Genomic DNA, 54920 nt, shown 5'->3' on the forward strand with positions numbered 1-54920 from the left:
CACCGTCGGCTACAGCGACGTCCGCTTCGACCAGCACATCGGCAAGGTCAGCCTGGTCGGCGCGGGCATGCGCAGCCACCCCGGCGTCTCGGCCCGCTTCTTCGGCGCCCTGGCCGACGCCGGCGTCAACCTCGAGCTGATCAGCACCTCGGAGATCCGCATCTCCGTGGTCTGCCGCGACACCGACGTCGACGTCGCCGTCCGCGCGGTGCACGACGCCTTCGACCTGGGCACCGACGACGAGCAGGCCGTGGTCTACGGAGGGACCGGACGATGACCTCAACCAGTGACGGGCTCCGCGTCGGGATCGTCGGCGCCACCGGCCAGGTCGGCGCCGTCATGCGCCAGGTCCTCGCCGAGCGCCGCTTCCCGCTCGCCGAGCTGCGCTTCTTCGCCTCCGCCCGCAGCGCCGGCAGCACCCTGCCGTGGGGGACCGGCGAGATCACCGTCGAGGACGCCGCCACCGCCGACCCCACCGGCCTCGACGTCGCGCTGTTCTCCGCCGGTGCGGGCACCTCCCGTGTCCAGGCACCGCGGTTCGCCGAGGCCGGTGTCACCGTCGTCGACAACAGCTCGGCGTTCCGGCGCGACGCCGACGTGCCGCTCGTCGTCGCCGAGGTCAACCCGCAGGCGCTCGACGAGGTCCCGCGCGGGATCATCGCCAACCCCAACTGCACCACCATGGCCGCGATGCCGGTGCTCAAGCCGCTGCACGACGAGGCGCAGCTGGTCCGGGTGGTCGCCAGCACCTACCAGGCGGTCTCCGGCAGCGGGCTGGCCGGCGTCGAGGAGCTCGACTCGCAGGTCAGGGCCGTCGTCGACAAGGCGGCCGAGCTGACCCACGACGGATCGGCGGTGGCGTTCCCGGAGCCGCGGAAGTACGTCCGCCCCATCGCCTTCAACGTGCTGCCGATGGCCGGCAGCGTCGTCGACGACGGCTCGGCCGAGACCGACGAGGAGCAGAAGCTCCGCAACGAGAGCCGCAAGATCCTCGGCATCCCCGACCTGCGGGTGTCCGGCACCTGCGTGCGGGTGCCGGTCTTCACCGGGCACTCCCTGTCGCTCAACGTCGAGTTCGCCCGCCCGCTGACCGCCGCCCGGGCCACCGAGCTGCTCGCCGGCGCGCCGGGCGTGCAGCTCACCGACGTCCCGACCCCGCTGCAGGCGGCCGGCCAGGACCCGAGCTACGTCGGCCGCATCCGGCAGGACCGCAGCGTCGACGGCGACCACGGCCTGGTGCTGTTCGTCAGCAACGACAACCTCCGCAAGGGCGCGGCGCTCAACACCGTGCAGATCGCCGAGCTGCTGCTCGCCCGCCGCGGCCGCTAGCCGGACGGCGCCGGTGCTCGTCCGGGTCGGGGGGTTCCTCGCCCTGGTCGCGCTGGTCGCGGTCGTGTCGGTGGTCGTGCCCAACGACCCGTGGCACGACTTCTTCGACCTGCGGGTGTACCGCGGCGCCGTCGCCTCCTGGCTGGAGGGCCGGCCGCTCTACGACTACACCTACGGCCGCAGCCCCTACGGCTTCACCTACCCGACGTTCGCCGCGCTGCTGGTCCTGCCCATGGCGCTGGTGCCCTACCCGGTGGTCGCCACCGGCCACGTGCTGCTCAACGCGGCCGTCCTCGTCGGGCTCACCCGGTGGCTGGTCACCCCGCTGGCCCGCCGGCACGGGTGGCCGCTGCCGTGGGCGTGGCTGTTCGCGCTGCCGCTGGTGTTCGTCGTCGAGCCGGTGCGGGAGACCATCGGCTTCGGCCAGGTCAACCTGCTGCTGATGGCGCTGGTGCTGGCCGACGTGGCGGCGCTGCGCCGCGGGTCGCGGTGGGCCGGCGTGGGCATCGGGCTGGCCGCGGCGGTCAAGCTCACGCCGGCGCTGTTCGTCGTCTGGCTGCTGCTGACCCGCCGCTGGCGCGCGGCCGGGGTCGCCGTCGCCACCGCCGCCGGGGCCACCCTGCTGGCCCTCGCGGTGGCCCCGGCGACGGCGTGGCGGTTCTGGACGCAGACGCTGTGGCAGACCGAGCGGGTCGGCGCGCTGGACAAGACGTCCAACCAGTCGCTGCTGGGCGCGCTGGCGCGGCTGACCGACCCGGCCGAGCCCCCGCGCCTGCTGTGGGCGGTGCTGGCGGCCGTCGCGCTGGCGCTCGTGCTGACCCGCGCGGTGCGCGCGACGCGGGCCGGCGACGACCTGGCCGGCGTCGCGCTCACCGGCCTGGCCGCCTGCCTGGTCAGCCCCGTCTCCTGGTCGCACCACCTCGTCTGGCTGGTGCCCGCCCTGGTCGTGCTCGTCGACCTCGCCGCCGGGACCTCGCCGGCCCCGGGGACGCCGCGGTGGTGGCGGGACCGCTCGCGGCTGCTGGCCGGGGCGCTGGCCGGCGTCACCACGCTGGTGCTCGCCTCGTCGGCGATCTGGTTCGCGTTCGCCACCTCCGGCCACCACCACGACCGCGGCGTCGTCGGGGTCGTCGTCGAGGACCTCTACCTGCTGGTGACCCTCGCCGTCGTCGCGCTGCTGCCGGCCCGGGTCACGGCCGCACGTGGCGCAGCGCGAACGACAGCGCCGTCTCGACCTGCCGGATCGTCTCCTCGATGACCAGGGAGCCGTGCCCGGCGTCGAAGCGGTACACCTCGTGCGGCTTGCCGAGCTCCTCGAGGCGGGCCAGGTAGTTCTCGATCTGCCGGATCGGGCAGCGCGGGTCGTTCGCCCCGGCCACCACCAGCACCGGCGCCCGCACGGCCTCGACGTGGGTGATCGGCGAGGAGCGCACGTACCGGTCGCGCACCTCCTCCGGTGAGCCGCCGAACAGTGCCCGGTCGTAGGCCCGCAGGCCCTCCATCTCGTCCTCGTAGGCGGCCAGGTAGTCGGCCACCGGCACCTCGGCGATGCCGGCCGCCCACCGCTCCGGCTGCGTGCCCAGCGCCAGCAGGGTCAGGAAGCCGCCCCACGACCCGCCGGTGACCAGCGCCCGCTCCGGGTCGAGGAGGCCCTCGGCGACCAGCGCGTCGTAGACGGCGGCGACGTCCTCGAGCTCGGTGGGCCCGGGCCGGCCGGTGAGGGCGTCGCGCCAGGCGCTGCCGTAGCCGGTGGAGCCGCGGTAGTTGACGTGCACGACCGCGTAGCCGGCGTCGACGTAGGCCGCGCGGCGGGCGCGGTAGCTGTCGTCGTCGGCGGACTCCGGCCCGCCGTGGACGAGGAACGCCGTGGCGTACGGGGGCTCCCCGGCCGGCCGGACCACCAGTGCGTGCACGTCGCCGCCCGGCCCGGGCACCCAGCGGTCCTCGACCGGGTGGGCGGCCGGTGGCTCCTCCCCGGGTGCGGCCAGCACCACCGGCCCGTCGGCGCGGCGGATCACCGGCGGGCGCTCGGAGTTCGACCAGGCCAGCTCCACCGTGCCGTCGGGCCGGGCGGTGGCGCCGCGGACGACGCCGCGCGGGGTGTTCAGCCGCTCCAGCGCCCCGGTGGCCAGGTCGTAGCGGTACAGCTCGCTGCGGGCGGCGTGGTCGTGGCCCACCAGCAGCGCCGAGCCGTCGGGGTACCAGCCGGCGGTCACGTCGCCGGGCAGGTCGAGCACGATCTCGGTCTCGGTGTCGGCCGCGACGTCCCAGACCAGCAGCTCCTCGCGGCCGCGCCGCTCGTGGCCGACCAGCAGCCGCCGGTCACCGGGCAGCGGGGCGAACTCCAGCGCGTGCAGGCCCAGGCCCTCGCCGTCCCACTTCTCCGTGACGACGTCGGCTGCGTCCTCGGTGGTGGTGGCCGTGCGCAGCACCCGCAGCGCCGGGTAGCGCGGGTCGCCGTGCTCGGAGTGCGAGATCACCAGCAGCTCGTCGTCGAGGGTGAGCGCGTCGACCGAGGCGGGGTCCTCGTGCCGGTAGACCACCCGCGGCGTCCCGCCGGCGGGAGCCAGCCACAGCTCGCTGCCGTCGTCGGTGGACCGGCCGATCGCCGCCAGCGAGGAGCCGATCTCCAGGCCGGCGGGGTAGGCCGGCCCGACCTCGGGGACGGCGACCCGGTCCTCGCCGCCGGCGAAGGGCTGCACCATCCACACGCCGAACTCGTCGCCGTCGGTGTCGGCGAACCACCAGACCTGCTCGCCGTCGGGGGACAGCGTGCCGATGAGCGTGCCGTTGGGCCGGTCGGTCACCTGCCGGTGGACGTCGGTGTCGCGGTCCCAGGCGTACTGCTCGACGACGCCGCTGACGTCGGAGGCGTACAGGCTGCGCTGCGGGGCGTGCAGCGCCCAGTCGGGCAGGCTCACCCGCGGCGCGCGGAAGCGGGCCTGCCACCGGGCGGTGACGTCGGGCGGGAGGAGGGGGGCGGTCTGCTCGGCGGTCACCGGCCCATCGTGCCCGCACCCCTCCGGCCCGCCGCCGGGGTGTCGGGCTCAGCCCATCACCAGGCCCTCGATGTCGTGCTTCTGCACGATCGGCCGCAGCTCGTCGACGACGGGGCAGCGCAGGTGGTCGCGGACCCGCTGGGGGAGCTGCTCCCAGTAGTCGTGCGTCACCGCGAGGTCGTGGTGCTCGTCGTTGCCGGCGCCGGGCGCGTCGACGCCGAGGACCAGGACGGGGCGGGAGAGCTGGGAGCGGTTCTCCGTCCCGCGGTGCAGCGTCAGGGCCGAGCGCACCGAGACGTCGCCCATCTGCGGGTACTTTCGCACCGCCAGCGCCTCGTAGCGCGGGTACTCGCTCCTCGGCGGGAACATCCCGTGGTCGAAGTCCTCGCCGGTCTCCCACTGCGTCCCCGGCGCCACCTCGAAGGGCCCCATCTCGTCGACGGTGTCGACCGTGGTGACGTTGAAGGCCAGGGAGGTCAGCCGCCGCTCCTCGCGCGTCTCCCGCGGGCTGGGGAAGTCCCGGTGCCACGGCTGGTCCTTCGCGCCGGGGAAGGGCGTGTCGAAGCCGACCTCGACGATCGCGTAGTCGGGCCCGAGGACGGCCTCGCAGGTGGCCCGCACCCAGGGGTGGTCGACCAGGTCGACGAACCCGCGCAGCGCCTGCGGGTGGATCTCCACGTACCAGCGGTTGGGGCCCCGGCCGACCGTGCCGCCCTCGCGGCCGCGGGCCTCCTCGAAGGCGGCGTCGACGTCCTCGCGCAGCCGGGCGACCCAGTCGCGGGAGAAGGCGCCCTTCCGCGCGGTGATGCCGTCGGTGTACAGCGCCTCCCGGACGGCGGCCCGGTCGATGCCGTCGTCGGCGGGGTCCGCGCCCCGCGTGCCGGTGGGTGCGTCGGTGCTCATCGCCGTTCCCCTCGTCGGTGTGCGACCCGTGCCCTCGATGGTGCACCGTCGCCGGTCCACAGGCCCGTCCTCAGCGGCCTCCGGCGCCGGCCCCGCTCGGGTACCCGGCCCGGCCGCGGCCGCCGCGGGCGGACCGGTCGGCCCGGTCGGCCCGGTCGGCCATCGCCCGGGTGTGCTCGGCGGCGGCGTCGCGCACGTCGCCGATGAGCAGCTCCAGCACGTCCTCGAGCGCCACCAGGCCCACGGTCCGCCGCTGCCCGCCGTCGGTGCCCACCACGCCGCCGAGGTGGGCGCCCTGCGCGCGCATCTCCGACAGCACCTCGGGCAGCTTCGTCCCGGGCGCGATCGGCACCAGCGGCGTCAGCAGCTCCTCGGGCAGCGGCCGGTCGCGGTCCTCGCCGGTGGTGCGCAGCGCGTCCTTGACGTGCACGAAGCCGAGCAGCGCGTCGTCGTCGCCGGCCACCGGGTAGCGGCTGAAACCGTGCTCGGCGACGACGGCCTCCAGCTGCCGGGGGGTGGTCGAGCGGGGGACGGTGACCACGCCGTCCATCGGCAGCAGCACGTCCTCGACGGTGTGCTGCTCGAACTGCAGCGCCCCGGCGGCCAGCTCGCTCACCTCGGTGCCGAGCAGGCCCTCCCGCCGGGACTGGGTGATCATCGAGCGGATCTCGGCCTCGTCGAAGCTGGCGGCCACCTCGTCGGTCGGGGTCGCGCCGAACAGCCGCACGAAGACGTTGGCCGTGGTGTTGAAGAACCAGATCACCGGCCGGAGCAGGCGGGTGAAGGTGGCCAGGGCCGGCCCGAGCACCAGCGCCGCGCGGTCGGGCCCGGCGATGGTGATGTTCTTGGGGACCATCTCGCCGAGCACCATGTGCAGCACGGTCACCAGCGACAGCGCGATCACCAGCGCGATGGGGTGCAGCAGCGCGTCGGGGACGTGCGCGGCGTGCAGCGGCGCCTCGATGAGGTGGGCGACAGCGGGCTCGCCGACGGCGCCGAGGCCCAGCGAGCACAGCGTGATCCCCAGCTGCGCGCCGGCCATGTTCCGCGAGACGTCGCGCATCGCGGCCAGCGTCCTGACCGCCCGGGGGGAGCCGGTCGCGGCGCGCGGCTCGATCTGGTCGACCCGGGCCGACACCAGGGCGAACTCCGCGGCCACGAAGAAGGCGTTGCCCAGCAGCAGCGCGACCAGGATCAGCAGGCTGACGACGTCGCTCACGCCGCCACCGCCCGCTCGGCGCGCTGCCGGGCCGACGCCGTCGCCCCCGCCGGCAGGAACACGGTCTGCTCGGCGCGCACCCGGGCGACCCGCCGGCCGTCGAGGCTCTCCACGGTCAGCCGGGCGCCCTCGAGCTCCACGGTGTCGCCCACCTCGGGGAGCCGCTGCAGTCGCTCGGCGAGGAAGCCCGACAGCGTCTCGTAGCGGCCCTCGGGCACCGCGATCCGGGTGCGCTCGAGCACCTCGTCGGGCCGCAGCAGGCCCGACAGGACCCACTGGCCGTCGGCGAGCCGGCGCAGCGTCCGCAGCGGGCGGTCGGTCTCGTCGGTGATCTCGCCGACGAGCTCCTCGACGATGTCCTCCAGCGTCACCACCCCGTGCGTGGCGCCCCACTCGTCGACGACGAGGGCGATCTGCAGGCCCTGCTCGCGCAGCAGGTCCAGCAGCCGCTCCAGCCGCAGCGACGACGGCACCGCCAGCACCGGGTCGGCCAGCTCCCCGGCGGTGCGGTGGGCGCGCTCGGCCTCGGGCACCGCGACCGCCCGCTTGACGTGCACGACGCCGGTGACCTCGTCGAGGTCGGAGCCGTACACGGGGAACCGCGAGTTCCCCGACTCGGTGGCCGCGGCGATGACGTCGGCGGCGCTCGCGCTGGCCCGCAGCGTCCACAGCCGGGTGCGCGGGGTCATGACGTCGGTGGCGTACTTCGCGCGCAGCCCCAGCGAGCGCTCCAGCAGCCGGGCGGCGACGGGGGAGAGGTCGCCCTCCTCGGCCGAGCGCCGGGCGACGGCGGCGAGCTCGTCGGCCCCGCGGGCGGAGTCCAGCTCCTCCCGCGGCTCGAAGCCCAGCCGCCGCACGATGGCGTTGGCCAGCCGCTGCAGCGACCGGACGACGACGCCGAAGACGGCGGTGAACGCCCGCATCCCCGGCGCCACCCGGCGGGCGACCCCCAGCGGGTTGGCGATGGCGAGGTTCTTGGGCCCCAGCTCGCCGAGCAGCATCTGCAGCGTCGTCGCGAGGGCCAGCGCCAGGCCGTAGGAGACGCCGGTGGCCGCCCCCGGGGACAGGCCGAGGGCCTCCAGCGGGCCGTGCAGCAGCTGGCCGATCGCGGGCTCGGCCAGGTAGCCGACGACCAGGGTGGTCAGCGTGATCCCGAGCTGGGCCGCCGACAGCTGGGTGGACAGCGACCGCAGCGCGGTCACCACGCCGCCCGCGCCCGCGTCGCCGGCCCGGGCGGCCTCCTCGACGCGGCCGCGGTCGACCGTCGTGAGGGAGAACTCGGCCGCGACGAAGAAGCCGGTGCAGGCCGTGAGCACCACGGCGGCGAGGAGGAGCAGCCACTCGGTCATCGGGCTCCTCGGTGCCCGCCACGGGGGGAGTCCAACCGGAACGGGGCCGGAACGCGCTCAGGGGCCGCCTTCCGGCGGCCCCTGAGCGGGAGGTCGGGGTGACAGGATTTGAACCTGCGGCCTCGTCGTCCCGAACGACGCGCGCTACCAAGCTGCGCCACACCCCGGGTGTGACACGACCACTCTACCGCCCCGTGTTCGCGGCCCCTCTGCAGGGTCCCGCCGCGAGCCTGCGAGCGGTGGGGCAGCGGGGCCCTTCCTCAGGGGGTGCGCGCGGTCAGCGTGAGCAGCGTCGCCTCCGGCGGGCAGGCGAACCGGGCCGGGGCGAAGGGGCTGGTGCCCAGGCCTGCGGACACGTGCAGCCAGGTGCCGGCCGGCCGCTCCGGCGAGGGCCCGGCCCAGCGGTGCAGCCAGCGGGCGTGGGTGCGGTCGATGCCGCAGTTGGTCACCAGCGCGCCGTAGAACGGGACCCGCAGCTGGCCGCCGTGCGTGTGGCCGCACAGCAGCAGGTCGTAGCCGTCGGCGACGAACCGGTCGAGCACCCGCGGCTCGGGGGAGTGGACGACGCCCACGCGCAGGTCCGCGGTGGGGTCGGCGGGCCCGGCGACGTTGTCGTAGCGGTCCCGCCGCAGGTGCGGGTCGTCGAGGCCGGCGAAGGAGATCCGCCGCCCCGCCACGGTGAGCTCGCCCCGGGCGTTGGTGAGGTCCAGCCAGCCACGGGCGGTGAAGCCGTCGCGCATGTCCCGCCACGGCAGCTCCTCGCCGTGCACCCGCTTCTGGCTGCGGGTGAGGTAGCCGACCGGGTTCTTCGGGCGCGGGGCGTAGTAGTCGTTGGACGAGGTCACGAACACGCCGGGGCGGTCGAGCAGCGGGTCCAGCGCGCCCAGCACCGCCGGGACGGCGTCGGTGCCGGCGAGGTTGTCCCCGGTGTCGACGACCAGGTCGGGCTCCAGGCCGTCGAGCGCGGCCACCCACTCCTGCTTGGAGCGCTGCCCGGCGGTCATGTGCAGGTCCGACAGGTGCAGCACGGTCAGCGGCGCGGAGCCCGGGGCGAGCACGGGCACCTCGAAGCGGCGCAGCGTCCAGCGGGTGCGCTCGTACAGCGAGGCGTAGGCCACGGTGGCGGTGCCGGTGGCGACGGCGGCCGTGGGCAGGGCGGTGTACCAGCGCACGGTGCCCGAGCCTACGGGCCCCCCGCGCCACCGGCGTGGGCGTGCCGGCGACGTCGTGCCAGGCTGGGAGCGTGTCCGACCTCAAGGGCCGGCTGCGCGCCGACCTCACCAGTGCCATGAAGTCCCGCGACGAGCTGCGCACCGCCACGCTGCGGATGGTGCTCGCGGCGGTGAGCGCCGAGGAGGTCGCCGGCAAGGAGGCCCGCGAGCTGTCCGACGACGAGGTGACGGGAGTGCTGCGGCGCGAGGCGAAGCGGCGCCGGGAGGCGGCGGAGGCCTTCGACGCGGCCGGCCGCGCCGAGCAGGCCGGCCGCGAGCGCGCCGAGGGCGAGGTCGTGGCCGGCTACCTGCCCGCGCAGCTCGACGACGCCGACCTCGCCGCGCTGGTCGCCGACGTCGTCACCCGCACCGGCGCGACCGGGATGAAGGACATGGGCCGGGTGATGGGTGCGGCCACCGCGGCCGTCGCCGGCCGCGCCGAGGGCGGCCGGGTGGCCGCGGAGGTCCGCCGCCAGCTCGGCTGAGCTGCCGCTAGCCGCCGCTAGCCGCCGTTCCACCAGCCGTTGCCGCCGTTCCCGCCGTTGCGGCCGCCGTTGTTGGCACCGTTGCCGCGGTCGCCGCCGGGCGCGGCGGGAGCCGGGCCACCGCCCATCAGCGCCGGGTCGACCGGCGGGAAGAACGTGGTGGGCTTGTCGGCCAGGTAGGGCTCGAACGCGTCCCGCCAGATCGCGGCCGGCATGTTGCCGCCGTAGCCGCCCACGTCCTGCTTCTCCTTGGGGTTGAACACCATCACGCTGCCCGCGTACTCGGGCAGGACCCCGACGAAGGCCACCGAGTCGCGGCCCTGGGCGGTGCCGGTCTTGCCGGCCACCCCACGCCCGGGGATCCCGGCCCGCTGGCCGGTGCCCACCGGGCTGGACGTGTCGCCGATGAGGATGGTGGCCAGCGTGTTGGCGATGTTCGGCGGGATCGACTCCGGGGTGCAGTTGTCGTCCTGGACCAGCGGCTGGCCGTCCTCACCGGTGAGGGGCTGACCGTTGCGGTCGAGGACCTGCAGGATCGGGGTCGGGGTGCACCGGGTCCCCTGGGCGGCGAGGGTGGCGTAGGCGTTGGCCAGGTCCATCGGGCTGGTGGCCTCGGCGCCGAGGGTGAACGAGCCGAAGTTCCCGTCGATGATCTCGTCGGCGGAGTTCTGGGTGGGCTGGTCGAAGGTCATGCCCATCCGCTCGGCCATCCGCACCGGGCCCTCGACGCTGCCCAGGCGGTCCTCCAGCGCCAGGAAGTAGGTGTTGGAGGAGCGGACCAGCGCGTCGACCATGTCGAGGGTGTCGGGGTAGTCGCCGACGTTCTGGACGCAGTACATGCCGTTGGACTGCTCCCGGTCGCCGCCGCAGGAGGGGCCGCGGAACACCCGGGAGGTGTACTGGTCACCCGGCGTCGTGATCACGGTGCGGGCGCCGATGCCGGCCTCGAGCGCCGCGGCGGCGGTGAAGGTCTTGTAGGTGGAGCCGGCGCCCTTGCTGGCCGCGGTGTGCAGGACGACGGACTCGCAGTCGGGGTCGTCGCACCCGTAGCGCCGGTTGACCGCCATCGCCATCACGTCGCCGGAGCCCGGCTTGAGGGCCGTGAACACCGCCGCCAGCGGGTCACCCATCGGCAGCGTGTTGAGCACCGACTGGTCGGCGAGGGTCTGCAGCTGCGTGTCCAGCGTCGTCTGGATGGTCAGCCCGCCGTTGTCGAGCTGCTCCTGGGTCAACCCCAGGACGCCGGTGAGGTAGCCCTGCGTGTAGGCGCAGAAGAAGCCACCGATGACGGCGTCGATGCAGCCGTTGGCCGGGCTGAGGCCCTCGGCCACCTGGACCGGCTGGGCGGAGATGTCGGTCAGCTCGGCCTCGGTGATGTAGCCGAGGTCGAACATCCGCTGCAGCACCTGGTTGCGCCGCGTCTGGCCGTTCTCCGGGTTGGCGATCGGGTCGTCGTTGGACGGGCTCTGCACCAGCCCGGCCAGCATGGCGGCCTGCGGCAGGGTCAGGTCGATGGCGTTGACGCTGAAGTAGCGCTGGGCGGCGGCCTGGATGCCGTAGGCGCCGCGGCCGAAGTACACGATGTTGAGGTAGCGGGTGAGGATCTCGTCCTTGGAGTAGGTGTCCTCCAGGGCGAGGGCCAGCCGGGCCTCGCGCAGCTTGCGGGACAGGCCCTCGACGCCGTCCTGCTCGGTGGCCGCCGTCCGCTCCTCCGGGGTGTCGGCGGTCTCCAGCAGGGTCTGCTTGACCAGCTGCTGGGTGATCGTCGAGCCGCCCTCCTGCACCGACCCGGCCGTCAGGTTGGTCACCGCGGCGCGCAGCGTGCCCTGCACGTCCAGGCCGTTGTGGTCGTAGAAGCGCGAGTCCTCGATCGCGACCAGCGCCTGCTTCATGACCTCGGCGATCTGGTCGGCGGTGACCACCGTGCGGTTGTTCGTGTAGAAGTTCGTGATCAGCGACCCGTCGGCCGCCAGCACGCGCGAGTTGCCCGCCGGCGTGGCGTCGGTCAGCTCCACCGGCAGTGCGTCGAGCAGGGACGCGGAGTTGCGCGCCACCACACCCGAGCCGCCGACGACGGGCAGCAGCATGCCGGCGACGAGTGCGCCGGCGACGACGATCAGCGCGACGAGCTTGGCCAGGGCCCTGGCGCGGGAGGCAGCAGACATCGCCGCCAATGTACGGCGTGACCGGGTCCGCAGCCCGGTCTCAGCCGCGGCGCGCGGGCAGCACGCGGGTGCGCGGCACGCCGGTCGGCGTGTCGTCGTCCGGGCCGGTCAGCGCCTCGGCCATCACCTGCAGACCCTCCAGGTCGTGCACGTCGCCGGCCGCGGCCGGGACCGCCCGGATCCCCACCTCGGGGTGGGCGCTGGTGAACCGGTCGGCCAGCCGCTGCTCGCGCATCGCCAGCGTCATCCGCTCGGCGTGCACCCGCAGCGCCCCGGCGACCAGGGCGGCCGGGGCGCCGTCGCCCTCGTCGACGGACTCGGCGGCGGCCTCGGCGCGGGTCGCCGACAGCCGGGTGCTGGCCGGCGGGTGGGTCCGGTTGAGCACCAGCCCGGCCAGCGGCATGCCCTCGGCGGAGAGCCGGTCGACGAAGTAGGAGGCCTCGCGCAGCGCGTCGGGCTCGGGCGTGGCGACGACGACGAACCACGTCCCCGGCCGGCGCAGCAGCTCGTAGGTGGCGGTGGCCCGCTCGCGGAACCCGCCGAACATCGTGTCGAGGGCCGAGACAAACGCGGAGATGTCGCGCAGCAGCTGGCCGCCGAGGACCTTGCTGATGATCCGGCTGAAGAACAGGAAGCCGGCGCTGGCGAACCTGAACCCGGCGCGGCTGGGGGCCGTGAGCAGCCGGATCATCGTGCCGTCGAGGAAGCGGCTCATCCGGTTCGGGGCGTCGAGGAAGTCCAGCGCCGACCGGGAGGGGGGCGTGTCGACGACGATGAGGTCCCACGTGTCGGCCGCCCGCAGCTGGCCCAGCTTCTCCATCGCCATGTACTCCTGCGTGCCGGCGAACGACGAGGAGAGGGTCTGGTAGAAGGGGTTGGCCAGGATCTGCTCGGCACGTTCGGGCGTCGAGTGCGCCACGACGATGTCGTCGAACGTGCGCTTCATGTCCAGCATCATCGCGTGCAGCTCGCCGTCGACCCCGGGGGCGTCGACCCGCCGCGGCTCGTTGTCGAGCTCCTCGAGGCCCAGCGACTGGGCCAGCCGGCGGGCGGGGTCGATGGTGAGGACGACGACCCGGCGGCCGGTCTCCGCGGCGGCCAGCGCCAGCGCGGCCGACGTCGTCGTCTTGCCCACCCCGCCGGAGCCGCAGCAGACGACGATGCGGGTGTCGGGGTCGGTGATCAGCGCGGCGAGGTCGACCGGCGGCGCGTGCCGTGCGGTGCCGGCCGCGCGGGCGGGCCGGGGCGCGTCCCCGGGGGCGGCCGCGCTCACGCCGCCACCTCCGCGCCGAGGTGCTCCTCGAGCCGGCCGGCCAGCTCGAACAGGCAGCCGAGGTCCATCGGACCGGGCAGCAGCGGCAGCTCCACCGTCGGCCGGCCGAGGGACTCCACGCGGGTGCGCAGCGCGTCCTGTGCGGCCCACCGCTGGGCGTGCTCGACGACCTCGGCGGCCAGCGCCTCGGCCAGGTCGGGGTCCTCGGGCAGGCCCGCGGCGCCCAGGCCCGGCGCGAGGTCGGCCCCGGTGAGCCCGCCCTCGGCGGCGCGGACGAGGTCCTCAGCCGGGAGCGCCGGTTCGGCGGCCATGTTGACGATCACCGACCCGATGGGCAGCTTCGCCTCGGTCAGCTCGGCGATCGCGTCGGCGGTCTCCTGCACCGGCATGTCCTCCAGCAGGGTGACCAGGTGCACCGCCGTCTGCGGGGAGCGCAGCACCGCCATGACGCCGTCGCTCTGGGTCTTGATCGGGCCGGAGCGGGCGAGGCCGGCCATCTCGCTGGTGACGTTGAGGAAGCGGGTGATCCGGCCGGTGGGCGGGGCGTCGACGACGACGGCGTCGTACACGCGGCGCCCGTCCTCGCGGCGGGTGACCGCCTCCTTGATCTTCCCGGTGATCAGCACGTCGCGCAGGCCCGGCGCGATGGTGGTGGCGAAGTCGACGGCGCCCATCTTGCGCAGCGCCCGGCCGGCGCGGCGGAGGTTGTAGAACATCTCGAGGTACTCGAGCAGGGCCTCCTCGACGTCGATCGCGAGGGCCCGCACCTCCCCGCCGCCGCGGGTGACGGCCACCCGGCGCTCCTCGTAGGGCAGCGGCGGGGTGTCGAACAGCTGGGCGATGCCCTGGCGGCCCTCGCACTCGACGAGCAGCACGGTGTGCCCGTCGGCGGCCAGGGCCAGGGCCAGGGCGGCGGCCACGGTGGTCTTGCCGGTGCCGCCCTTCCCGGTCACGACGTGGCAGCGGACGGGGAAGTCGGGGCTCACCCGGTCAAGCCTAGGAGTCGAAGGACCCTCCTGCCCTCCACCGTTCGCAAGCTCACGGTGGGGCCCTGCAGGAGGGCCGAGGCGGGGGCCGGGACGGGGCCGGGGTCCTGCGCTAGCGTCGGTGCCCATGAGCGAACCGGCCCGCCGCAGGTGGGAGTACGCCACCATCCCGCTGCTGATCCACAACACCAAGGCGATCCTCGACTCCTGGGGCACCGACGGGTGGGAGCTCGTGACGGTGCTCCCCGGCCCGGGCGGGTCCGAGCAGCCGGTCGCCTACCTCAAGCGCCCGATCGGCTGAGGCGGCTGTCGATGACCTCCGGCGAGGACACCCAGGCCCCGAGCTGGCTCGCCCGGCTCGCCCAGCTCGGCATCCGGCTGCCCCCCGTGGCGGCCCCGGTCGCCTCCTACGTGCCGGCCGTGCGCTCCGGCAACCTGGTGTTCACCAGCGGCCAGCTGCCGTTCGTCGACGGCGGGCTGCGGCGCACCGGCAAGGTCGGCGGCTCGGTCGACCCCGAGGACGCCGCCGCCGACGCCAAGATGTGCGCGCTCAACGCGCTGGCCGCCGTCGACGACCTCGTGGGCCTCGACCAGGTCGCCCGCGTGGTGCGCGTCGTCGGCTACGTGGCCAGCGCCGAGGGCTTCAGCGGCCAGCCGCGCGTGGTCAACGGCGCGAGCGAGCTGCTCGGCAAGGTCTTCGGCGACGCGGGGCACCACGCGCGCAGCGCGATCGGCGTCGCCGAGCTGCCCCTCGGCGCCCCGGTCGAGGTCGAGCTCACCGTCGAGCTGAGGGGATGACGGCGGCCGTCCGCCCGGCCGCCACGGTCCTGCTGCTGCGCGACGGCGCGGCGGGACTGGAGGTCCACCTGCTGCGGCGCACGCGGGGGATGCCGTTCGCCGGCGGGATGACCGCCTACCCCGGCGGCGGGGTCGACCCGCGTGACGGCGACACCGACGTCGCCTGGTCCGGGCCGCCGCCGGCGCAGTGGGCGGCGGCGCTGGGCTGCGACGAGCGGCTGGCCCGCGAGCTGGTGTGCGCCGCGGTCCGGGAGACCTTCGAGGAGGCCGGCGTCCTGCTGGCCGGCTCGCCGGAGGGCGCCGACGTCGTGCCGGACGTCTCCGGTGAGGACTGGGAGGTCCAGCGGCAGGCGCTGCTGACCCGGGAGCTGTCGCTGGCCGGGCTGCTCGCCGAGCGCGGGCTGGCGTTGCGGGCGGACCTGCTGCGGCCCTTCGCGCACTGGATCACGCCGCCGCAGGAGAGCCGCCGCTACGACACCCGGTTCTTCGCCGCGGCCCTGCCGGCCGGGCAGGAGGCCCGCGACGTCTCCGGCGAGGCCGACGAGGCCAGCTGGCTCACGCCGCAGGCGGCGCTGGCCGAGCTGCGCGCGGGCACCCGCCCGATGCTGCCGCCGACCATCCACACCCTCGGCCAGCTCGCGGCCTTCCCCGACGTCGCCGCGGCCCTGGCCGGCAGCCCGCCGGAGCCACTGGTCCCGATCATGCCCGAGCTGCGGACCACCCCCGAGGGCCGCTACGCCGAGCTCCCGGACGGCACCCGCATCGGCCTGGTCGTCCCGCTCCCCAGCTGACGTCGAACGCGAGAGGCCCAGGACCCGTCGGGTCCTGGGCCTCTCGCGTCGGGTCGATCAGCGCGCGCGGCGGCGGAGGCGGTCCTCGTCGAGGACGACGACCGACTTGCCCTGCAGCTGGATCCAGCCGCGGTGCACGAAGTCGGCCAGCGCCTTGTTCACCGTCTCCCGGGAGGCCCCGACCAGCTGGGCCAGCTCCTCCTGGGTGAGGTCGTGCTTGACGCGCAGCCCGTCGGCCTCGCGGCTGCCGAAGCGGTCGGCCATCTGCAGCAGCGCCTTGGCCACGCGGCCGGGCACGTCGGTGAAGATCAGGTCGGCCACGGAGTCGTTGGTGCGGCGCAGCCGGCGGGCCAGCACGTGCAGCAGCCGCTCGCCGACCTCCGGGTGCGCCTCGATCCACGGGCGCAGCACCGACTGCGGCATCTTCGCCAGCTTGACGTCGGTGACCGCGGTGGCCGTCGCGGTGCGCGGGCCGGGGTCGAACACCGACAGCTCGCCGAACTGGTCGGAGGGGCCCATGACGGCGAGCACGTTCTCGCGGCCGTCGGGGGAGCGGCGGGACAGCTTGATCTTGCCGGTCAGCACGATGTACAGGCTGTCGCCGGGCTCACCCTCGTTGAACACCACCCGGCCCCGCGGGAGGGTGATCGTCTCCAGACGGCTGGCGACCGGGTCGACGGCCTCCTCCGAGAGCCCCTGGAAGAGCCCCGACTGAGCCAGCACCTCGTCCACCACGTGTCTCTCCACCCCATCGTCAGCGTCCACCTGCGGACGTGACCGCCCGCATCCGTAGGGAGTCTAGGCGGCTGTGCCCGTCGTCACCCGATCGGTGCGGGGAGGGCACCCCCGACTGGGGAGCCGGCGTGCCGGCTCAGACCAGGGGTTCGGCGCTGCGCTGGACGCGGGAGCGGCGCCGGCGGCGCCACCGCGCCATGGCCCGGCGGATGCCGGAGGCGGCCAGCGTGTCGACCTCGCCCGGCGTGGCCGACGAGAGGAACTCGGCCACCTCGCGCGGCGACGTCGGCCGGCGGAGCGGTTCCTCGACGCGCTCCATGACGAGCAGGAACGCGATGACCATCGGCGGGAAGAGGATGACGATGAGCGCGACCACGCCACCTCCCGGGTCCGGTCGCTGCTGAGCGGGCCTGCACGGCCATGGTGGCACGCCCCCGGCGGTGTCGCCGGTGACGCCTACCCTCGACCGCGTGTCCACGCCGGCCTACGCCCGTCCCGCACGGCGCCGCCCGCCCGCCTCCCCGGCCTCGCCGTTCGACCCGGACGAGACGCCGCTGGCCCGCACCCGCCGGGCCCGCCGCATGGCCCGTGAGCTGGCCGTCCTCCACCCCGACGCGCACTGCGAGCTCGACTTCACCAACGCCTTCGAGCTGCTGGTGGCCACCGTGCTGTCGGCGCAGACCACCGACAAGACGGTGAACAAGGTCACCCCCGCGCTCTTCGCGACGTACCCCGACCCGGTCGCGCTCGCCGGCGCCGACCGGGCCGACCTGGAGGAGATCCTCAAGCCCACCGGCTTCTTCCGCGCCAAGGCCGGCTCCGTGCTCGGGCTGGCGCAGGCGCTGGTCGAGCGGTTCGACGGCGAGGTCCCCGGCCGCATGGCCGACCTGGTCACCCTGCCCGGCGTCGGCCGCAAGACCGCCAACGTCGTCCTGGGCAACGCCTTCGGCGTCCCGGGGCTGACCGTCGACACGCACTTCGGCCGGCTGGTCCGCCGCTTCGGCTGGACCGCCGAGGAGGACCCGGTCAAGGTCGAGGCCGAGGTCGCCGGGCTGGTGCCCAAGCGCGACTGGACCATGTTCAGCCACCGCGTGATCTTCCACGGCCGCCGCGTGTGCCACGCCAAGAAGGCCGCCTGCGGCGCGTGCGGGCTGGCCCGCTGGTGCCCGTCCTACGGCATCGGCCCCACCGACCCCGAGGCGGCGCTGAAGCTCGTGAAGACGCCGGCGGCGTCGGACACCGAGTGAGCACCGGGGACCGGGGGAGCGCGGCACGGCGGGCCGCCGCCCTCCTGCTCGGGCTCGTCGCCCTCCTGTCGGCGTGCACGGCCTCGCGCGACGCCGACGCGGGGGAGACGACGGCCGCCGCGGCCACCTGGAGCGCGCCGCTGCAGGCCTGTCCCGAGCAGCCCGACACGCCGGCGCGCGGGGCCGAGACCCTGCCGGCGGTGTCCCTGCCCTGCCCCGGGGGCGGCACGCTCGACCTCGGCCGCGCCCCGGGCGTGCCCACCGTCGTCAACCTCTGGGCGAGCTGGTGCGCCCCGTGCCGGGAGGAGCTCCCGCTGGTCCAGGACCTCGCCGACCTCGTCGACCTCGCCGGCGGCCGGGTGTCGGTCGTCGGCGTCGTCAGCAAGGACGGCGTCCCGCAGGCCGACTCCTTCGCCGCCGACGCCGGCGTCACCTTCCCCAGCGCCTACGACCGCGACGGCGCGCTGATGGACGGGCTGGGCGTCAACGTCCTGCCCTTCACCTACCTCCTCGACGCCGACGGCGCGCTCGTGCACACGAAGGTCGGCCCGGTGGCCTCGGTCGACGAGCTGCGCGCGCTGGTCGCCGAGCACCTGGGCGTGCAGCTGTGACCGGCGCGACCGGCCCGGGGGTGCTGCCCGGCGTCGACACCTCCGACCTGCCCGGCTGGCTGCGGCGGCTGCTCACCGCGTCGGGCGACCTGCCGCTGCGCCACCGCCTGGGCGAGCCCAGCGACACCGCGCGCCGCTCGGCGGTGCTGGTGCTCTTCGGCGAGGGGCCGCGCGGCGCCGACGTCCTGCTCATCGAGAAGTCCGCCCGGCTGCGCACCCACGCCGGCCAGCCGGCCTTCCCCGGTGGGGGCGCCGACCCCGGCGAGGACTACCCGGTCGGCACCGCGCTGCGGGAGGCGCACGAGGAGGCCGGTGTCGACCCCGACGGCGTGCGCGTGCTGGCCACGCTGCCCGAGCTGTTCCTCGGTCCCTCGGACAACCTCGTCGTCCCGGTGGTGGGCTGGTGGGACGACCCGGCCGACGTCGCCGTCGGCGACCCCACGGAGGTCGCGCGGGTGGCCCGGGTGCCACTGGCCGACCTCACCGACCCGGCCAACCGGTTCCGGGTGCGCCACCCCGCGGGCTACGTCGGCCCGGCGTTCGGCGTCGCCGGCATGGTCGTGTGGGGCTTCACCGCGGGGCTGCTCGACGCGCTGCTGGAGGCCGCGGGCCTCGGCCGGCCGTGGAACGCTCGCGACGTGCGGCCGCTGGCCTCCGCCGGGGTGCGGCCGGCCGCCGCCCCCGGCTCGCTGGGCGAGGGCGGCGCCGAGGACGCCGCCGCGCCGACGGTGGCCGACGGCGCACCCGGCGCCCCCGCGGCGCGTACGGTTCCGCGGCGATGAGCAGTAGGAGGACCTCCCCGCCCCCCACCACTCGCCGGCTCGCGGCGGGCCCCTGCGGGAGGGCCGTCGTGGTCGCTGCCGCGGCGGTCCTGCTCGCCGGCTGCGGGTCCGGGGACGGCGGGTCCGCCGCGGCGACGCCGTCGGCCGATCCGTCGCTGGGCACGGTCACCCTCGCCGAGGACGGCGTCCAGGAGGTCACCATCGAGACCCCCGACGACTACGTGTTCGTCCCCGACGCCTTCGCCGTCGACCCCGGCCGGGTGCGGCTGACCGTGACCAGCACCGCCGAGCAGATGACGCACAACCTGCGGTTCCGGCCCGACGCCGGCCCGGAGGAGATCACCGAGGAGATCCCGCTGCTCGCGCCGGGCGAGAGCCGGACCATCGAGTTCGAGGTCACCGCGCCCGGCGAGCACCCCTTCGACTGCACCTTCCACGTCCAGCTCGGCCAGTCCGGCGTCATGACGGTGCGCGGCTGAGCCATGTCGCTGGTCGACGTCGTCCTCATCGGGCTCGCGGTGGTCTTCGCCTTCTCGGGCTTCCGCCAGGGCCTGCTGGTGTCGGCGACGTCGTTCCTCGGCTTCCTCGGCGGCGCGGTGCTCGGCGCCCAGCTGTCCGGCCCCGTCGCCGACCGGCTCGACAGCACGCCGGTGACCCGGGTGTTCGCCGCCCTCGTCGTCGTCCTGGCCGGCGCGCTGCTCGGGCAGCTCGTCGCCGGTGCGGTCGGGCGGGCGGTGCGCCGCCGGGTCACCTGGGAGCCGGCCGAGGTGCTCGACTCCGTCGCCGGCGCCATCCTGTCCGCGGTCGCGGTGCTGCTCGTCGCCTGGATGGTCGCCACGCCGCTGGCCAGCGCACCGTTCCCGCAGGTGGCCGGCCAGGTGCGCCAGTCCGCGCTTGTGCAGGCGGTGGACGAGGTGGTGCCCGGCAGCGTGCGGGCGGTCTACGACTCGCTGCGGGAGGCGATCGACCGGCGGGGGCTGCCCGACGTCCTCGACCCGCTGACCCCCACGCGGGCCCGGGAGGTCGACACGCCCGACCAGGCGCTGGCGGGCAGCCCCGTCGTCGACCAGGTGAGCGGCTCGGTGGTGAAGATCAGCGGCATCGCGCCGTCGTGCTCGCGGCAGATCGACGGGTCCGGCTTCGTGTACGCGCCCGGCCGGGTGATGACCAACGCCCACGTGCTCGCCGGCGTGACCGACCCGGTGGTCGAGGCCGAGGGCCAGGAGTACGAGGCGACGGCGGTGTACGTCGACCAGGAGGTCGACGTCGCGGTGCTCGCCGTGCCGGACCTGCCGCAGGTGCCCCTCGCCTTCGCCGGGCAGGTGTCCGACACCGGCGACGACGCGATCATCATGGGCTACCCCGGCGGCGGGCCGCTGTTCGTCGGTCCCGCCCGCATCCGTGACCAGGGCCCGATCAGCGGTCCGGACTTCCGCAACACGCAGACCGTGCAGCGCGACGTCTACGCGCTGCGCGGCGAGGTGCGGGCCGGCAACTCCGGCGGGCCGCTGTTCGACCCCACCGGCCAGGTGCTCGGCGTGGTGTTCGCCTCGGCGATCGACGACCCGAGCACCGGGTACGCGCTGACCGCGCAGCAGGTGGACCCGGCCGCACGGGCGGGCGCGGTCGCCACCGCGCCGGTCGACACCGGCCCCTGCGAGTAGCGGCCCCCGTCAGGGCACCGCCCCGAGCTGGCGAGGGGTGGGGGGGAGGGGGTCCCTACCCCAGTCCCTGATGGCGGTGGCGACGTCGGCGGCGGCCTCCTCCTGCGGGAAGTGGCCGATGCCGGGCAGCTCCCGCCACTCGTAGGCGCCGGCCACGTAGCGGCCCGATCCGCGCGCGGTCCGCGGCAGGACCAGCGGGTCCCGCCCGCCGTGCAGCTGCAGGGTGGGCGCGGTGACCGGGGCGGCCATGCGGCGGGCGTAGCGCAGCCCGTCGGGACGCACCTGCGAGCGGCCGGCCCAGCGGAAGTACTCCATCGACCCGTAGGCCGCCTGGGGGATCCGCGCCGCGGACCGGTAGCGCTCGACGGCCTCGGCGAAGTCGGCGGTGTGCGTCCACTCCGGTCCGGCCCAGCGGCGCAGGAAGTCCGCGACCGGGTCGTCGTCGGTGCGGGTCAGCCGCCGCTCGGGCAGCCGGGGCAGCTGGAAGCGCAGGACGTGGCGCAGCGCCCGCCGCTGGGCGGGGTCGCGCAGCCCGGCCCGCAGCAGCCGCGGGTGGGCCATCGAGACGACGACGAGCCGGCGGACGCTGCGCGGGTGCAGCGCGGCCATGGTCCAGGCGACCAGCCCGCCCCAGTCGTGGCCGACGACGACGGCGTCCCGCTCGCCGAGGGCGCGCACCAGGGCCGCGACGTCGCTGGCCGCCGTCGGCAGGTCGTAGCCGCGCGGCGGCTTGTCGCTGGCGCCGTAACCGCGCAGGTCGGGGGCGACGGCGCGGAAGCCCGCGTCGGCGAGGATCGGCAGCTGCGCCCGCCAGGTCCACCAGTACTGCGGGAACCCGTGCAGCAGCAGGACCAGCGGCCCCTCGCCGGCCTCGGCCAGGTGCAGCCGGACGCCGTTGGCCGAGGCGTCCCGGTGCAGCCAGGGACCGGGCAGCAGGACGCTGGTCGCGTCGGGCCGCTCGTCGGCGGGGACGCCCCCGGGCCGCCCGCTCGCGCCGCTCAGACCAGGTAGGAGTCGGGGGAGCGCCGCTCGACGCGCCCGTTGCTGACCGTCGGCAGCGCGCGGCGGCGGGTGCCGGGGGTCTCGCGGTGCATGACCTCGGGCAGCTCGCGCAGCGACTCCAGGGTCCGCTCGGGCTTGTCGATCTTCTTGAGCATCCGCATGCCGATCAGCCCGGCCACGGCGGCGACCGCCAGCAGGCCGACCGTGACGATCAGGTAGGACACCCAGCGGGGCAGGCCCAGCCAGGTGAACAGCTCGGCGAGCATGACGAACAGGAAGAACCCGGCGAAGGCGAGCAGCGCGCCGGCCGCCCCGAACAGCCCGGCGCTGACGCCGGCCTTCTTCGCCGAGCGGGTGACCTCGGCCTTGGCCAGCTCGATCTCGCCGCGGATCAGCGTGGAGACGTCGGCCATGGCGCTCTGCACCAGCGACCCCACCGAGGGCTCGTCGCTGACGGCTTGCCGCCCGGCGGACTGGGTGGACGACGCGCTGTGGGCCACGGGGGCTCCTCCCTGGTCGGGCTCGTCGGGTCGGCCGCCGGAGGCGACCTGACGGTGATCGTCCCCCATGATCGCCGCGCCCGCGCCCCGGCGTCCCCCGGGGGTGCGTCCGGGGCGGGTGGCGAGGCAGTGGAAGCTCTCCCCACGTCCTGGGTGCCCGGACGTGGGGAGAGCTTCCTATGCCTGGTGCGGGCTCAGCCGTCCGAGGACGAGGACGCCGGCAGCTTCTCCTTGATCAGGTTCATCACCGAGTCGTCGGTCAGCGTGGTGACGTCGCCGAGCTCCCGGTTCTCCGCGACGTCGCGCAGCAGCCGCCGCATGATCTTCCCCGAGCGGGTCTTGGGCAGCTCCTGCACGACCATGATCTGCCGCGGCTTGGCGATCGGGCCGATGTCCTTGGACACGTGCGTGCGCAGCTGCTGGACGAGGTCGTCGCCGGAGTCCTGCGCGTTGCCGCGGAGGATCACGAACGCGACGATGCCCTGCCCGGTGGTCGGGTCCGACGCGCCGACGACCGCGGCCTCGGCGACGGCGGGGTGCGCCACCAGCGAGGACTCGACCTCGGTGGTGGAGATGCGGTGCCCCGAGACGTTCATGACGTCGTCGACGCGGCCCAGCAGCCATACGTCGCCGTCGGGGTCCTTCTTGGCCCCGTCGCCGGCGAAGTAGACCTCCTTGCCGAAGCGCGACCAGTAGGTGTCGACGTAGCGGTCGTCGTCGCCCCAGATGGTGCGCAGCATCGACGGCCACGGCGCGGTCAGCACCAGCAGCCCCGTGGAGTCGTCGCCGAGCTCGTTGCCCTCGTCGTCGACGACCTTGGCCGAGATGCCGGGGAACGGGGTCTGCGCGGAGCCCGGCTTGAGGTCGGTCACGCCCGGCAGCGGGGTGATCATGTGCGCGCCGGTCTCGGTCTGCCACCAGGTGTCGACGACCGGGCAGCGGCCCCCGCCGATGTTCTGGTGGTACCAGAGCCACGCCTCGGGGTTGATCGGCTCGCCGACCGAGCCGAGGACGCGCAGCGAGGTGAGGTCGAAGCCGGCCGGGATGTCCTCGCCCCACTTCATGAACGTCCGGATCACCGTGGGCGCGGTGTAGAGGATCGAGACGCGGTACTTCTCGATCAGCTCGAACCAGCGGCCGCGGTGCGGCGTCTCCGGCGTCCCCTCGTACATCACCGACGTCGCCCGGTTGGCCAGCGGGCCGTAGACGATGTAGCTGTGGCCGGTGACCCAGCCGACGTCGGCCGCGGTCCAGTAGACGTCGCTGTCGGGCTTGAGGTCGAAGGTCGCCCAGTGCGTGTAGGCGACCTGGGTCAGGTAGCCGCCGGAGGTGTGCAGGATGCCCTTCGGCTTCGCCGTCGTGCCCGACGTGTACATGATGTAGAGCGGGTGCTCGGCGTCGAAGGACTCGGCGGTGTGCTGCGGCGACTGCCGGTCGACGACGTCGTGCCACCACAGGTCGCGGCCCTCGGTCCACTCGACGTCCTGCTCGGTCCGCCGGACCACCAGCACGTTGCGGACGCCCTCGGTGCGGGTCAGCGCGTCGTCGACGGCGGGCTTGAGGGCGCTGGGTGCGCCGCGCCGGTAGCCGCCGTCGGCGGTGATCACCACGACGGCGCCGGCGTCGGTGATCCGGCTGGCCAGCGCGTCGGCGGAGAAGCCGCCGAAGACGACCATGTGGACGGCGCCGATGCGGGCGCAGGCCAGCATCGCCACGATCGTCTCGGGGATCATCGGCATGTAGATGGCGACCCGGTCGCCGGCCTGCACGCCGAGCTCGAGCAGCGCGTTGGCCGCCTTGCAGACCTCCTCGGTCAGCTGGGCGTAGGTGAGGGTCCGGGTGTCGCCGGGCTCGCCCTCCCAGTGGTAGGCGACCTGGTCGCCGTACCCGGCCTCGACGTGCCGGTCGAGGCAGTTGTAGGCGACGTTGAGCTTCCCGCCCACGAACCACTTCGCGAACGGGGGGTTGCTCCAGTCGAGGACCTGGTCCCAGTCCTGGGTCCACGTGAGCCGGCGGGCGGCCTCCTCCCAGAACGCCAGGCGGTCGGCCTCGGCGCGCTCGTAGACGTCCGGGCCCACGTTCGCCGACGCGGCCAGCTCCTGCGGGGCCGGGAAGCGGCGGCCCTCCGACCCGTTCGACTCGCTCACGTGTGCTCCTCCCGTGTCGTGGCCGGCGCACCGCCGGCGGGCGGCGTGTCCTGGCACACACCGTAGGGCCCCGACGACGCCGGGGTCAGGCCGTGCCACAGGCTGCACCAGACTGGCCCGGTGGACGGCGGACCGCAGGCGGCCGTGGCGGCCCGGGTGCCCGGTGCCGCCGGTCTGGGCCTGCTCGCGCCGCCCTCGGCCCGCCCGCTGCCCGCGCGGCTGCTGGCCGACCCGGGTTGGACGGCCGACCGGGTCACCGCGCTCGGCCGCCAGTACCGCAGCGACGACCGCCGGGCCCTCGCCACGGTCTGGTGGTACTCGGCGTCGGCGGTGCTGCTGACCCCGGTGGCCGCGGGGCTGGCGACCGGGCGCCCGCTGTCGGCGCGGCTGGCCGACACCACCGTGTACGAGGTCGGGGGGACCCTGCTCGCCGGGGTCTCGGCGGCGCCGTCGGGACCCGACCCGGCGGGGGACCTGCGCGACGCGCTCACCGCCGTGGTCGCCGCCGTCGCCGCGGCGGGCGGTGTGCGGGAGCGGCCGCTGTGGGCGGTGGCCACCGACTCGCTGGCCGGCCGGCTGCTGGCCCTCGGCCGCGCGCTGGGCGACGTCGCGTCGGTGACCGCGCTGGCCGCACGGGTGGCCGCCGCGGTCGGGGCGCCGATGCCGGTGCCGCGCTACACCGACGTCGGCGGCACCCGCTTCGTCCGCCGGGTCTCCTGCTGCCTGCTGCTGCGGCTGCCCGGGCAGCCGACGTGCACCGCCTGCCCGGCCCGCCCGCCGGAGCAGCGCCGGGTGCTCCTGGAGGACGCCGCCGGCCTCTGGTGAGCCGGCCTCACCGGGCCAGCGCGCGGGCGATCGCCGCCTGCAGGTCCTCGATCCCCTCGCCCGTCGCCGCCGAGACCGGCACCGCGTCCGGGTAGGCGGTGCGCAGCCCGGCGAGCCACCCGGCCGGCGCGACGTCGACCTTGTTGAGCGCCAGCAGCTCCGGGTGCTCGCGCGCCCCGATCTCGTAGAGCACGCCGCGCACCGCCGTCACCTGGGCCATGGCGTCGGGGGCGGAGGCGTCGACGACGTGCAGGACGAGGTCGGCCTCGACCACCTCCTCCAGCGTGGCCCCGAAGGCGTCGACCAGCTGGTGGGGCAGGTGGCGGACGAAGCCGACCGTGTCGGTGAGCGTGTAGTGCCGGCCCTGGGGGGTGCGGGCCTCGCGGACCGTGGGGTCCAGCGTGGCGAACAGCGCGTCCTGCACCAGGACGTCGGCGCCGGTCAGCCGGTTGAGCAGCGCCGACTTCCCGGCGTTGGTGTAGCCGGTGAGCGCCACCGACGGGACCCGGTTGACCCGGCGCCGGCTGCGGGTGCGCTGCCGCCGGGCGGCGGTCTGCTGCACCTGGCGCCGCAGCAGGGTGATGCGGCGGCGCAGGTGGCGGCGCTCGCTCTCCAGGCGCTGCTCGCCCGGCCCGCGCACGCCCGTCCCGGCCCCGCCCGCGGTGCGGCCGCCGCCGATCCGGGAGAGCTCCGTCCCCTGTCCGCGCAGCCGCGGCAGCTGGTAGGCCAGCTGGGCGAGCTCCACCTGCGCGCGACCCTCGCTGCTGCGGGCGTGCTGGGCGAAGACGTCGAGGATCAGCGCGGTCCGGTCGACCACCCGGGTGCCGACCCGGTCCTCGAGGTTGCGCACCTGTCCCGGCGAGAGGTCGCCGTCGGCGATGACCAGCCCGGCGTCCTTCTCCGCCACCAGCCCGGCCAGCTCGGTGACCTTGCCGGAGCCGAGGTAGGTGGCCGGGTCGGGCCGCTCCCGGGCCTGCACCATCCGTCCCACCACGGCGACGCCGTCGGTGTCGGCCAGCCGCTCCAGCTCGTCGAGCGGGTCCGCCGGGTCCCCGTCGCCGCCGCCCTGCGCGCGCAGACCCAGCAGCACCGCCCGCGGCGGCTCCCCGTCGGGGGCCCTCCCGGCGCCGCCCCCGCTCGCCGTGCCGTTCCCTGCCGTCCCGAGCAGCCACGCGCCTGGCATCCCGGCCTCCCGGCCGTCGTCGCCGGGGAGGAGGGCCGTGCTGACCCGGTCGTCCCGACCCCGTCAGCCTCGCCGGTGGGCTGCCGGCCCGCCACCGGGGAGGAGCAGCATCGAGTCGCCGAACTCGTGCCACAGGTACCCGCCGTCGACGGCGGCCCGGTAGCCGCGGGCGACCAGCTCGGGTCCGGCGACCGCCTCGAGCAGGAGCACGTGGCTGGCCTCGGGCTCGTGCAGGCCGGTGAGCAGCCCGGTCACCGCCCGGGCCGGGCGGTCGGGGCCCAGGACGAGGTCGGTCCAGCCCCCGCCGGGCCGGGTGACGCCGTCGTCACCGGTCACCGTCTCCAGCGCCCGGGTGACGGTGGTGCCGACGGCGACCACCCGCCGCCCGGCCGCCCGGGTCGCGGTGACCAGCCGGGCGGTGACCTCGGGGACCCGGTAGCGCTCCGGGGCCGGCGGCTCGTGCAGCTCCGGGCTGGAGACCCCGGCGTGCAGGACGAGCGGGACGACCGGGACGCCGCGCGCCATCAGCCGCACGAGCAGCCGGTCGGTGAACGGCCGCCCGGCGCTGGCGTTCTCCGCGCTGCCCGGCTCGGTGGCGTAGACGTTGCGGACGTCGGCCAGGGACACCGGCGCGGCGAGGTGGGCGTAGTGCACCGGCCGGCCGTACCGGGCCAGGTAGGCGGCCACCCCGACCGCCGGGGTGGCGTGCGCCCGCCACAGCCGCCGGGGGGCCGCCGGGTCCGGGAACCCGTCGCGCAGCACCAGGCGCACGCCGCCGGGCAGGTCCAGCGCGGCGCCGGGCTCGAGCCCGGTCTCGGGACCGTCGTCGGTCGGGCGGCGCACCTCCACCACCCAGGAGCCGTCGTCGAGGGTGGTCGAGACGTGCAGCGGGGTGGTCGCGCCGTCGGCCCGCCGGGCGGTCAGCCGGGCCGGGAGCGTGGCGGAGGTGTTGACCACCAGCAGGTCGCCGGGCTCGAGCAGGTCGGGCAGGTCGGTGAAGCGCGCCGACGTGGTGCGGCCGGGCCCGACCGCCAGCAGCCGGACGCCGTCGCGGGTCAGCCCGCGGCGCTCCGGCGGGGCGGTGGCCGGCGCCCCCATCGGCAGGACCGCGGTCACGAGCGCACTGCCGTGGCGAGCTCGGCGACGCGGACGCGGGGGCCGGTGACGTCGCCGTCGAGCACCCGCAGCAGCGCCGGGGCGACGTCCTCCGGCGCGGCGAGGTCCGCCGGGTCGGCACCGGGGTCGGCGGCCGCGTGCATGTCGGTGGCCATGTCCCCGGGGTCGACGGCGAGGACGCGCAGCCGCGGGTGCTCGACGGCGAGGACGGCGGTCAGCAGGTCCAGCGCCGCCTTGGTCGCGCCGTAGCCGCCCCAGCCCTCGTAGGCCTCGACGGCGGCGTCGCTGGTGACCGTGACGACGGTGCCGCCCGCCCGCTCCAGCGCCGGCAGCACCGCCTGGACCAGCGCCAGCGGCGCGACGGTGTTGACCCGGAGCAGGTCCTCCAGCGCCGCCGGGTCGAGGTCGGCCAGCCGCGGCAGCGGCGTGGGCCCGAGCGCGGAGGCGTTGGCCACCAGCAGGTCGAGGGAGTCGCCGGCCGCGGCGGCCAGCGCGGCGCGGTGCGCGGGGTCGGCGACGTCGCCGGGGACGGCGGTGACCAGGTCGGGGCGGGGGAGGGCCGCGACGGCGGCGGCGAGCCGGGCGGCGTCGCGGGCGTCGACGACGAGCCGCCAGCCGCGGCGGGACAGCTCGGTGGCGAGGGCGAGACCGAGGCCGCGGGAGGTACCGGTCACCAGGGCGGTGGGAGTCATGGCGGTGGGAGTCATGGCGGTGGGTGTCATGGCGCTACGCTGTGATGTGAAGGCGACTTGAGGTCAAGGGGGCCGGCGTGGAGTTGCTCGCGATCGGGGAGGTGGCCGCGCGCTCGGGCCTGGCGCCGTCGGCGCTGCGCTACTACGAGGCCGAGGGGCTGGTGGCGGCCGAGCGCACCGCCGGCGGCGCGCGGCGCTACCCGCGCTCGGTGCTGCGGCGGCTGGCCTTCGTGCGCGCCGCGCAGAACGTCGGCCTGTCGCTGCCGGAGATCCGCGAGGCGCTGGCCTCCCTCCCGGAGGGGCGCACGCCGTCGGCCCGCGACTGGGAGCGGCTCTCCCGCGGCTGGCGGGACCGGCTCGACGAGCAGATCGCGGCCCTGGTGCAGCTGCGCGACGGGCTGTCGTCCTGCATCGGCTGCGGCTGCCTGTCGCTGACCTCGTGCGGGCTGTCCAACCCCGGGGACGCTGCCGCCGCGGAGGGCCCCGGTGCCCGCCGGCTGTCCCCGGTGCTGCGCCGGCTGCCCCCGGCCGGTCGCGCCGGGGCACAGGCCGCGCCTCGCGGACCCGCGCCCGGGAGGCGATGATCGCGGCGGGACCGCACCGGAGGAGGGAGAGCCGGATGACCCTGATGCCTGCCGCCTTCATCGGCCACGGCAACCCGATGAACGCGCTCGAGCGCAACCGCTACACCGAGGCCTGGCGGGCGCTCGGCCGCGCGGTGCCCCGCCCGCGCGCCGTGCTCGTCGTCTCGGCGCACTGGTACGTCCACGCCACCGCGGTCACCGCGATGCCCCGGCCGCGCACGATCCACGACTTCTTCGGCTTCCCGCCGGAGCTGTTCGGCGTGGAGTACGCCGCCCCCGGCCTGCCGGAGCTGGCCGAGCAGGTGGCCGACGTCGTCTCCCCGACCTGGGTGGGTGCCGACCTCGACAGCTGGGGCCTCGACCACGGCGCCTGGTCGGTGCTCGCGCACGCCTTCCCCGACGCCGACGTGCCGGTCGCCCAGCTGTCGATCAACGCGCTCAAGGGCGCCGACTACCACCTGCAGATGGGTGCGGCGCTGGCCCCGCTGCGGGAGGACGGCGTCCTGGTGGTCGGCAGCGGCAACGTGGTGCACAACCTCGGCGGGGTCAGCCGGGCCATGCCCGACGCCGGCTTCGACTGGGCGCAGCGCTTCGACGAGGCCGCCCGGGAGCTGATGCTCGACGACCCCGCCGCCATCGCCCGCCTCGACGGGCACCGCGACTTCGACCTCGCCGTCCCCACGCCCGACCACTTCCTGCCGCTGCTGTACGTGGCCGGGATGGCCGGCGCGACCGGGACGACGGCGGAGGTGCTGGTCGACGGCTACGCCTACGGGTCGCTGTCGATGACCTCCTACACCGTGGGCATGTCGGCGCCCGCGACCGACGGCAACGGGTTCGCCGCACCGCTGCCCGAGGAGCCACCGCCCGACGGCGCCAACATCTAGGAGGCCCCCTCGGCGGGGGCACGGGGGCCGCTCCGTCACCTCAGCCCGCGGCGGCGGGCGGCTCGCCGGGTGCGGGGCGGGCGGTGTCGCTGATCCGCGGGAACGGCCGGGTGGAGAAGACCACCTCCACCGGCAGCCCGAAGAACTCCGCGATGCGCAGCGCCAGGTGCAGGCTCGGGTTGTACTCGCCGCGCTCGAGGTAGCCGACCGTCTGGTAGTGGACGCCGAGGGCGTCGGCGAGCTCCCGCCGGGTCACGCCCTGTTCCGCGCGCAGCAGCGCGATCCGGTTGTAGACCGCGTCGCGGTCGCCGCTCACCGGACCCACTGCGCCGCCGCGTCCCGGGCCGCGGCCACCTGCGAGCCGGACTGGCGGCGGGCCATCCGCCGCAGCACCCGCGGGGTGATCAGCAACCCGGCCACCGCCCACGCGGCGAGGACGAGCACGGTCGTCCCCGTGCGCCAGGAGTCGCCGAGCTCGACGGCGGCAGCGGAGTCCGGGAGGAAGGCCGAGCGCATGCCCAGGCCGATCCAGTAGGTCGGGAAGACCTGCGCGACGCCCTGCACCCAGCCCCACAGCGCCTGGACGGGGAAGAAGATCCCGGAGATCGCGGTGACCACGATGACCGGCAGCATCCCCCAGGTGGTCACCTTCTGCGTGCTCGGTACCAGCGAGCCGATGACCATGCCCAGCGGCAGGGTGGCCAGCAGCCCGAGCGCGACCACCCAGGCGACGGTGAGCCAGCCCTCCGCGCCGCGCTCCATGACCCCGTCGAAGAGCAGGAAGCTCGGCACCAGGATCACCAGCAGCATCGGCAGCAGCCCCAGCGAGTGGTAGACCAGCTGCCCGGTCACGTACCCCTGCATGCCGTGCGGCAGCGCCTTGTGCCGCAGCAGCGTGCCGTCCTCGCGCTCCATCGCCAGGGAGAACGCCGGGCCGACCACCACGCCGAAGGCGAGCAGGGCGGCGAGGACGCTGGGCAGGCTGTAGGCGACCAGCGAGATGCCGGTGCCCTCGAGCTGCTCGTCCCGGTTGAACCACAGGTACAGCAGCGTGGCGCCGCCCACGAAGAGGTAGAAGCCCTGGTCCTGCGGGCTGCGGAGGCTGAGCAGGAACTCCGTCCAGCCGCGCCGGACCCCGAGGCCCAGGGCGGTGCGGGTGGCGCTCACCGGGTCACCTCCACCAGCGCCGGCGCGCTGCCGGCGCCGGCCTCGAACCGCTGCACCATCGCCAGGTAGGTGTCCTCGAGGCTGGCGTGGCGGACCTCGAGGTCGGTGAGCGCGTCGCCGTGCTGCTCGAACAGCCCCCGGACGAACGCGACGACGTCGTCGGTGGCGTGCACGAAACGCTCCCGGCCGCACGCCCAGCGGACCTCGGAGGTGCCGGCCACCTGGCGGGTCAGCGCGTCGGGGCTGCCGTCGGCGACGATCCGGCCGTCGGCCAGGACGAGGATGCGGTCGGCCAGCCGCTCGGCCTCGGCCAGGTCGTGGGTGGTGAGCAGGATGCTGGTGCCCTCCAGGTCCGACAGCCGGTGCACCAGGTCGTGGAAGTCGCGGCGGGCCTGCGGGTCGAACCCGGCGGTCGGCTCGTCGAGGAAGAGCAGCTCGGGGCGGCCGACGATGCCGACGGCGACGTCGAGGCGCCGCCGCTGGCCGCCGGAGAGGGTGCCGATCCGGCGGTCGGCGAACTCCGTCATGCCGACGACCTCGAGCAGCCAGTCGACGTCGTAGGGCCGTGGCCGCTCCGGCGTCGCGTAGGGGGCGTAGTAGCCGCCCAGCTGCCCGAGCAGCCGGCGCGGGGTCCAGCGGGCGTGGTCGCGCCAGGACTGCAGCACCACGCCGACGCGGGCCCGCCAGGCGTCGTCGGCCCGGGCCGGGTCGGCGCCGAGCACCCGCACGTGCCCGGCCGAGGGCAGCCGGAAGCCCTCGAGGACCTCGATGGTGGTGGTCTTGCCGGCGCCGTTCGGGCCGAGCAGGCAGACGACCTCGCCCGCGGAGACCGTCAGGTCCACGCCGGTGAGGACCTCGGTGCTGCCGTAGCTCATCCGCAGGTCGCGGACCTCGACGACCCGGTCGTCGTCGGGCGGGGGAGCGGGACGCGGCATCGTCGCCTCCGGGGACGCTGGACGGTGCAGCAGATAGTAGGACTGCTACATCCGCAGCGCCAGTGCTGCTGATGTCCTGTCAGGCGTCTCCCAGCCGGGGAGCGAGGCCGACGACGTCGCCGACCACCCACACCGCCGGCGGGCGGACGCCCTCCTCGGCGATGGCCGCCGCGAGGCCGGCGAGGGTGGTGCGCACGACCCGCTGGGTCGGGGTGGAGCCGTCGGCGACCACCGCGACCGGGGTGTGCGGCGCGCGGCCGTGCTCGACCAGCGCCGCCGCGATCGCACCGGCGGTGTCGACGCCCATGAGCACCACGACCGTGCCGCGCAGCCGGCCCAGCGCCGCCCAGTCGACCAGCGACTGCGGGTGGCCGGGCGGCACGTGCCCGGAGACGACGACGAACTCGTGGGTCAGCCCGCGGTGGGTGACCGGGATGCCGGCGAGGCCCGGGACCCCGATCGCGCTGGTCACGCCGGGCACGACCTCGACCGGCACGCCCGCGGCCACGCACGCCTCGAGTTCCTCCATGCCGCGGCCGAAGACGAACGGGTCGCCGCCCTTGAGCCGCACCACCCGCTTGCCGGCCAGCGCGTGCTCGACCAGCAGCGCGTTGATCTGCTCCTGCGCCATCGACCGCCCGCGCGGCAGCTTCGAGGCGTCGATGACCTCGACCTCCGGCGGCAGCGAGGCCAGCAGCGACTGCGGCGCCAGGTGGTCGGCCAGGACGACGTCGGCCTGCGCCACGGCCTGCTGCCCGCGCACGGTGACCAGGCCGGGGTCGCCGGGGCCGCCGCCGACCAGGACGACGCTGCCGACCCGGGGACCCAGGGGGGAGCGGGCGGCGCGGTCGCGGATGCTGCCGTCGGTGAGCCCGGCGACGACGGCGTCGCGCACCCCGACCGCCCGCTGCGGGTCGCCGCCCCCGTGCACGCCGACGACGAGGTCGCCCTGCCGGCCGACGGCGGGGGTCCACACGCTGGAGGCCGAGCGGTCGTCGGCGCGGGCGCAGAACACCCGCAGCCGCTCGGCCTCCTCGGCCACCGCGGCGTTGACGGCGGGGTCGTCGGTGGCGGCCACCGCGTACCAGGCGCCGTCGAGGTCGCCGGGGACGTAGCGGCGGCGCACCCAGGTCATCGAGCCGGGCTCGACCAGCGCCTCCAGCGCGGGGGTGACCTCCGGGCTGACCACGGTGACCCGCGCGCGGGCCTCGAGCAGGCCGGCGACGCGGCGGTGGGCGACCGACCCGCCGCCGACGACGACGACGCGGCGGTCGAGCAGCCGCAGTCCGACGGGGTAGACGACGCCGGACGCGGGGTCGACGGGCGTGGCGTTCAGCGGTGCTCCTCCGGGACGGCGGCCGGCAGCGACGTCGTCGTCGGCAGCGGACCAGGGACCTCGGCCCCCAGGATCCCAGCGAGGTCGGCGGCGAACGCACGCGAGGTCGCCGGGTCGCGCACGGCGACCCGGAGGTGGTCGGGCGACAGGCCGGGGAAGGTGTCCCCGCGCCGCACCGCCCAGCCGCGCTCGCGCAGCGCCGCGCGCACCCGCGCCCCGCCGGGGACGCGCAGCAGCACGAACGACGACCGCGGCTCCCCGACGACGACGCCGGGCGGCAGGGCGGCCAGCAGGGCCGCGCGGTGCACGGCCAGCTCGCGGGCCGCCGCGTCGGCCTCCGCGCGGGCGGCGCGGGTGGTGCAGGCGGCCAGCGCGGCCAGCGCCGGCGAGGACACCGGCCAGTGCGGCTGCGCGGCGGCCAGCTCCCGGACGAGGCCGGCCGGCCCGAGCAGGTGGCCGACCCGCAGGCCCGCCAGCCCCCACGTCTTGGTCAGGCTCCGGACGACGACCAGGCCGGGCAGGTCGGTGCGCCCGGCCAGCGACCCCGGCTCGCCGGGCACGGTGTCGGCGAAGGCCTCGTCGACGACCAGCACCCGCCCGGGCCGGGCCAGCGCGGCGACGTCGTCGGCGGGGTGGAGCACCGACGTCGGGTTGGTGGGGTTGCCGAGGACGACCAGGTCGGCGTCGTCGGGGACCGCGCGCAGCCGGTACCCGGGCGGGTCGAGCAGCAGCCGCTCGACCCGGTGCCCGGCCGCCCGCAGCGCCGCCTCCGGCTCGGTGAACGACGGGTGCACCACGACCGCCCGCCGCGGCCGCAGCGCCCGCGCCAGCAGCACGAAGGCCTCGGCGGCGCCGGCGGTGGGCAGGACCTCGGCGGGGTCGCGGCCGTGCGCGGCGGCCACCGCGGCGCGGGCCGGGCGCAGGTCGGGGTAGGCGGCGACGTCGTCGAGGGCGGCGGCCAGCACCGCCCGCAGCCACGGCGGCGGGGTGCCGGCGCGCACGTTGACGGCGAGGTCGACCAGCCCGGGGGCCAGCTCCAGGTCGCCGTGGTGGTCGAGGTCGACGTCGCTCACGCGGACACCGCCACGGTCACCCGCCCGCGGACCGTCTTGGGCACCACCAGCCGCGCGCCGCCCACCAGCGCCGCGGCCTCGGCCACCGACGGCGTGCCCACCGCCGCGGCCACCCGAGCCGACGGCGACGGGACCGCGATCCCCGCGAGGACCGCCGCGGGGTGCCCGGTGAGCGGCCAGCCGCGGGCCGCCGCCGCGCCCGCCAGGCCCGGCTCGGCGGCGCGCACGTCGAGGGTGGCCAGCCGGGCCACGCGGGCACCTGCGGGCAGCACCGCGTCGACGGCGGCGAGCACCTCCTGCGCCGAGACCCCCGGCACCGCGCCGACGCCGACGGTCACGTCCACGGGACGACGCCGGGGCGGTCGGGGAGGGCGGCGAGCAGCGCGGCGGCGTCGCGGGGGAGCGGCCCGTCGTCGGGGAGCAGCCCGAGCACGCGCAACCGGCCGCCGACGGTGAGCGCCCAGGGCCGGTCGAGGCGGGCGCGGGCGAGCAGGCCGTCGTCGGCGAGGAGGTCGGCGGGCGCGCCCTGGACCACCCGCCGGTCGACGACGACGGCGACCTCGTCGGCCCAGCGCAGCGCGAGGTCGACGTCGTGGGTGCTCATCACCACCGTCGACCCCGACGCCTGCAGCCGCTCCAGGGCGGCCAGCGCCTCGGCGACGGCGGAGGGGTCGAGACCGGCGGTGGGCTCGTCGAGCAGCAGCACGCACGGGCGCATGGCCACCGCGCCGGCGATCGCCACGCGCTTGCGCTCGCCGTAGGAGAGCTGGTGGGTGGGCCGGGCGGCCAGCGCGTCGACGGCGAGCAGCGCCAGCGCCTCGGCCACCCGCGCGCGGACGGCGTCCTCGGGCAGGCCCAGGTTGAGCGGGCCGAAGGAGACGTCCTGCGCCACCGAGGCGCTGAACAGCTGGTCGTCCGGGTCCTGCAGCACCAGCTGGACCTCCTGCCGGTGCGCCCGCAGCCCACCGCGGGTGTACCGCAGCAGCTGCCCGTCGACGGCGACCGCGCCGGCGTCGGGGCGCAGCGCGCCGGACAGGCAGCGCAGCAGCGTCGTCTTGCCCGAGCCGTTGGCGCCGAGCAGCGCCAGCCGGCGGCCCGCGGGGACGGTGAGCGAGGCGCCGTCGAGGACCCGCCGGCCCCGCTCGTAGCCGACGACCAGCCCCTCGGCGGCCAGCGTCCGGTGGCTCACGCCAGCACGCCCACGGCGACGAGCGCGGCGAGCCCCGCGGCGGTGGCGGCGAGGAAGCCCCGCGACGAGGGCCGGGACTCCGGCAGCACCCGCAGCCCGGTCTCCAGGCCGCGGCCGGCCAGGCCCTCCTGCAGCCGGCGGGCGCGCTGCCACGAGCGGGTGAGCACCGCGGCGGCGAGCGCGCCCGAGGACCGGTAGGAGCGCCGCCACGTCGAGTGCCCCATCCGCGCGGTCTGCGCCTCGCGGATGGTGCGCACGCTCTCCAGCAGCACGAACAGCATCCGGTAGGTCACCCCGGCGACCTCGACCACCGCGGCCGGCACGCGCAGCCGCCGCAGCGCCGCGAGCAGGTCGGTCACCGGCGTGGTGGTGGCCAGCAGCAGCACCGCCGCGCCGCCGGCGACGGAGTGCCCGACCAGCTCCCCGGCGCGGGCGGCCGCGCCCGGCGCCCAGCCGACCCCGCCGCCGTCGACCGAGACGACGGCGGTCAGCGCGCCGGTCAGCACGAACGCCAGCGGCCAGCGCACCGCGCGGCCGAACGTGCGGGCCGGCACCCGCGCCGGGCCCAGCGCCAGCACGACGGCGGCCAGCGCGACCAGCACGCTGCCCGGCCACGCGGGCAGCACCAGGGCGCAGACCACCAGGCCGGCGCAGAGCAGCAGCTTGTCGACCGGAGAGCGGGTGCGCCACGCGCTGGCCCAGGCGGCGTCGTCGACCGCCAGGCCGGTCACGGCCCCTCGGCGGGCGGGGTCGTCTCGCGCGCGGCCCGCCGGCCGCGCAGCCGGCCGAGGACGTAGCCGAGCACGCCGCCGCCCAGCGCCGCCTGCAGGGCGAACAGCCCCGACTCCACCTCGGCCGACGACGGGCTGAACACCGACTCGAACCACGGCGTGTAGCCCGACTCCTCGATGGCCTCGGTGGCCGCGCCGTCGGTGCCGGCGTAGTCCGACGCCCCGCCGTCGAGCACCAGCGGGAGGGCGAACAGCGCCACCACCGCGAGCACCAGCAGCGCGGTGACCAGCCGCCGGCGGGTCACCGCGCCTCCTCCGCCGGCTCCTGCGCGGCGGCCGGGCGCAGCACGCCGAGGCGCTCGAGCTCGGGCCGGGCGTTGACGGTGAGCACCCGGAACAGCAGCACGCCGAGCAGGCCCTCGCCGACCGCGAGCGGCACCTGGGTGAGCGCGAAGACCCCGAGGAACTTGCCGGCCGCGCCGAGCACGCCGCTGGCGGCGTCGGGGAAGGCCAGCGCCAGCTGCAGCGACGTCGTGACGTAGGTGGCCAGGTCGGCCAGCGCGAGGGCGACGAACACGCCGGGCAGCAGCCCGGCGCCCAGCGCCCGGGTCAGCCGGTAGGCGCCGTAGCCGGCCCACGGGCCGACGACGGCGAAGGCGAAGGCGTTGGCGCCGAGCGTGGTGAGCCCGCCGTGGGCGAGCAGCAGCGCCTGGAACAGCAGGACGACGGTGCCGAGCAGCGCCATCACCGGGGGCCGGAACAGCACCGCCCCGGCGCCGGTGCCCGTCGGGTGGCTGGAGCTGCCGGTGACCGAGGGCAGCTTGATCGCGCTGAGCACGAAGGTGAACGCGCCGGCCGCGCCGAGCAGCAGCGTGGACTCGGGGTTCTCGCGCACCTCCCGCACCACCGCGCGGGCCCCGTGCACCACGAACGGCGCGGCCGCGACCGTCCAGCCGACGGCGTGCGGTGCCGGGAGGAACCCCTCAGCGATGTGCATGCCGTACCCCTTCCGGCACGGCCGCCGCGCAGGCGGCCACGAACCGTTCGGCCAGCGCGGGGCTGCCCGCGCGGTTGAGGTGCAGGTAGGAGGCGTGCACCGAGCCCGCGACGAAGCCCTCGGGCCCACCCGCCGACCACTGCCAGGCCGGGGTGGCGCCGGCGGGCGGGTCGGCGGCGGTGCGGTGGAACTCGTGCCCGCGCACCCGGGTGCCGGCCGGGGCCAGCGCGCTGTCGGTGAGCGCGACGGCGGCGCGGTAGCCCAGGGTCAGCCGCGGCGTCATGCGGGTGGCGACGTCGAGGACACCGCACATCGGGGCGCCGTCGAGCTCGCGGGAGAGGTAGAGCAGCCCGGCGCACTCGGCCGCGACCGGCCCGCCGCGGGCGGCCAGCGCGGCGACGTCGGCGCGCAGCGTCTCGTTGGCCGACAGCGCGTCGGCGTAGACCTCGGGGAAGCCGCCGCCCACGACCAGGCCGGCGGTGCGCTCGGGCAGGGCCTCGTCGCGGAGCGGGTCGACGGTCACCACCTCGGCGCCGGCCGCGGTGAGCAGCTCGGTGTCCTCGGCGTAGCCGAAGGTGAACGCCGGCCCGCCGGCGACGGCGATCCGCGGCCGCCCGGGCACCGGCGTCACCTCGGCGGCGGGGTCCCAGGGGGTTGCCGGCAGGGGAGGGGCGGTGCGGGCCAGCCGCACGACGGCGTCGAGGTCGACCCCGGCGGCGACCACCTCGCCCAGCCGCCGGACGGTGGCCAGCGCCTCGGCCGACCGCTCGGCCGCCGGCACCAGGCCCAGGTGCCGCGACGGCGTGGCCAGCGCCTCCACCCGCCGCAGCGCGCCGAGCACCGGCACCCCGGCGGCGCCGAGGGCCTCGCGCAGGATCGCCTCGTGCCGGTCGCTGCCGACCCGGTTGAGCACCACCCCGCCGATGCGGACCGCCGGGTCGAACGTGGCGAACCCGTGCACCAGCGCGGCGACGCTGCGCGCCTGCGACGAGGCGTCGACGACGAGCACGACCGGTGCCCGCAGCAGGCCCGCGACGTGCGCGGTCGAGGCGAAGCCGGGCTCGACGGTGGGGTGGGTGGCGCCGTCGAACAGGCCCATCACGCCCTCGACGACGGCGACGTCGGCCCCGCGCGCGCCGTGCAGGAACAGCGGCGCGATCCGCTCCTCGCCGACCAGCCAGGGGTCGAGGTTGCGGCCCGGGCGGCCGGCGGCCAGGCCCGCGTAGCCGGGGTCGATGTAGTCCGGGCCGACCTTGTGCGGGGAGACGGTGTGCCCGCGGGCGGTCAGCGCCGCGACCAGGCCGGTGGTCACCGACGTCTTGCCCGCGTTGCTGCTCGGGGCGGCGACCACCACGCGCGGGACGCTCACCACTCGATCCCCCGCTGGCCCTTCTGGCCGGCGTCCATCGGGTGCTTGACCTTGGTCATCTCCACGACCAGGTCGGCGGCGTCGACCAGCGCCTGCGGCGCGTTGCGCCCGGTGACGACGACGTGCTGCGTGCCCGGCCGGTGCACCAGCGTCTCGACGACGTCGTCGACGTCGACCCAGCCCCACGTCAGGGGGTAGGTGAACTCGTCGAGGACGTAGAAGCGGTGCGCCTCGGCGGCCAGGTCCCGCTTGATCTGCGCCCAGCCCTCGGCGGCGTCGGCGGCGTGGTCGACCTCGGTGCCCTGCCGGCGCGACCAGCTCCAGCCCGAGCCCATCTTGTGCCAGACCACGGGCCCGCCCTCGCCGGTCTGCTCGTGCAGCCGGCCCAGCGCGGTGAGCGCGTTCTCCTCGCCCACCCGCCACTTGGCGCTCTTGACGAACTGGTAGACCGCGATCGGCCAGCCCTGGTTCCACGCGCGCATGGCCATGCCGAACGCGGCGGTGGACTTGCCCTTCATCTCGCCGGTGTGCACGGCGAGCAGCGGCCGGTTGCGCCGCTGGCGCGTCGTCAGCCCGTCCTGCGGGGTGACCGCGACCTGCCCCTGCGGCATCAGGCGGCCCTCGCGCTGCGCACGGTCTGCGCCAGCGACTCGGCGGCGAGCTCCTCCAGCCGCAGCGTCCGCGCGCCCAGGTGGGCGCCGAGGACCCCGGCCAGCCCGAGCCGCACGGGCCCCGACTCGCAGTCGACGACGACGGCCGCGGTGTCGCCGGCGGCCAGCCGCTGCGCCGCGGCGTGCGCCGCCGCGAGCGCGTCGGAGCCGCGCGCGCCGGTGGCCCGCCCGTCGGTGACGACGACGAGCAGCGGCCGCCGGCGCGGGTCGCGCACCCGCTCCACGCGCAGCACGTCGGCGGCGCGCAGCAGGCCCGCGGCCAGCGGGGTCCGCCCGCCGGTGGGCAGCTCGCGCAGCCGGGCCGCGGCGGCCTCCACCGACCAGGTGGGCGGCAGCGCGAGGTCGGCGTCGGTGCCACGGAAGGTGACCAGGCCGACCTTGTCGCGCCGCTGGTAGGCGTCGAGCAGCAGGGACAGCACCGCCCCCTTGACCGCGGCCATCCGCGAGCGCGACCCCATCGAGCCGCTCGCGTCGACGACGAAGAGCACGAGGTTGCCCTCGCGGCCCTCGAGCGTGGCCTGGCGCAGGTCCTCGCGGGCGATCCGCAGCCCGGGGCCGGTGCGGCCGCGCGCCGCCTGGTGCGGTGCGGCGGCCAGCACGGTGTCGACCAGGTGCAGCCGCGTCACCGGCCCGCCGGGGCGCACCGACCCGACGACGCGGCCGCGCTCGGCGCGCGCCCTCGACCGCCGCCCGGCCGCGCCGGCGCCGATGCCGGGCACCTCCAGCCGGCGCGCGCGGAAGGGGTCCGACGGCGCGACCGCGGCCCGCTCCCGCACGGGCGCGCACCCCCCGCCGTGCCCCTCCCGGCCCTGCCCCCGCTGGTCGAGATCGCGTGATCTCGGCGGTTCCGGGGCGGCGTCGCCGTCGAGATCCCGCGATCTCGACGGGTCGTCCGCGGAACCGTCGCCGGCGGGCGGGGGAGCGCCACCGCCGGGGCCGTCCGGGGGCGGGTCGCCGTCGGGGCCCTCGTCCGGACCGTCGTCGGGGCGGGCGTCCTCGAGCGCCTGCTCGAGGGTGTCGTCGTCGAGGCCCGGCGCGTCGAACGGGTCGCGCCGCCGGCGGTGGGGGAGCGCGAGCCGGGCGGCGACGCGGACGTCGTCCTCGGTCACCGCGTCGCGGCCGCACCAGGCGGCGTGCGCGATCGCGGTGCGGGCGGTGACCAGGTCGGCGCGCAGCCCGTCGACGTCGAAGGCGGCGCAGACGGCGGTGACCTGGCGCAGCGCGTCGTCGGAGAGGACCACCTGCGGCAGCCGGGCGCGGGCCTCGGCGATGCGGCGCGCCAGCCCGGCCTCCTCGGCCGCCCACGCGGCGGCGAACCCGGCGGGGTCGGCGTCGTGGGCGAACCGCCGGCGCACCACCTCGGCGCGCTCGGCCGGGTCGCGCGGCGCGGCCACCTCCACGGTGAGCCCGAACCGGTCGAGCAGCTGCGGGCGCAGCTCGCCCTCCTCGGGGTTCATGGTGCCGACCAGCAGGAACCGCGCCGCGTGCCGCACCGAGACGCCCTCGCGCTCGACGTAGGCGGTGCCGAGCGCGGCGGCGTCGAGCAGCAGGTCGACGAGGTGGTCGTGCAGCAGGTTGACCTCGTCGACGTAGAGCACGCCCCGGTGCGCGGCGGCCAGCAGGCCCGGCTCGAAGGCCTTCACGCCCTCGGTCAGCGCCCGCTCGAGGTCCAGCGACCCGACGACGCGGTCCTCCGAGGCGCCCACCGGGAGCTCGACCAGCCGCGCGGGGCGGGTGTGCCCGGGGACGGCGTCGTGCGGGCCGTCGGGGCAGGCCGGGTCGGGGGCGGCGGGGTCGCAGGCGAACCGGCAGCCGGGCACGACGGCGACCGGCGGCAGCACGGCGGCCAGCGCGCGCACCGTCGTCGACTTCGCCGTCCCCTTCTCACCGCGCACCAGCACCCCGCCGATGGCGGGGGAGACGGCGTTGAGCAGCAGCGCCAGGCGCATGTCGTCCATGCCGACGACGGCGCCGAAGGGGTACGTCACGCGGCACGGGTCCTCTCCCCGGGTGTCCACGCCCGGAGGTGGCAGGAGGCGACGGCGGGAGTTCCTGACTCCCCGGTGCCTCCTGGTCGAGGTGCCGGGTCACAGTGGCGGGACCGCGCCGGAGTCGCACCGGGCTTCCTCCACTGCCGTCGCTGTGGCCCGGTCATGCAACCACGCGCCGGTCGGGGGAGACAGGCCGGGCCGTGACTTGACGGATCGGAAAGTCAGGGACCAGGCTTTCCGGCATGGAAAGTCACGAGCTCGACCGGGACGCCGCCGCCGCGCAGCTGGACACGCTGCGGGCCGACCGGGCGGCGCTCGCCGACCGCGTGCTGCAGCCGTGGTGGTACGACGTCGCGCTCGGGCTGCTGCTGTTCGGCTTCCTGTCCTCCTACGCGCTGGACTCGCTGTGGGTGACGTTCCCGGCGCTGCTGCTGTTCGGGGCCGGGCTCGGGGCGCTGGTCTCGGCCTACCGGCGGAGGACCGGGGTGTGGGTCACCACCGGCGGCCCCGCGCTGACGGCCTGGGGCGCGATGGTGCTGCTGGTCCTGGTCCCGGCACTGGTCCTGTCCGAGGGCTTCGGCCGGCACGGGGCCATGGTGGTGGCCGGCGCGGTCCTGGGCATCGCGGTCGGGGTGCTCAGCCGGGTGTGGGGCCGCCGCTGGGTGGCCGAGCTGCGGAGGGGCCTGTGACCGCGGTCGCCCCGCACTTCGACCCCGTCATCCACCCCCCGCCCCGGCTGCAGGTCTGCGGGCTGCTCGCCGCCGTCGACACGATGGAGTTCGCCACCGTCCGCGACCGGGTCGGCGTGAGCGACTCGGTGCTGTCCAAGCACGTCCGGCAGCTCGAGGAGGCCGGCTACGTGCGGGTCAGCAAGGCGACCGTGGCCTCCCGGCAGCGGACCAGCCTGTCGCTGACCGGCGAGGGGCGGCGGGCGTTCGACGCCCACGTCGCCGAGCTGCGCCGCATCGCCGGTCTGTGAGGGCGCCGCGCCCCGACCCGCGCCTGCTGGCCGACGGTGCCCTGGTGGTCGCGGGCGGCGCCGTGGCGGCCGTCGTCCTCGGCCGGGCCGGTGTCCCGTCCTCGGCGCTGTTCGGCGGGCTGCTGGCCGGGCTGGTCCGCGGGCTGGCCGGGCGCACCCCCGTCGACGTGCCCCGGGCCGGTCAGGCGGCCGCGCAGGCCGTCGTCGGGATCTCGATCGGCACGCTGGTCGACCCCGGCACCCTGGCCGCGATCGGGGAGGAGTGGGCGCCGGTCCTGCTGGTCACCCTCGCCACGCTGCTGCTCACCGTCGCCGCGGGGCTGCTGCTGCGGCTGCGGCCGGGCATCAGCCCGGTGACCGGCGCCTTCGCGATGATCGCCGGCGGCGCGTCCGGGATCACCGCGATGGCCCGCGACCTGGGCGCCGACGACCGGATGGTCGCCGTCCTGCAGTACCTGCGCGTGGTGCTGATCGTGGTGTCGCTGCCGGTGGTGGCGACGACGGTCTTCGGCGCCGACCCGGGGGCCGCCGTCGTCCCCGTGGGCCCGCCGGGGCCGGGGGAGCCGGCCGGCCTGCTGTTCACCGTGGCCTGCGCGCTGGCCGGCGTGCTGCTCGCGCGGCTGGTGCGGCTGCCGGTGCCGGCCCTGCTCGGCCCGCTGCTGGTGTCCGCCGCGGCCGACCTGTCCGGCGCCTCCCGCGGCGCGGAGGTGCCGGCGGCGGTCGAGGCGGCGGCCTTCCTGCTCATCGGCCTCGCGGTCGGCGTGCGGTTCACCGTGGCGAGCCTGCGCACCGTCGGCGGGGCGCTGCCGCTGGCCCTGGCGATCATCGTGGGGCTGGTCGCCGCCTGCGCGGGCCTGGGCCTGGTGCTGTCCGCGGCCACCGGCGTCAGCCGCCTCGACGGCTACCTCGCGACGACGCCCGGGGGCCTCTACGCCGTCCTGGCCACGGCCACCGGCAGCGGCGCCGACACCACCTTCGTCCTCGCCGTCCAGGTGCTGCGGCTGTTCGTGATGCTGCTCGCCGCACCGCTGGTGGCCCGGCGGCTGCGCCGCCGCCCGGGATGACGCCGGGCAGGAGGCGCCTACCCTCGACCGGGTGACCGCGCCGAGGGAGGAGACCGACCTGTCCGACGTCGACACCACCGAGCTGCCCGGCGACGCCGCGGCGACGGCGCAGGACGCCGTGCTGCTGTTCGTGGGTGGCCCGCTCGACGGGCGGGTGGAGATCCGCGCCGCACGTCACGGGGACCCGCTGCCCACGGTCACGCACGTGCACCTGCACGACGGCCCGAAGGTCGTCTCCCGCTACGACCTGCACCCGCTGCCCGGCCAGGCCGGCGTCTACCACCTCCGCCCGGCGGGTCCCCAGCCGCCCCGCGACCGCACCGCGGGCGGCTGACCCCTCACCAGCCCTGCAGCCGGCGGGCGGCGGCCACCACCCGGTCGAACACCGCCCGGTCCAGCGCCGCGCCCTCGCGCCGCACGTCCGCCGGGTCGAGCACCAGCAGCCGGTCCAGCCGCACCTCGCTCGGCCGGCCCTGCCGGTCCCACCCGCCGCTGCCGACGTCCATCCACGTGCGGCCGTGCCGGGCCTCGTCGGCGGCGTCGCGGTCGTGGTCCTTGCTGGTCAGCGCGAGGCCGACCAGGTCGGTCCCGCGCCGGCCGACCACCAGCACCGGGCGGTCCTTGCCCCGGCCGTCGCCCTCGTCGTAGGGCACCCAGGCCCACACCACCTCGCCGGGATCGGGCCGGCCGTCGGCCCGGGGGCGGTACTCCGTGTCGATGCCCGGGCCCGCCGGTCCCGGCTGCGGAGCCCGGGGCGCCCGGCGGGAGGCGCGCCGCGGGCCGGCCGGCGCCGCGGCGGCCCGCACGAGGGAGAGGACGGCGTCCACGAGGCGGCGCGGTCGGCTCATGGCCGCACCGTACGGATCCGCCGGGGCCGGCGCCGTCACAGCCGTCTCGTTCGTCACACCGGTACCAATTCGCCCCGGTTCCGGTTCCGGAGCGTCGTTCCTGGGCACCATTGCGTCACGGGGCGCGCAGCAGACCGCTCCCCGGGAGAGGGGGGCTCCCCATGACCTCGGCCCAGCCCGTCGTGGCCACCGTCCCGCTGGCGCGCGAACCACGCGCCAGCGTGCTCGCCGCCTTCCAGCTGGTCGAGGACGCGAGGTACCTCGGCACCGGCCGCGGGCCCCGGCGCCGGCGCACCCGCCGCATCGCCGAGCGGACCGTCGTCTCCCGGCGGCTCGCCCGCGACCTGCCGGTCTCGTAGCGGGTCCCGGGCGACCACACCTCAGGCGACCACACCTCAGGCGACCACACCTCAGGCGACCACACCTCAGGCGACCACACCTCAGGCGACGCAGAACTCGTTGCCCTCGGGGTCGGCGAGCGTGGCCCACGTGTAGGGCCCCTGCGACTCCCGCCAGAGCTCGGTGGCGCCCATGCCGAGCAGCCGGGCCACCTCGGCCTCCCGCCGCTCGGCGCCCACGTGCACGTCGAGGTGCACGCGGTTCTTGACCGTCTTGGCCTCGGGGACCCGCTGGAACAGCACCCGCGGGCGGCCGGGGTCGGGGGAGGTGATGGCCGCGCCCACGGCCCACACCAGCCGGCCGCGGTGCGTGGTGGTGTCGGCCTCCGTGGCGTGCCCGGCCGCCACCGTCCGCCGGATGAACTCCTCGTCCTGGGGCTCCACCTGCCAGCCCAGCGCCTCGGCCCACCAGTCGGCCTGCGCGTGCGGGTCGGCCGAGTCGATCACCACCTGCACGTCCGTCGCCATGCCCCGCAGCCTGGCAGGCCGTGGTGACGTTCTGGACGGCCTGCCTGCAGGGGCCCGTCGCGAGCCTGCGAGCGGTGGGGGGGCAGGGAGGTCCTTCCTCAGAGCTCGAGGGCGAGCTCCGCGCGGATCGTCGCGTCGTCGGGCAGCGGCGTCTCGAGCCGGCAGTGGTCGCGGATCATGACGCCGAAGGGCGGCAGCGCGCCGCGGTCGATGCGGGCCGCCGGGTCCCACAGCCCCGAGCGCATGACCGCCTTGGCGCACTGCAGGTAGGCCCGCTGCACGGTGACGACCAGCAGCGAGCGCGGCGGCTTGCCGAACTCGGTGAGGTCGACGTCGAGTGCGTCGGCGGGGGCGAGCTCCCCGGTGCCGAAGACCTTGAGGGTCTCCTCCACGCCCGGCACGAAGAACAGCAGCGCCACCCGCGGGTTGACCGCGACCCGGCGCAGGCTGTCGAGCCGGTTGTTGCCCTGCCGGTCGGGCAGCACCAGGCGGTGCTCGTCGAGAACCCGCACGAAGCCCGGGTCGCCGCCGCGCGGGGAGATCTCCGGCCAGCCGTCGGCGTCGGCCGTCGACATCGTCAGGAACGGCGAGAGCCCGATGAAGGCGCGGCAGTGGACGTCGAGGTGGTCGATCTCCTTGTCCAGCACCAGCTGCGAGGGCGGGCGGTACCCCGCGAGGACCGGGTCGGTGCCGTCGTCGTGCATGCGCAGCACCGTAACCCCGCTAGCGTGGCCGGCCGTGTCCGTGACGTGGAGCGCCCCGGTCCGCTTCGTCGAGTGCGACCAGCAGGGTGTGGTCTTCAACGCGCACTACCTGGTGTGGGCCGACGAGGCCAGCGCCCTGTGGTGGGCCTCGCTCGGCCTGCCGTGGCAGGAGATCGCCGCCCGCGCCGACCCGGTGGTCAAGGCCAGCACGCTGGAGTGGTCCTCGCCGGCGCGCTACGGCGACACGGTCGCCGTCGACGCCGAGACCGAGCGGGTGGGCCGCACCAGCGTGACCGTGCGCTTCACCGTCCGGGTGGGCGAGCGGGTGTGCTGCGTCGTGCGCAGCACCTACGTCGGCACGGCCGGCGGCGCCCCGGTGCCCTGGCCCGACGACGTCCGGGAGCGGCTCACCGCCGGCTGAGCGCCTCCCCGGGCGGCAGCAGCGGCAGGTCCGCCGGCGGGCCCTCCTCGACCAGCCGCCGGAGCGCGTCGGTGTCGGCGTGCTCGGCCACGAGGTCGCCGAGGGCGTCCAGGCGCCGCTCGCGGACGGCGGCGAAGGAGGTGCCGGGCGCCGGCGTGAACCGCCGCCCGGTCGCGCGCGCCACCTCGGTGAGGAAGGCCCGCCGGAAGCCGTCGTTCTCCAGCGCGCCGTGCCAGGTGGTGCCCCACACCGACCCGGCCCGGCCGCCGTCGAGGAACGGCTCGGCGGCGCCGGTGTAGGTGACCACGCCGTGGTGGATCTCGTAGCCGTGCACCGGGTGGCCGAGGGCCCGCCCGGACGGTCGGCCGAGCGTCTTCTCCCGCGCGAACCGCACCTCGGCCGGCAGCAGCCCCAGCCCGGCGACGGCGCCGGCCCGCGACTCGACGTCGTCGGTGATCGTGCGGGCGAGCATCTGGTGCCCGCCGCAGATGCCGAGCACCGGCCGGCCCTCGGCCGCGCGCCGGAGCACCGCGTCGGCCAGGCCGCTCGCGCGCAGCCACGCCAGGTCGGCCACGGTCGAGCGGGTGCCCGGCAGCACCACGAGGTCGGCGTCGGCGGCCTCCTCGGGGCGGGTGACGAACCGGACGAGCACACCGGGCTCGGCGGCCAGCGCGTCGAGGTCGGTGGCGTTGGACAGCCGGGGCAGCCGGGCCACGGCCACCCGCAGCACGTCCTCGCCGTGCGGCGGCCCGGCCGAGGAGACGCCGGTGGGGATGCCGAGGGAGTCCTCGACGTCGACCGCGGCGCCGGGCAGCCAGGGCAGCACGCCGAGCGTGGGCCGCCCGGTGAGCGCGGTGAGCCGGTCGAGGCCGGGCCGCAGCAGCCGGACGTCGCCGCGGAACTTGTTGACCAGGAAGCCGGCCACCAGCCGCTGGTCGGCCGGCGGCATCAGCGCGACCGTGCCGTAGAGCGCGGGGAACACCCCGCCGCGGTCGATGTCGCCGACGACGACCACCGGCAGCCCCGCCGCGGTGGCCAGGCCCATGTTGGCGATGTCGTCGGCGCGCAGGTTGATCTCGGTGGGGGAGCCGGCGCCCTCGCAGACGACGACGTCGAACCGCGACCGCAGGTCGGCCAGGCTGGCCAGGACCTGCTCCAGCAGCGCGGCCTTCATCGGCCGGTAGGACAGCGCCGTCACCTCGGCCACCGGCCGGCCGAGGACGACGACCTGGCTGGCGTCCTCGCCGCCGGGCTTGAGCAGCACCGGGTTCATCGCCGCCTCGGGCTCCACACCGGCGGCCGCGGCCTGCATGACCTGCGCCCGGCCGATCTCGGCGCCGTCGGCGGTGACCATCGAGTTGTTGCTCATGTTCTGCGCCTTGAACGGCGCCACCCGCACGCCCTGGCGGGCCAGCCAGCGGCAGATGCCGGCGGTGACGACGGACTTGCCGGCGTCGGAGGTGGTGCCGGCGACGAGCAGGGCGCCGCTCACGGGGCGGCGGGTGGCGCGCTGGGTGCGGGCTGCTGCCCCCACCCGGCCTTCTCCTGCCCCGACAGCTCGGCGATCGCCTCCATGATCCGGTCGGTGACGTCGCGGCGCGGGCGGCCCTTCGCGGCCTGGCCGCGGTACTCCGGGAAGGTCAGCGGCGCCCCGAAGGTGACCGACACCCGGTGGGGGCGCGGCCAGCGGGAGTCGACCGGCTGGACCCGGTCGGTGCCGGCGACGGCGACCGGCACCACCGGGCAGTCGGCGGTGAGCGCCAGCCAGGCGACGCCGGTCTTGCCGCGGGCCAGCCGGCCGTCGCGGGAGCGGGTGCCCTCGGGGTAGATGCCGAAGCCCTCCCCCCGCCGCAGCACGCCGAGCGCGGTGTCGAGGGCCCCCTGGGCGGCCCGGGAGGTCTCCCGCTCCACCGGCATCGCGCCCAGCGCGGTGAACAGCGTGCGGGTGAGCCACCCGCCGACGCCGGAGCCGGTGAAGTACTCGGCCTTGGCCAGGTAGTGCACCCGGCGCGGGGCGGCCAGCGGGATCACGATGCTGTCGACGAACGACAGGTGGTTGCTGGCGATGATGAAGGCGCCGGTGGCCGGCACGTTCTCCCGTCCGCGCACCCGCGCCCGGAACACCAGGACCAGCAGCGGCCGCAGCAGGAACCGCGCGACGAGGTAGAACACCCGTCCTCCTCCCTCGGTCCCGGCACCGCCGGCCGGATCCCCCGGGGCATCCTCCCCTGCCGCCGGGAGGAGGACGGCGGCAGGGGAGGGGCCGGCTCAGTGCCCGGCGCCGCCGGGCGGGCAGGCGTCGCGCAGGATCTCCCGCACCTCCGCCGACAGCGGCCGCTGGCCCGAGGCCGAGGCCACCAGGTCGAGGGCGACCTCGCGGACCTTGCGGTGGGTGTGGCTGGAGATGTGCGCCAGCAGGTCGAAGGCCACCTGGTCACCGCACCCGGTCAGGAGCATGAGCACGCCCTTGGCCTGCTCGATCGGGGCCCGGCTGGCCATGGCGGTCCGCATCTGCGCGACCTCCGCCTCCAGGGCCCGCACCCGGTCCTCGGCCGCGGCCGGCCGCGGGCTGTCCACGACGAGGCCCTCGACGGCGGCCACCCGGCCCTCGTCGTCGAGCCGGGGCTCGCCGAGCAGCACCACGGCACGGTGCCCGCCGGCGTCGGTGCGCACCCGCACCTCCAGGCAGAACGCCTGCGCCACGGTGATCGCAGCCGACAGCGCCTCGATGGTCCGCGGCCGGTCGTCGGGGTGCTGGGCGGCGACCAGCGCCTCGGTGGAGGGGCCGTCGCCGGCCGGACCGAGCAGGGCGCTCATCTCCTCCGACCACCACCACTCGCCGCTGACGCGGTCGTACCGCCAGCGGCCGGCCAGGCGGGTGCGCCGGGCCGCCAGCGGCGGAGGGGCCGGAGGGCGCGCGGGCGGCACGGGGACCGCGTGTCCCGCCGCGCCGCGGTGCCGGGACCGGAGGGGGTACTGGGTGGACGTCATCGCGTGCTCCGGGAGCGCGCCGGGCGGTGCCCGGGAGAGCGCCGCTCAGCCGGTTGTTCGACCTGTCGCGGGAGCCGGCGGGGCCGGCCGCTCGAATGGTCTGACGGTAGCCGCCCGCACCGGGATGCGCACGCCACGCAGACGGATCTGTCCGGTTCGTGTCACACGACCGTGACGGGCCGGGCCGGGTGGCGCGCGACCGGTCCGCTGCGCAGGGCGGCGTCCACCGAGGCCAGCGTGGTCACCGCCGACCGCAGCCGGTCCGGCGGCAGGGTGAAGGGCAGCCGCAGGTGGTCGTCGAAGACCGTGCCGGTGCCGAAGACGCGCCCCTCGGCCAGCAGCAGGCCCAGCGGGGCGGCGGCGGCGGCCAGGGCGGCGGCGCTCGTCCCGGCGGGGAGCGCGCACCACGACGACAGCCCGCCGCCGGGGCGGGGCGCGCGCCAGTGCGGCAGTCGCGCGCCCACCTCGGCGAGCAGCACCTCGCGGCGCTCCCGCAGCAGTGCGCGGCGGCCGGCCAGCACGGTGTCGAGGTCGCGGACCAGCGCGGCCGCGGCGAGCTGGTCGAGCGGGCCGACCGACAGCTGCCGGCGGCCCAGGACGGCGCCCAGGGAGGCGGCCAGCGCCGCGTCGGTGCGCAGCCAGCCGATCCGCAGCCCGCCCCACACCGCCTTGGACAGCCCCCCGACGGTGACCGTGGCGGCGTCGGGCAGGCCGGCGGCGTAGGGCGGCAGCGGCCCCTGGTCGTCGAGCCACAGCTCCGCGGTCACCTCGTCGACGATCGTCAGCACGCCCTGCTGCCACAGCGTCGCGGCCAGCCGCCGCCGGCCGGCCGCCGACAGCCGGGCGCCGGAGGGGTTGGAGAAGTCGGGCATGAGGAAGGCCAGCCGCGGGCTGCTCTGCCGGACGGCGAGGTGCGCGGCCGCCACGACCGCGTCGGGGTCGGCCGGGTCGACGGTCACCGGCACGCACCGCCCGCCGGCCGCGGTCACCATGCCCAGGGCGCCGGGGTAGGTGGGGTGCTCGACCAGCACCCGGTCGCCGGGCTGCAGCAGCGTCTCGACCACCGTCGCCGTGGCGTCGCCGGTGCCGGCGGTGACCACCACCTGCTCGGGGTCGGTGGGCAGGCCGCGGGCGGTGTAGCGGTCGGCGATCGCGGCGCGCAGCTCGGGCAGCCCGCCGGGCGCGTAGCCGTGGCCGCCGGCGAGCGCGGGCAGCCGCGCCAGCGCCTGCTGGTAGGCCGGCAGCAGCTCCGGGGCGGCCTCCGGCGAGGCGTGGGCGAGGTCGAGGACCCCGGGGTCGGCGGTGGGCGCGGTCCACACCGCGCCGGCCGGCGGTGTCTCGAGCACGGTGCCGGCGCCGTGCCGGGTGCTCGCCCGGCCCTCCTCGCGCAGCAGCCGGTAGGCCGAGGCGACGGTGACCCTGCTGACCGCCAGCGCCGCGGCCAGGTCCCGCTCGGCGGGCAGCCGGGTGCCCGGCGCGAGCTGCCCCAGTGCGAGCAGCTCGCCGACCCGGCGGGCGAGGGTGGCGTACCGGGGCCCGGACGCCTCCCCGAGTGGCCCGACCAGCGCGGCGAGCTCGCCCGCGGTGGACTGATCCGCTCCCAGTGGCATGCGGGCCACCATGCCGGATTGGACCGCTTCCGTCCAGGTCGGATGGTGCCACTGTCTCCGCCATGACCACTGGTGCAGTCCTCGTCCTGCTCGTCCTGCTCGGCCTCGGCGGCCTGGTGGTGACCACCCTGGTGATCGCCGTCCGCGGTGGCCGCGGTCCGGCCGACCCGCCGGCCAGCCGCCCGCACGCCGACCCGGCCGGCTTCCCCGTCCTCCCGCAGCCGCGCGGCGTCCTCCACGGCCGCGGGCCGCTGACCCGTCCTCAGCCGCGCCGGGGTGCCCTGGTCGCGACGGCGAGGAGCGCCGCGGCCAGCCACACCGCCCGCGACAGGCGCACCGCCCGGGCGACGTCGCTGCTGTCGGGTGCCCGGCCGTCGCCGAGCACCGGGCGGTCCTCCACCCTGCTGCCGTAGACGTTGCGGCCGCCCAGCCGCAGTCCCAGCGCGCCGGCCGCCGCGGCCTCGCAGCGGCCGGCGTTGGGGCTGGGGTGGGCGGCGCCGTCGCGCCGCCAGACCCGCAGCGCGCCGCGCGGGGAACCGCCGGCCAGCGGGGCGAGGGCGACGGTGAGCGCGGCGGTCAGCCGGGCGGGCAGCCAGTTGGCGACGTCGTCGGCGCGGGCGGCGGCCCAGCCGAAGCGGGCGTGGCGCGGCGAGCGGTGGCCCACCATCGCGTCGAGGGTGTTGACCGCGCGGTACCCGAGCAGCCCCGGCAGGCCGGCCAGCGCTCCCCAGACCAGCGGGGCCACGGCGGCGTCGGAGGTGTTCTCGGCGACCGACTCGACGGTGGCCCGGGCCAGCTCCCCGCCGTCGAGGGCCGAGGGGTCGCGACCGGCCAGCGTCGGCAGCAGCGCGCGGGCGGCGGGCAGGTCCCCGGCCTCCAGCACCCCGGCCATCGCCGTCGCCGCGCGGCCCAGCGAGGTGCCGCCGAGCACCGCCCACGTGGCGAGGGCGACCGCGGCCGTGCGCGCCGCGGGCCGCCCGCGGGTGACCCGGTCGGCCGCCGTCCCCAGCCCCGTGGCACCGGCGACCAGGACTCCCGCGTACCCGGCGCCGGCCGCGCGGGAGTCCCGCCAGAGCCGCCGCTCCAGCGCGGCGGCGAGGGTGCCGAAGCCGGCCACCGGGTGCCGGCGGGCGGGGTCGGCGAGCAGCAGGTCGGCGGCCGCGCCGAGGGCCAGGCCGAGGGCGGCGGGGAGGTCCCGGCGGAGCAGCACGCCGACCATCCTGCCGAGACCGGTTCCTAGGATCGCGGCCATGCGCCTGCCCGGCCGTTACGACGGCGTCGCCCGGCCGATCGTCACCTACGGCAGCAACGAGGTGCTGCACCGCCCGACCGCCCCGGTCACCGAGTTCGACGAGCGGCTGCGCCGGCTCGTGCTCGACATGTTCGCCTCGATGCGCGCGGCCGACGGCGTGGGCCTGGCGGCCAACCAGATCGGCGTCGACGCGCGGGTGTTCGTCATCGACTGCCCCGACGCCGACGGCGAGGACGTCGTCGGCTACGTCGTCAACCCGTCGCTGACGCTGCCCGGGCCGGCCGACGGCGAGCCCGCGGAGGAGGTCACCGAGGAGGGCTGCCTGTCGGTGCCCGGCCCCTACGCCGACCTCGCCCGCGCCTTCCGCGCCCGGGTCGACGGCGTGGACGTCGCGGGCCGGCCGGTGACGATCGAGGCGACCGGCATGGCGGCCCGGTGCCTGCAGCACGAGGTCGACCACCTCGACGGCGTCGTCTACGTCGACCGGCTGCCCGAGGACCTGAGGGAGCGGCTGCTGGCCGAGGCCGCCGGGCCCGAGGGGGAGGTGCCGGCGTGAGCGAGACGGTCGCGGCCCCCGCCGCCCCGGTGGTCGTCGTCGGCATCGGCGCCGACGGGTGGGACGGGCTGGCGCCCACCTCCCGCGCCGAGGTCGAGCGCGCCGACGTGCTGCTCGGCAGCGCCCGCCAGCTCGACCTGGTGCCGCCGGAGGTGACCGCCGAGCGCGTCCCGTGGCCCTCGCCGCTCACCGAGGCCCTGCCCGGTCTGGTCGACGGGCACGCCGGGCGGGCGGTGGTGGTGCTGGCCAGCGGCGACCCGATGCTGTCGGGCATCGGCACCACGCTCACCCGGCTCCTGGGCGCCGAGCGGGTGCGGGTGCTGCCGGCGCCGTCGTCGGTGTCGCTGGCCTGCGCGCGGCTGGGCTGGGCGGTGGAGGAGACCGAGGTGGTCACCCTGGTCGGCCGGCCGATCGAGCTGCTGCACCCGCACGTGCAGCCCGGCCGGCGGCTGCTGGTGCTCGGTTCCGACGGCGAGACCCCGGCCCAGGTCGCGGCGCTGCTGTCGGCGCGCGGCTACGGGCAGAGCCTGGTCACGGTGCTCGGCGGCCTGGGCGGCCCGGACGAGGAGGTGCGCACCGGCACCGCGGCCACCTGGTCGCAGCCGGCGCCGGCGCTGGTGGTCACCGCCGTCGAGTGCCGCGCCGACCGCGGGACCGCGCCGCTGCCCACCACGCCCGGCCTGCCCGACGGCGCCTACGAGTCCGACGGGCAGCTGACGCGGTCGGAGGTCCGCGCGGTCACCCTCTCCCGGCTCGCGGCGGTGCCCGGGCAGCTGCTGTGGGACGTGGGCGCCGGGTCGGGGTCGATCGGCATCGAGTGGATGCGCGCCCACCCCACCTGCCGCGCGGTCGCCGTCGAGGCCTCCGCCGAGCGCGCCGAGCGGATCGCCCGCAACGCCGCCCGGCTCGGCGTGCCCTACCTGCGGGTGGTGCACGGCCACGCGCCGGAGGTGCTCTCGCGCCTGGGCGCGCCCGACGCGGTGTTCATCGGCGGCGGGCTGACCACGCCGCTGCTGGTGGAGTCGTGCTGGGACGCGCTGCCGCCCGGCGGGCGCATGGTGGCCAACGCCGTCACGGTGGAGAGCGAGGCGGTGCTGGCCCGGTGGCACGCGCAGGTGGGCGGTGACCTGGTGCGGGTGGAGGTGCAGCGCGCCGAGCCGGTCGGGTCGTTCACCGGCTGGAAGCCCGCGATGCCGGTGACGATCTGGTCGGTGACCCGGTGGTGAGCGCGCACTTCCGCGGAAGTGCCCGGTCCGGCGGCGTGGGGGGGCGGGGGCGGGGGGCGGGGGGGGCGGGCGGCGGCGGGGGGGGGGGGGGGGGGGGGGCGGGGGGGGCGGGGGGGGGGGGGGGGGGGGGGGGGGGGGGGGGGGGGGGCGGGGGGGGGCGGCCGGGGGGGGGGGGGGGGGGGGGGGGGGCGGGGGGGGGGGGGCCCCCCCCCCCCGCCCGGAGTCGGCCAGCGCGCCGTCGGCCACGAAGGCCACCCAGCCGCCGCGCACCAGCACCGTCTCGATCAGCTCGTCCACCACGTCGTCGACGACGTCGGGGTGCTCGACGTCGTCGGCGGGGAGGAGGAAGTCGCCGTCGGGGCTCAGCCGGGCGGCGAGGCAGAAGCCCTCCTCCACCGCGAGCATCTCCGGCCGCTCCCGCCGCGCGGCCAGCCACGCCGCGTCGATGCCCTCCACCACGGCCTGCCGGGAGCGCCGCCGGTCCAGGTGCGCCAGCGCCTCGCCCTGCCGGGACAGCAGGTAGCCGTCGAGCACCTCGCGCACCCGCGGGACCAGGACCGACAGCGGGGCGCGGGTGAGGTGGCCGGTCACCGTCCCGGCCAGCCGCCCGGTGTTGCGCGACAGCCGCCGGAACCGGCCGACCACCCGGTGCCCGCCGACCAGCACCAGCGGGGCGGGGTGCAGCCGCAGGAAGGTGCCCAGCGCCCGGTCGACGCGCCGCAGGAACGCGTCGCCGGCGTCGTCGTCGGCCCGGAGCGGGAACGCCGACCGTCGGGGTGGGCGCAGGGTCCCGGCGCCGCCCTCGAGCAGCCGCGCGTCCTGCTCCGACAGCAGCAGCACCACGTGGCGCGGGATCCGGTGCAGCGCCCGGACGAGGTCGCGGGTGGCGAAGGTGGGGTCGACGACCACCCGGTCGGGCACCCCCACCGGCAGGCGCACCACCTGGCGCATCGTCCGGTTGACGTACAGCGCGATGCCGGCGCCCGTGGGCTCGCCGCGGGCGGCGGACACGAGCTCCTGGAGGGCGTCGGCGAGCTCGGCGGGAGCGCCGTCGCGGGCCAGGCGCGCCCCGGCCTCGCCGGCCAGCCGCTGCAGGGTCCGCGCGTCCGCGTCGGTCATGCGGGCGGCGGGGGTGGTCGTGGCCAGCAGCGACACGCACGGCTCGTCGCGCACTGACTGCAGCAGGACGACCTGCTCGGGAGAGGGGCCGGGGACCCGTGGCACGGTGGCGGTCACGGGACCGGCCGGCCCACCGGGACGGCGTCGAGCTGCCGGGCGAGGCGGGCGACGGCGCGGTCGAGGACCCGCTCCCGGCGGCGACCGCGCAGGCCGCCGAGGCGGTGGACGGTGATCCGCGCGGGCAGGCCGGCCGCGGCGGCGCGCTGGGTGGCCAGGGCGACGAGGTCGGCGACCTCCCGTCCGGCCTCCTCGCCGAGGCGGGCCAGGAGGGCGGGGTCCGTG

Annotated in this window: 61 protein-coding genes, 1 tRNA gene, 1 pseudogene and 1 riboswitch (2 of these 64 cut by a window edge); of the genes and pseudogenes, 23 read left to right on the forward strand and 40 right to left on the reverse strand. The window is 76.7% G+C overall.

The genetic code is table 11. The features are described 5' to 3' along the window. The 3 genes in view from ACI780_RS07825 to ACI780_RS07835 are tightly spaced (at most 13 nt apart) and all read left to right on the forward strand, a layout consistent with a single transcriptional unit that may run on beyond the window. Positions 1-277, forward strand: the end of a protein-coding gene (locus tag ACI780_RS07825) for an aspartate kinase (RefSeq protein ID WP_456869020.1). The gene continues 992 nt to the left of window position 1, outside the view; only the last 277 of its 1269 coding nucleotides appear in the window; the start codon falls outside the window, past its left edge; it ends in the stop codon at positions 275-277. Next, complete coding sequence (locus tag ACI780_RS07830) at positions 274-1329, forward strand: aspartate-semialdehyde dehydrogenase (RefSeq protein WP_457002016.1); 1056 nt, start codon at positions 274-276, stop codon at positions 1327-1329. The genes ACI780_RS07825 and ACI780_RS07830 overlap by 4 nt, the downstream gene beginning before the upstream one ends. Before the next feature lie 13 nt (positions 1330-1342). Next, complete coding sequence (locus tag ACI780_RS07835) at positions 1343-2587, forward strand: glycosyltransferase 87 family protein (protein WP_457002018.1); 1245 nt, start codon at positions 1343-1345, stop codon at positions 2585-2587. Here ACI780_RS07835 and ACI780_RS07840 read toward each other — a convergent pair. The 6 genes from ACI780_RS07840 to ACI780_RS07865 form a co-directional block, all read right to left on the reverse strand. Further along, positions 2520-4328 (reverse strand): prolyl oligopeptidase family serine peptidase, encoded by a 1809-nt coding sequence (locus tag ACI780_RS07840; protein ID WP_457002020.1) that lies wholly within the window; start codon positions 4326-4328, stop codon positions 2520-2522. The genes ACI780_RS07835 and ACI780_RS07840 overlap by 68 nt on opposite strands. Before the next feature lie 48 nt (positions 4329-4376). Beyond that, on the reverse strand, positions 4377-5231 hold the full coding sequence (locus tag ACI780_RS07845; RefSeq protein ID WP_457002022.1) for a phytanoyl-CoA dioxygenase family protein: 855 nt from the start codon (positions 5229-5231) through the stop codon (positions 4377-4379). 70 nt (positions 5232-5301) lie between these two features. Beyond that, the gene (locus ACI780_RS07850; protein ID WP_457002025.1) at positions 5302-6450 is read right to left on the reverse strand and encodes a hemolysin family protein; all 1149 of its coding nucleotides are present in this window, start codon (positions 6448-6450) and stop codon (positions 5302-5304) included. Beyond that, complete coding sequence (locus ACI780_RS07855; protein WP_456869014.1) at positions 6447-7799, reverse strand: hemolysin family protein; 1353 nt, start codon at positions 7797-7799, stop codon at positions 6447-6449. Before ACI780_RS07855 ends, ACI780_RS07850 begins: the two co-directional genes overlap by 4 nt. A gap of 93 nt (positions 7800-7892) precedes the next feature. Continuing rightward, a tRNA-Pro gene (locus ACI780_RS07860) sits at positions 7893-7966 on the reverse strand. Positions 7967-8059: 93 nt separating this feature from the next. Continuing rightward, a complete protein-coding gene (locus ACI780_RS07865) occupies positions 8060-8971 on the reverse strand; it encodes a metallophosphoesterase (protein ID WP_457002027.1) in 912 nt (303 codons plus the stop codon). Positions 8972-9042: 71 nt separating this feature from the next. On the opposite strand from ACI780_RS07865, the gene ACI780_RS07870 reads away from it, so the two are divergent. Continuing rightward, a complete protein-coding gene (locus ACI780_RS07870) occupies positions 9043-9495 on the forward strand; it encodes a GatB/YqeY domain-containing protein (RefSeq protein ID WP_456869012.1) in 453 nt (150 codons plus the stop codon). A gap of 17 nt (positions 9496-9512) precedes the next feature. Here ACI780_RS07870 and ACI780_RS07875 read toward each other — a convergent pair whose 3' ends face one another. The 3 genes from ACI780_RS07875 to ACI780_RS07885 are packed head-to-tail and all read right to left on the reverse strand — an operon-like array spanning position 9513 to position 13919. Continuing rightward, positions 9513-11660, reverse strand: coding sequence for a transglycosylase domain-containing protein (locus tag ACI780_RS07875; RefSeq protein ID WP_456869011.1), 2148 nt, complete (start codon positions 11658-11660; stop codon positions 9513-9515). A gap of 40 nt (positions 11661-11700) precedes the next feature. Beyond that, positions 11701-12933, reverse strand: coding sequence for an ArsA family ATPase (locus tag ACI780_RS07880; protein ID WP_457002030.1), 1233 nt, complete (start codon positions 12931-12933; stop codon positions 11701-11703). Next, on the reverse strand, positions 12930-13919 hold the full coding sequence (locus ACI780_RS07885) for an ArsA-related P-loop ATPase (protein ID WP_456869009.1): 990 nt from the start codon (positions 13917-13919) through the stop codon (positions 12930-12932). The genes ACI780_RS07880 and ACI780_RS07885 overlap by 4 nt, the downstream gene beginning before the upstream one ends. A 127-nt stretch (positions 13920-14046) precedes the next feature. Between ACI780_RS07885 and ACI780_RS07890 the strand changes: the two genes are divergently transcribed. The 3 genes from ACI780_RS07890 to ACI780_RS07900 are packed head-to-tail and all read left to right on the forward strand — an operon-like array spanning position 14047 to position 15508. Further along, a complete protein-coding gene (locus tag ACI780_RS07890; RefSeq protein WP_177225141.1) occupies positions 14047-14220 on the forward strand; it encodes a hypothetical protein in 174 nt (57 codons plus the stop codon). A gap of 11 nt (positions 14221-14231) precedes the next feature. Further along, the gene (locus ACI780_RS07895; protein WP_456869008.1) at positions 14232-14717 is read left to right on the forward strand and encodes a RidA family protein; all 486 of its coding nucleotides are present in this window, start codon (positions 14232-14234) and stop codon (positions 14715-14717) included. Then, a complete protein-coding gene (locus tag ACI780_RS07900) occupies positions 14714-15508 on the forward strand; it encodes an NUDIX hydrolase (RefSeq protein WP_456869007.1) in 795 nt (264 codons plus the stop codon). Before ACI780_RS07895 ends, ACI780_RS07900 begins: the two co-directional genes overlap by 4 nt. Before the next feature lie 57 nt (positions 15509-15565). On the opposite strand, the gene ACI780_RS07905 is transcribed toward ACI780_RS07900, so the two are convergent. Together ACI780_RS07905 and ACI780_RS07910 are read right to left on the reverse strand one after the other, a co-directional pair. Beyond that, positions 15566-16243, reverse strand: a complete 678-nt coding sequence (locus tag ACI780_RS07905; protein ID WP_456869006.1) for a Crp/Fnr family transcriptional regulator — start codon at positions 16241-16243, stop codon at positions 15566-15568. A gap of 136 nt (positions 16244-16379) precedes the next feature. After that, positions 16380-16619 carry a hypothetical protein gene (locus ACI780_RS07910; RefSeq protein ID WP_089406004.1) on the reverse strand — a complete coding sequence of 80 codons (240 nt, stop codon included), beginning with the start codon at positions 16617-16619 and terminating at the stop codon, positions 16380-16382. Between the two features lie 94 nt (positions 16620-16713). Between ACI780_RS07910 and nth the strand changes: the two genes are divergently transcribed. The 5 genes from nth to ACI780_RS07935 all read left to right on the forward strand — a co-directional run bounded on the left by nth (position 16714) and on the right by ACI780_RS07935 (position 20547). After that, positions 16714-17490 (forward strand): endonuclease III, encoded by a 777-nt coding sequence (gene nth, locus ACI780_RS07915; protein ID WP_456869005.1) that lies wholly within the window; start codon positions 16714-16716, stop codon positions 17488-17490. Further along, entirely contained in the window at positions 17487-18101 is a 615-nt protein-coding gene (locus ACI780_RS07920; RefSeq protein ID WP_457002034.1) for a TlpA family protein disulfide reductase, read from the forward strand. Before nth ends, ACI780_RS07920 begins: the two co-directional genes overlap by 4 nt. Then, on the forward strand, positions 18098-18883 hold the full coding sequence (locus tag ACI780_RS07925; protein WP_457002036.1) for an NUDIX hydrolase: 786 nt from the start codon (positions 18098-18100) through the stop codon (positions 18881-18883). Before ACI780_RS07920 ends, ACI780_RS07925 begins: the two co-directional genes overlap by 4 nt. 68 nt (positions 18884-18951) lie before the next feature. Further along, entirely contained in the window at positions 18952-19362 is a 411-nt protein-coding gene (locus ACI780_RS07930) for a plastocyanin/azurin family copper-binding protein (RefSeq protein ID WP_456869002.1), read from the forward strand. A 3-nt stretch (positions 19363-19365) separates the two neighbouring features. Then, positions 19366-20547 (forward strand): MarP family serine protease, encoded by a 1182-nt coding sequence (locus ACI780_RS07935; RefSeq protein ID WP_457002039.1) that lies wholly within the window; start codon positions 19366-19368, stop codon positions 20545-20547. Between the two features lie 9 nt (positions 20548-20556). Here the strand turns inward: ACI780_RS07935 and ACI780_RS07940 are convergent, their stop codons facing one another. From ACI780_RS07940 to acs, 3 genes are all read right to left on the reverse strand, one after another. Beyond that, complete coding sequence (locus tag ACI780_RS07940; protein ID WP_457002160.1) at positions 20557-21549, reverse strand: alpha/beta fold hydrolase; 993 nt, start codon at positions 21547-21549, stop codon at positions 20557-20559. After that, positions 21546-22049 (reverse strand): phage holin family protein, encoded by a 504-nt coding sequence (locus tag ACI780_RS07945; protein ID WP_457002041.1) that lies wholly within the window; start codon positions 22047-22049, stop codon positions 21546-21548. The genes ACI780_RS07940 and ACI780_RS07945 overlap by 4 nt, the downstream gene beginning before the upstream one ends. A 194-nt stretch (positions 22050-22243) precedes the next feature. Then, on the reverse strand, positions 22244-24196 hold the full coding sequence (gene acs, locus ACI780_RS07950) for an acetate--CoA ligase (RefSeq protein WP_457002043.1): 1953 nt from the start codon (positions 24194-24196) through the stop codon (positions 22244-22246). A gap of 120 nt (positions 24197-24316) precedes the next feature. Here acs and ACI780_RS07955 point away from each other — a divergent pair, with 120 nt between their 5' ends. Beyond that, on the forward strand, positions 24317-25021 hold the full coding sequence (locus tag ACI780_RS07955; protein WP_457002045.1) for a (2Fe-2S)-binding protein: 705 nt from the start codon (positions 24317-24319) through the stop codon (positions 25019-25021). Between the two features lie 7 nt (positions 25022-25028). Here the strand turns inward: ACI780_RS07955 and hflX are convergent, their stop codons facing one another. The 3 genes from hflX to ACI780_RS07970 all read right to left on the reverse strand — a co-directional run bounded on the left by hflX (position 25029) and on the right by ACI780_RS07970 (position 28042). Beyond that, positions 25029-26204 (reverse strand): GTPase HflX, encoded by a 1176-nt coding sequence (gene hflX, locus ACI780_RS07960; RefSeq protein WP_456868997.1) that lies wholly within the window; start codon positions 26202-26204, stop codon positions 25029-25031. A 63-nt stretch (positions 26205-26267) separates the two neighbouring features. Then, positions 26268-27320, reverse strand: a complete 1053-nt coding sequence (locus ACI780_RS07965; protein WP_457002048.1) for an S-adenosylmethionine:tRNA ribosyltransferase-isomerase — start codon at positions 27318-27320, stop codon at positions 26268-26270. Continuing rightward, the gene (locus tag ACI780_RS07970) at positions 27317-28042 is read right to left on the reverse strand and encodes an SDR family NAD(P)-dependent oxidoreductase (protein WP_456868995.1); all 726 of its coding nucleotides are present in this window, start codon (positions 28040-28042) and stop codon (positions 27317-27319) included. The genes ACI780_RS07965 and ACI780_RS07970 overlap by 4 nt, the downstream gene beginning before the upstream one ends. A 47-nt stretch (positions 28043-28089) precedes the next feature. Here ACI780_RS07970 and soxR point away from each other — a divergent pair, with 47 nt between their 5' ends. Together soxR and ygiD are read left to right on the forward strand one after the other, a co-directional pair. Next, the gene (gene soxR, locus ACI780_RS07975) at positions 28090-28596 is read left to right on the forward strand and encodes a redox-sensitive transcriptional activator SoxR (RefSeq protein WP_456868994.1); all 507 of its coding nucleotides are present in this window, start codon (positions 28090-28092) and stop codon (positions 28594-28596) included. Positions 28597-28631: 35 nt separating this feature from the next. Then, complete coding sequence (ygiD, locus tag ACI780_RS07980; protein WP_456868993.1) at positions 28632-29483, forward strand: 4,5-DOPA-extradiol-dioxygenase; 852 nt, start codon at positions 28632-28634, stop codon at positions 29481-29483. Positions 29484-29523: 40 nt separating this feature from the next. On the opposite strand, the gene ACI780_RS07985 is transcribed toward ygiD, so the two are convergent. The 13 genes from ACI780_RS07985 to ACI780_RS08045 all read right to left on the reverse strand — a co-directional run bounded on the left by ACI780_RS07985 (position 29524) and on the right by ACI780_RS08045 (position 40939). Beyond that, positions 29524-29799, reverse strand: a complete 276-nt coding sequence (locus ACI780_RS07985) for a helix-turn-helix transcriptional regulator (protein WP_089406067.1) — start codon at positions 29797-29799, stop codon at positions 29524-29526. Then, the gene (locus tag ACI780_RS07990; RefSeq protein ID WP_456868992.1) at positions 29796-30650 is read right to left on the reverse strand and encodes an ABC transporter permease; all 855 of its coding nucleotides are present in this window, start codon (positions 30648-30650) and stop codon (positions 29796-29798) included. The genes ACI780_RS07985 and ACI780_RS07990 overlap by 4 nt, the downstream gene beginning before the upstream one ends. Then, positions 30647-31585, reverse strand: a complete 939-nt coding sequence (locus ACI780_RS07995) for an ABC transporter ATP-binding protein (RefSeq protein WP_456868991.1) — start codon at positions 31583-31585, stop codon at positions 30647-30649. Before ACI780_RS07995 ends, ACI780_RS07990 begins: the two co-directional genes overlap by 4 nt. Positions 31586-31664: 79 nt before the next feature. Beyond that, on the reverse strand, positions 31665-32921 hold the full coding sequence (cobA, locus tag ACI780_RS08000; protein WP_457002162.1) for a uroporphyrinogen-III C-methyltransferase: 1257 nt from the start codon (positions 32919-32921) through the stop codon (positions 31665-31667). Beyond that, entirely contained in the window at positions 32918-33994 is a 1077-nt protein-coding gene (gene cobC / locus ACI780_RS08005) for an Rv2231c family pyridoxal phosphate-dependent protein CobC (RefSeq protein ID WP_457002052.1), read from the reverse strand. Before cobC ends, cobA begins: the two co-directional genes overlap by 4 nt. After that, positions 33991-34338: a cobalamin biosynthesis protein gene (locus ACI780_RS08010; RefSeq protein WP_457002054.1), complete on the reverse strand. Its 348-nt coding sequence runs from the start codon at positions 34336-34338 to the stop codon at positions 33991-33993. Before ACI780_RS08010 ends, cobC begins: the two co-directional genes overlap by 4 nt. After that, positions 34329-35183 carry an energy-coupling factor ABC transporter ATP-binding protein gene (locus ACI780_RS08015; protein WP_457002056.1) on the reverse strand — a complete coding sequence of 285 codons (855 nt, stop codon included), beginning with the start codon at positions 35181-35183 and terminating at the stop codon, positions 34329-34331. Before ACI780_RS08015 ends, ACI780_RS08010 begins: the two co-directional genes overlap by 10 nt. Continuing rightward, positions 35180-35914, reverse strand: coding sequence for a cobalt ECF transporter T component CbiQ (gene cbiQ / locus ACI780_RS08020; protein ID WP_456868987.1), 735 nt, complete (start codon positions 35912-35914; stop codon positions 35180-35182). The genes ACI780_RS08015 and cbiQ overlap by 4 nt, the downstream gene beginning before the upstream one ends. Then, positions 35911-36219: an energy-coupling factor ABC transporter substrate-binding protein gene (locus tag ACI780_RS08025; RefSeq protein WP_456868986.1), complete on the reverse strand. Its 309-nt coding sequence runs from the start codon at positions 36217-36219 to the stop codon at positions 35911-35913. Before ACI780_RS08025 ends, cbiQ begins: the two co-directional genes overlap by 4 nt. Further along, positions 36216-36911, reverse strand: a complete 696-nt coding sequence (locus tag ACI780_RS08030; RefSeq protein WP_457002059.1) for an energy-coupling factor ABC transporter permease — start codon at positions 36909-36911, stop codon at positions 36216-36218. The genes ACI780_RS08025 and ACI780_RS08030 overlap by 4 nt, the downstream gene beginning before the upstream one ends. Beyond that, positions 36898-38280, reverse strand: a complete 1383-nt coding sequence (locus ACI780_RS08035) for a cobyrinate a,c-diamide synthase (RefSeq protein ID WP_457002061.1) — start codon at positions 38278-38280, stop codon at positions 36898-36900. Before ACI780_RS08035 ends, ACI780_RS08030 begins: the two co-directional genes overlap by 14 nt. Next, positions 38277-38891 carry a cob(I)yrinic acid a,c-diamide adenosyltransferase gene (cobO, locus tag ACI780_RS08040; RefSeq protein WP_456868983.1) on the reverse strand — a complete coding sequence of 205 codons (615 nt, stop codon included), beginning with the start codon at positions 38889-38891 and terminating at the stop codon, positions 38277-38279. The genes ACI780_RS08035 and cobO overlap by 4 nt, the downstream gene beginning before the upstream one ends. Further along, positions 38891-40939, reverse strand: a complete 2049-nt coding sequence (locus ACI780_RS08045) for a putative cobaltochelatase (protein WP_457002063.1) — start codon at positions 40937-40939, stop codon at positions 38891-38893. Before ACI780_RS08045 ends, cobO begins: the two co-directional genes overlap by 1 nt. Positions 40940-40997: 58 nt before the next feature. Beyond that, a riboswitch (cobalamin riboswitch) is annotated at positions 40998-41080 on the reverse strand. Positions 41081-41184: 104 nt separating this feature from the next. On the opposite strand from ACI780_RS08045, the gene ACI780_RS08050 reads away from it, so the two are divergent. Genes ACI780_RS08050 through ACI780_RS08065 form a run of 4 tightly spaced genes read left to right on the forward strand, consistent with a single transcriptional unit; the run spans position 41185 to position 43319 of the window. Further along, the gene (locus tag ACI780_RS08050) at positions 41185-41631 is read left to right on the forward strand and encodes a hypothetical protein (protein WP_456868981.1); all 447 of its coding nucleotides are present in this window, start codon (positions 41185-41187) and stop codon (positions 41629-41631) included. Beyond that, complete coding sequence (locus ACI780_RS08055; RefSeq protein WP_456868980.1) at positions 41628-41921, forward strand: transcriptional regulator; 294 nt, start codon at positions 41628-41630, stop codon at positions 41919-41921. Before ACI780_RS08050 ends, ACI780_RS08055 begins: the two co-directional genes overlap by 4 nt. Further along, positions 41918-42985, forward strand: a complete 1068-nt coding sequence (locus ACI780_RS08060) for an AbrB family transcriptional regulator (RefSeq protein WP_457002066.1) — start codon at positions 41918-41920, stop codon at positions 42983-42985. Before ACI780_RS08055 ends, ACI780_RS08060 begins: the two co-directional genes overlap by 4 nt. 31 nt (positions 42986-43016) lie before the next feature. Then, positions 43017-43319, forward strand: coding sequence for a hypothetical protein (locus ACI780_RS08065; protein WP_456868978.1), 303 nt, complete (start codon positions 43017-43019; stop codon positions 43317-43319). 4 nt (positions 43320-43323) lie between these two features. Here ACI780_RS08065 and ACI780_RS08070 read toward each other — a convergent pair whose 3' ends face one another. Beyond that, positions 43324-43833 (reverse strand): type II toxin-antitoxin system PemK/MazF family toxin, encoded by a 510-nt coding sequence (locus ACI780_RS08070; RefSeq protein ID WP_457002068.1) that lies wholly within the window; start codon positions 43831-43833, stop codon positions 43324-43326. A gap of 161 nt (positions 43834-43994) precedes the next feature. On the opposite strand from ACI780_RS08070, the gene ACI780_RS08075 reads away from it, so the two are divergent. Next, complete coding sequence (locus ACI780_RS08075; protein WP_457002070.1) at positions 43995-44192, forward strand: hypothetical protein; 198 nt, start codon at positions 43995-43997, stop codon at positions 44190-44192. Positions 44193-44273: 81 nt separating this feature from the next. Here ACI780_RS08075 and ACI780_RS08080 read toward each other — a convergent pair whose 3' ends face one another. Together ACI780_RS08080 and ACI780_RS08085 are read right to left on the reverse strand one after the other, a co-directional pair. Continuing rightward, positions 44274-44699, reverse strand: coding sequence for a VOC family protein (locus tag ACI780_RS08080; protein ID WP_457002072.1), 426 nt, complete (start codon positions 44697-44699; stop codon positions 44274-44276). A 98-nt stretch (positions 44700-44797) separates the two neighbouring features. Continuing rightward, positions 44798-45403: an MSMEG_1061 family FMN-dependent PPOX-type flavoprotein gene (locus ACI780_RS08085; protein ID WP_456868974.1), complete on the reverse strand. Its 606-nt coding sequence runs from the start codon at positions 45401-45403 to the stop codon at positions 44798-44800. A gap of 34 nt (positions 45404-45437) precedes the next feature. Here ACI780_RS08085 and ACI780_RS08090 point away from each other — a divergent pair, with 34 nt between their 5' ends. Then, a complete protein-coding gene (locus tag ACI780_RS08090) occupies positions 45438-45824 on the forward strand; it encodes an acyl-CoA thioesterase (RefSeq protein ID WP_456868973.1) in 387 nt (128 codons plus the stop codon). Here the strand turns inward: ACI780_RS08090 and ACI780_RS08095 are convergent. The 5 genes from ACI780_RS08095 to ACI780_RS08115 all read right to left on the reverse strand — a co-directional run bounded on the left by ACI780_RS08095 (position 45811) and on the right by ACI780_RS08115 (position 51644). Then, positions 45811-47358, reverse strand: coding sequence for a cobyric acid synthase (locus tag ACI780_RS08095; RefSeq protein WP_457002075.1), 1548 nt, complete (start codon positions 47356-47358; stop codon positions 45811-45813). The genes ACI780_RS08090 and ACI780_RS08095 overlap by 14 nt on opposite strands. Beyond that, positions 47313-47996 carry a lysophospholipid acyltransferase family protein gene (locus tag ACI780_RS08100; protein ID WP_089405979.1) on the reverse strand — a complete coding sequence of 228 codons (684 nt, stop codon included), beginning with the start codon at positions 47994-47996 and terminating at the stop codon, positions 47313-47315. The genes ACI780_RS08095 and ACI780_RS08100 overlap by 46 nt, the downstream gene beginning before the upstream one ends. A gap of 96 nt (positions 47997-48092) precedes the next feature. Continuing rightward, positions 48093-48815, reverse strand: coding sequence for a PAS and ANTAR domain-containing protein (locus ACI780_RS08105; RefSeq protein WP_457002078.1), 723 nt, complete (start codon positions 48813-48815; stop codon positions 48093-48095). Between the two features lie 161 nt (positions 48816-48976). After that, positions 48977-50425, reverse strand: a complete 1449-nt coding sequence (locus ACI780_RS08110) for an aminotransferase-like domain-containing protein (protein ID WP_457002080.1) — start codon at positions 50423-50425, stop codon at positions 48977-48979. Between the two features lie 262 nt (positions 50426-50687). Then, positions 50688-51644 (reverse strand): cobalamin biosynthesis protein, encoded by a 957-nt coding sequence (locus ACI780_RS08115; protein WP_457002082.1) that lies wholly within the window; start codon positions 51642-51644, stop codon positions 50688-50690. A gap of 31 nt (positions 51645-51675) precedes the next feature. On the opposite strand from ACI780_RS08115, the gene def reads away from it, so the two are divergent. Together def and cbiE are read left to right on the forward strand one after the other, a co-directional pair. Continuing rightward, positions 51676-52233 (forward strand): peptide deformylase, encoded by a 558-nt coding sequence (gene def, locus ACI780_RS08120; RefSeq protein WP_457002084.1) that lies wholly within the window; start codon positions 51676-51678, stop codon positions 52231-52233. Then, positions 52230-53459: a precorrin-6y C5,15-methyltransferase (decarboxylating) subunit CbiE gene (gene cbiE, locus ACI780_RS08125; protein WP_457002086.1), complete on the forward strand. Its 1230-nt coding sequence runs from the start codon at positions 52230-52232 to the stop codon at positions 53457-53459. The genes def and cbiE overlap by 4 nt, the downstream gene beginning before the upstream one ends. Before the next feature lie 471 nt (positions 53460-53930). Here the strand turns inward: cbiE and ACI780_RS08130 are convergent. Both ACI780_RS08130 and ACI780_RS08135 read right to left on the reverse strand, forming a co-directional pair. Then, a pseudogene (locus ACI780_RS08130) lies at positions 53931-54578 on the reverse strand (baeRF3 domain-containing protein); the annotation flags it as partial. Between the two features lie 113 nt (positions 54579-54691). Further along, positions 54692-54920, reverse strand: the 3' portion of a protein-coding gene (locus ACI780_RS08135; RefSeq protein ID WP_456870469.1) for a hypothetical protein. 206 nt of this gene lie beyond the right edge of the window; 229 of the gene's 435 nt are visible here — the last part of the coding sequence; the start codon falls outside the window, past its right edge; it ends in the stop codon at positions 54692-54694.

It is taken from the genome of Geodermatophilus sp. SYSU D00814 (assembly GCF_054050055.1).

Bases quoted from the DNA above. Each gene is read 5' to 3' on its own strand.
- ACI780_RS07830 (WP_457002016.1), top strand. From the start codon at position 274: ATGACCTCAACCAGTGACGGGCTCCGCGTCGGGATCGTCGGCGCCACC.
- ACI780_RS07845 (WP_457002022.1), bottom strand. From the start codon at position 5,231: ATGAGCACCGACGCACCCACCGGCACGCGGGGCGCGGACCCCGCCGAC.
- ACI780_RS07855 (WP_456869014.1), bottom strand. From the start codon at position 7,799: ATGACCGAGTGGCTGCTCCTCCTCGCCGCCGTGGTGCTCACGGCCTGC.
- ACI780_RS07875 (WP_456869011.1), bottom strand. From the start codon at position 11,660: ATGTCTGCTGCCTCCCGCGCCAGGGCCCTGGCCAAGCTCGTCGCGCTG.
- ACI780_RS07890 (WP_177225141.1), top strand. From the start codon at position 14,047: ATGAGCGAACCGGCCCGCCGCAGGTGGGAGTACGCCACCATCCCGCTG.
- ACI780_RS07895 (WP_456869008.1), top strand. From the start codon at position 14,232: ATGACCTCCGGCGAGGACACCCAGGCCCCGAGCTGGCTCGCCCGGCTC.
- ACI780_RS07900 (WP_456869007.1), top strand. From the start codon at position 14,714: ATGACGGCGGCCGTCCGCCCGGCCGCCACGGTCCTGCTGCTGCGCGAC.
- ACI780_RS07935 (WP_457002039.1), top strand. From the start codon at position 19,366: ATGTCGCTGGTCGACGTCGTCCTCATCGGGCTCGCGGTGGTCTTCGCC.
- hflX (WP_456868997.1), bottom strand. From the start codon at position 26,204: ATGCCAGGCGCGTGGCTGCTCGGGACGGCAGGGAACGGCACGGCGAGC.
- ACI780_RS07970 (WP_456868995.1), bottom strand. From the start codon at position 28,042: ATGACACCCACCGCCATGACTCCCACCGCCATGACTCCCACCGCCCTG.
- ygiD (WP_456868993.1), top strand. From the start codon at position 28,632: ATGACCCTGATGCCTGCCGCCTTCATCGGCCACGGCAACCCGATGAAC.
- ACI780_RS07995 (WP_456868991.1), bottom strand. From the start codon at position 31,585: ATGCCGCGTCCCGCTCCCCCGCCCGACGACGACCGGGTCGTCGAGGTC.
- ACI780_RS08030 (WP_457002059.1), bottom strand. From the start codon at position 36,911: ATGCACATCGCTGAGGGGTTCCTCCCGGCACCGCACGCCGTCGGCTGG.
- cobO (WP_456868983.1), bottom strand. From the start codon at position 38,891: ATGCCGCAGGGGCAGGTCGCGGTCACCCCGCAGGACGGGCTGACGACG.
- ACI780_RS08050 (WP_456868981.1), top strand. From the start codon at position 41,185: ATGGAAAGTCACGAGCTCGACCGGGACGCCGCCGCCGCGCAGCTGGAC.
- ACI780_RS08070 (WP_457002068.1), bottom strand. From the start codon at position 43,833: ATGAGCCGACCGCGCCGCCTCGTGGACGCCGTCCTCTCCCTCGTGCGG.
- ACI780_RS08075 (WP_457002070.1), top strand. From the start codon at position 43,995: ATGACCTCGGCCCAGCCCGTCGTGGCCACCGTCCCGCTGGCGCGCGAA.
- ACI780_RS08080 (WP_457002072.1), bottom strand. From the start codon at position 44,699: ATGGCGACGGACGTGCAGGTGGTGATCGACTCGGCCGACCCGCACGCG.
- ACI780_RS08085 (WP_456868974.1), bottom strand. From the start codon at position 45,403: ATGCACGACGACGGCACCGACCCGGTCCTCGCGGGGTACCGCCCGCCC.
- ACI780_RS08105 (WP_457002078.1), bottom strand. From the start codon at position 48,815: ATGACGTCCACCCAGTACCCCCTCCGGTCCCGGCACCGCGGCGCGGCG.
- ACI780_RS08110 (WP_457002080.1), bottom strand. From the start codon at position 50,425: ATGCCACTGGGAGCGGATCAGTCCACCGCGGGCGAGCTCGCCGCGCTG.
- ACI780_RS08115 (WP_457002082.1), bottom strand. From the start codon at position 51,644: ATGGTCGGCGTGCTGCTCCGCCGGGACCTCCCCGCCGCCCTCGGCCTG.
- def (WP_457002084.1), top strand. From the start codon at position 51,676: ATGCGCCTGCCCGGCCGTTACGACGGCGTCGCCCGGCCGATCGTCACC.